We start from the raw sequence: 57,671 nt of genomic DNA, 5'->3' as shown, positions 1-57,671 counted from the left end.
AACCGGAATCGGACAAGGAACAGGAGAGGAAAATAGTGGTATTCGAGTTGATAACTTTTCCGGTGGTATGGGTCCTATTGTCGAAACCACAGGGAGTGGTACTATAACGTTTAATGGTACGGGAAGTAGCGCCGGAACTCAAGCCAATGATGGTATTGTTTTGGGTGTTGGTAATATCAGCATTCGTTCCGTCAATGGTGATATCAATCTGACAGGAGTCGGACAAGGTTCAACGTCTGCGAGTGATGGGGTAGAAATTGCTGAAGATTCCATTGTGGAAGTGACTGGAAATGGAACTATCCTATTAAATGGTACGGGCGGTAGTGGTATTAGTGATAATCAAGGGGTGCGGATATGGAAATCCTCCCAGGTGCGAACCAATAGCGGAACAGTAGATGTGATTGGTATTAGTGGTACGGGAACGGATTCTTATGGAATTCAGTTAGCTGAAGATGGAGAGTTGGGACAAGAAACGCAAACGGGAAACTTGACGCTAACGACGGATACGTTGGATATTGATAATACGTTTAACGTGGTGGGTACGGGACAATTACAGGTACAACCGTTAACCCCCAGTCTAGGAATTACGATTGGCGATACTGCTGTTGGCACATTAAACCTGGATACCGATACACTGGCTAGCTTCCGCAATGGATTTTCACAAATTATTATTGGTGGCGCGAATCGTAGTGGCGCCATTACCCTAGCTAACAATGTTACCTTTAATGACCCAGTAGTTTTGCGATCGCCAACCAACTCAGGTTCGATTACGACGACAGGGTATACCTTAACCGGAATCGATGACGCCACGATTCAGCTAGAAGCCAACCAAGATATTGTTACGGGCGATATTATGAATCCAGGCGGGGAGATTATCCTCACCAGCAATAACGGTTCTATTGACACTCATCGCGGTATCCTCAATACTAGCGCCGCAACCGGGGATGGCGGAACGATTACTCTCACGGCGAACAGGATTAATCCGGGTTCTATAAATACCTCGGCGGGTTCCGGAAGTGGCGGTAATATCAGCTTAAATGGTACTGTTACTCTCACTCAACCGGATACCACATTCACCACCACAGGGATGACGGTTGGGGGTGATATTATCCTTACCAATACCCTCAATGGTGTCACAGCTAATACTCAAAACCTGACCCTAAATTCGGGTACGGGTAATATTACCTTTGAGGATAGTGTCGGGAATACGGTTAATCTGGCAGATTTGAGGATCAATAGTACAGGGATTACCCAATTCAAGGCTTCTGTAATGGTTCAGAGTCTCACAACTGATGCTGGGGGTATGACTCAAATTCGTGGAAATGTGATAACGAATGGAGAGTCGGGTCAAACCTACCGTGATGATGTTACTCTGATTGGCGATATTGAATTAACGGGTGACGAAATTAATTTTTTCGGGGATGTCGCGGGGAATGGGAATTTGACCTTACAACCGTTTAATCCCAGTCAGGCGATCGCGCTTAACGGTACGACTGATACTAACACAGAACAGCTCGACCTGTCAGTCCGGGATATCAACGCCTTGGCAAATGGTTTCGAGTCGATCACCATCGGACGCAATAATAGCAGTGGCGCGATTACCCTGGCTGATGATGTGACGTTTAATGACTCAGTGACATGGCGATCGCCCCTAGGTGATGGTTCGATTAATACCACTGGCTTCACGTTAACCGGAAACGGTGAGATTAGGCTACTGGCGAACCAAGATATTATCACAGGTAATATTACCAATCCGGGTGCGGCGGTAACGCTGACGAGTCTTTCGGGAAATATCAATACTGATAATGGGACACTGTACACCCGATCAAGAATAGGCAAAGGAGGCGCGATCGCACTCAATGCTGCTAATAGTATCACCATAGGTGATTTCGACGCCAGTTCTGCATTTGGAACTCCAACACCCATTACCCTGAATGCTGGAAACCAAATTACATTCAATCGTTCCCTGACTTTACCCGGCGATTTCTCGGTGAGTGCCAATACGATTATTTTTAATCGCCCAGTTGACGGAACTTATACGCTAAATCTTGATACCGATAGTGGCATTGTTCAGTTTAATGATCGGGTGGGTACTGTGCAACCGTTGCAAAATTTGCGGGTAGAAGGAGAGATTATCACAACGAATCAGGAAGGGATAGATATTACCGCCGAGAATACCATCACAACCGATAATATTACTGCCCCTGGCGGAATTCGTTTAGTCAGCCAAAACGGACAAATCTCTACAGGCATTTTGGACACCTCGGCGGCGGGTAATAGTGGCACGATTACCCTGACGGCTGATGACACAATTCGCGTTAACCAGATTAATACTCAGAGTTCAGAGGGTATCGGCGGAAACGTGGAAATTACCACCAACCGTTTTTTCCAAGCGACTGACGCTTTCATCGACCAAAATGACATCAATGCCAGTATTTCTGTGGCTGGAGGAACCGAGGGTGGCACGATTATTATCCGTCATGGAGGAAACGGTATTGTGCCATTTATGGTGGGGAATTCTGAAACCAACGGAACTCGCGGCGCCATCACCCGAGGCAATACAACGCCTGCCCAAACCATTACCCCCAATCAAGCCTATTTCTTCACCCATACCCAAGATCAAGAACGAATACAAATTTTATCATCTCCTACTCCTTCCATTCCCGATGAAGCAATCATGGGAGAACCCAAACCCCCACTCGATACCAATTTAAACCCAGAGTCGTTAAACAATCTAATTGGACAGGGGTTAACCACAGAAGTACAAATCCAGGAAAACCCGGAAACGGGAGAAACGAGTCAAACACAGCGCTTTTATGCACCCGGAACATCAGCTATTGACGTTAATGATTTCTTAGCCGTCGGTCAAATCGATAAACTCTTTGAAGAGCAATTTGAGACCTACTTTCAACAAGATTTGACCCGTGAAATCGTCACCGCCGAAAGCCTGCGAGACACCCTAAATACGATATCCAATCAAACGGGCAATCATTCCAGTGTTGTCTATGTCCGTTCACTGCCTGACTCCCTCGAACTCATATTAGTTTTACCTCAAGGCTATCCCATTCACAAGACTATCCCCCAAGCCAATGCCCAAGCCTTACAGCAGACGTTAAACCAATTCCGCCAAACGGTTACGGATGTCCATAAAGGGAAAGCTTATCTCAGCCCAGCGCAGCAACTTTATGACTGGATTATTGCCCCTCTCGAATCTGAATTAGAAGCCCTAGGAATTGATACACTAATCTTTTGTATGGACTCCGGTTTGCGGACAATACCCATGGCGGCGCTGCATGATGGCAATCAGTTTCTGGTAGAAAAGTATTCGATTGGTTCTATCCCCAGTATTAGTCTCACCAATCACCGTTATGCCTCCATCAAAACTGTTCAAGTTCTCGGCATGGGCGCGTCTAAATTTACAGATTTAGCCCCGCTTCCGGCTGTACCGAAAGAATTGCAGATGATCACGCAACAATTATGGTCAGGAAAATCGTTTTTAAATGAAGAATTCACCTTAAATAACCTGAAACAACAACGTCAGCAATTTGGGATTATCCACCTCGCCACTCACGCCGATTTCCGCCCCAATGAACCCAGTCACTCTTATATTCAACTCTGGGATGGGAAACTGCGATTAAATCAGTTAAGGCAAATCGGTTGGAATCAGCCGCCTCAAGTGGAGTTATTAGTCTTAAGTGCTTGTCGCACAGCGATTGGAGATGTGAATGCGGAGTTAGGATTTGCGGGATTAGCGGTAAAGGCGGGAGTGAAATCTGCCTTAGCCAGTCTTTGGTATGTCGATGATGGCAGCACATTGGCGCTGATGAGTGAGTTTTATCGGCAATTAAGTCAACCGGAGGTGATGATTAAAGCCGAAGCATTGCGACGCGCCCAACTTGCCATGCTGCGGGGACAGGTGCGTCTAGAAAATGGTCAATTACATGGTATTGGTATGGGTGGAATTTCTTTACCGATGGAATTTAAAGGTAGAATCAATCAAGATTTCTCTCATCCTTACTACTGGGCGGCATTTACGATGATTGGTAGTCCTTGGTAGAGGGATGGGGGAGTTTTGAGTGCGTAGAAGCAAAAATGTAATCAAGAATATTCGCCAACTTTTCGGATATCACCCCTAACCTTGAGAAAAACTTATATTCAAGTTGTTTCAGTGGAGGGAGAATAAATCGTCCAAACACAGAACAGGTCTAAATTTACCGCCTACATTGTTCATCAAACTGCCTGGAGGGGATATCCTCATTGCACCCCTACTGTCTCCTGAAACTCTACCCGATGGGATTCCGGAAAAATTGTTCATCTATAGAAATATGGAAAATGAGGGTGACTTGAGCAAGGGTAAGCCATCAGGAGTCCCCGAAGCAGCAGGAAGTAAACACCGAAATGCCACGCCAGATAAGTGTTTTGGATAGGTTTTATGGAGCAGCAGTCTATAGTGAGTTACAAAAAGTCATCGGATGGAGTCGCATTAGAACCTCAAGCCGAAGCGACGCTATTCGATTTCCGTTGGTTTTTCCAGCTACCCCCTTTGTTAAAGGGTATGGGAGTGAGCATCGCCGCCTGTAATACTGTGGTAATCTCATTTGGGCTTTATTCTCTGTTGAATGCTGTTCCATCCAACCCGGATCTTGACCGATTAGAACGGGCGAGGGCAGAATATGATGCGGGAAACTTTCAAAAGGCGATCGCACTGGCTAAATCGATTCCCCGTGAGAGTGCTTTATATCAGGATTCCAAGACTAGCCTCAAACGGTGGCGGCGAGAATGGCATACAGCCGCTGCTCAATACCAAGCCGCTGAACAAGCATTGAAGGAAAAACGATGGCGGGATGTGTTGGAAGAAGCTCGTAAGATGGAGGGTGTCCGCTTTTGGCGGCGTAAAGTTGAATCCTTGGTGGAACAAGCCAAACCTGAGTTAGAATCCGAAGCCCAACAATTACTAAATCAAGCTTACGCTAAAGCTCAAAAAAAGGATTTTACCGGGGCGTTGAACTTGCTCAACCAAATTCCCCCAGAGACAACAATGGCGGCTAAAATTCAACCGAAGTTAGTTGAATACCAAGAAAAACAACGCATTAAAGCCGAATATCTTTTACAACGAGCCTATAACCAAGCCGCCAAACGAGACTTTAAGAGCGCGTTGAACTATCTTTCCCAAATTCCGCCAGGTACATCCACCTACGATACGGCTCAAATTAAGATGGCTGAATATTCACAAAAGCAGCATTTTAAGGAAGAAGTCGAGAGAACGGTTCAACTGGTGAGGAGAGAGTCAGAGGAGCAAGAAGAATCGTCTGAACCCTTTTCCACAGAACCTTTTATTTCTACCGAAACGGATGAAAAAAAATTAGAACTTAATCCCGGAAATCAACTGCAAGAGGTTACCCATTAAGTGCGTCATTTGTCATTTGTTATGCGTTGATTGGGAAATCTCTCCCAGCTTCCCCAGCCCCCTAGGGGGATCTCCTCTCAAGTTACAATTGTATGCCATCAGTTTATGGACTTCTCCGTGCCGTTTAGATCCCCCTAAATCCCCGTGCAAAAAAAGCGAAATATCCTCTGGTTTCCCCCTTTTGAAGGGGGACGGAAGGGGGGACTTTGAGATAAAGGCGGACTTTGAGATAAAGATGAACTTTGAGTTGAATTAACTAAAATTTATAGCTATCTCATCAATCCGTTGACAAACCGATTCAAAATGATCAAGTACCTCATCATTCCTAAACCGAACAACCCGCAAACCATAACCTTCTAATATACGGGTTCTTTCAACATCGTATGCCTTTCCTTGATCTGTAGAATGAGACTCCCCATCTATTTCAATCACTAATTTCAAAGTCGCACAGTAAAAATCAACAATGAAGTGATCAATAGGTCTTTGTCGCAGTATTCGGAATTTGAAAGTTCTCAGGTAGCCTTGCCAGAGTTTTTTCTCGGCTGGGGTGGGATTTTGACGCATAGATTTCGCTCTATCCACTAGGCGCGAATCATAGGGAAGATGAAAGTTTGTGGTGTTGAGGTTTCGGTTTCTTGATGTTGGTAATGCCATTTTTATTAAAAAATCTATCAACAGAGACTTTTAAATCCGGTTCCCCCCTTGTGAAGGGGGGCTAGGGGGGATCTCCTCTCAAGTTGCAATTGTATTCCATCAGTTTGTGGATTTATCCGTGCCGTTTAGATCCCCCTAAATCCCCCTTGAAAAGGGGGACTTTGAGACAACAGAGAACTTGAAATCCGGTTCCCCCCTTGTGAAGGGGGCTAGGGGGGATCTCCTCTCAAGTTGTAATTGTATTCCATCAGTTTGCGGATTTTCCCGTACCGTTTAGATCCCCCTAAATCCCCCTTAAAAAGGGGGACTTTGAGGCAACAGAGAACTTGAAATCCGGTTCCCCCCTTATGAAGGGGGGCTAGGGGGGATCTCCTCTCAAGTTGTAATTGTATTCCATCAGTTTGTGGACTTCTCCGTACCGTTTAGATCCCCCTAAATCCCCCTTGAAAAGGGGGACTTTGAGGCAACAGAGAACTTGAAATCCGGTTCCCCCCTTGTGAAGGGCTAGGGGGGAACACTTATAACGACTGTTTGACACGAGTGAAACGTTTCTCCATTTCCTCTAATTCTATCGCCCCAGTAAACACCTCCCCATTCATGACAAAAAAGGGAGTTCCCGTAATTCCCAAACTCTCTGCTAGCTGAATATCTTGACTAATCGCCGTTTGTGCGGCTTGGCTATTGCGATCGCGGTTAAATTGGTCTACATCTAAATTTAACTTCTTGGCTGTTTCAATATAAAACGATTCCCCCAGTTTTTCCTGCTGAGTAAACAACACATCATGATACTCCCAAAACTTCCCCTGTTGAAACGCCGCCCACGCTGCTTTTGCGGCTGAGATAGCTTGGGGATGAATTGAGGCTAAAGGGTAATGTTTATACGTCAACGTCACCTGATCTTGATGCTTTGCCATAAACCGTTGCACCGTTTTATGCGCCCTGCCACAATAGGGACATTGAAAATCGGAAAACTCCACCATGACAATCTTGGACTGAGACGCCCCTGTTGTCGGTGAGTCCCCAATAATGGCTTGAGGATTGGTTTTAAGTTGTTGCACAAAGGCTTGCTGGGCTTGTTGGAGTTGCTGTTGGACACGCTGCTGATACGCCTGAACGGATTCCAGAATCACTTCCGGGTGTTCGCGAATCACTTGCAACACTTGTTCTTCTAATTTGGGACTCACTTGGCTAGCCGCTTGAACGGGTAAAGAAGTACCGAGTAAGGTAATACAAAGGAGCAACGCGATCGCACAAAGCCGAAATGGGTACATGGTTGAATGGTCATGGTTCATGGTTCATGGTTCATTGTAACGGGCAGGCAAGCGGTAAGATTTAATTGATCGGGACTATTGCTGAATGTGCGATCGCACCATTTGTTCGTTCGTTCGTAGTCGGCGCTTTAGCGCTAGAAGATATAGCAACCGCCAAGGTTAAACAATCTCAGATGGTTCTGCAAACTCCAACCTCCGCCAAACGCCAAGAACCCCTTGTCACCTGGGAAAAACTTCCCGACGATTTCATTTTGCCCGATGATCCCGTGGAAAACATTCTACAACCGCCCCTCGCCGCCGCACTAACCGATGCTTTAGATGCAGCCAATCGCCTGAATTCGCAACTGTTAATCGCCTCCAATTTTGGTCTCGTCGCGACAGTGGATCAGAAAATTGTCGTCAAAGCACCAGACTGGCTGTATGTACCCCAGGTATTTCCGGTTGCAGAAGGCGTAATTCGCCGCAGCTATACTCCCAATCGGGAAGGGAGTCCAGTTAGCGTCGTCATGGAGTTTTTATCAGAAACTGAAACAGGAGAATACTCAGTACGACCAACATTTCCCTATGGTAAGTTCTACTTCTACGAGCCAATTCTCCACGTTCCAACCTATGTGATTTTTAATCCCCTAGCGCCAATTCTAGAAGTTCACCGATTGCAAAATAATCGATATATATTGCAACAACCCACAGCGGAAGAACGCTACTGGATTCCTGAATTAGAACTATTTTTAGGCATCTGGTATGGTACTCGATTAGGCTTAACCAGCAATTGGTTACGCTGGTGGGATGAGTCGGGAAATCTATTGCTGTGGAGTTCAGAACAAGCTGAACAAGAACGCCAACGGGCTGAACAAGAACGCCAACGCGCTGACGCTGTAATCAATAACCTAGAGCAAGAACGGCAACGTAATCAGGCGTTGATGGCTAAATTGCAAGAGTTGGGTATTGATCCCAACACCTTGTCCTAACCTAGCGATTTAGGATATCAGTTCGTGAGCAAACTCACTGAATCGGCGATCGCCCTGAGTCGGTAGGATGAAAGAAAGCTGTAGTCAAACTGAACACTATCCTATGTCTGATGAGTCTGTGGGAAATCTTCAAGAACCGTTCCTCGCCGCCGCCCTAACAGACGCTTTAGGTGCAGCCAATCGCCTGAATTCGCAAATGTTAATCGCCTCCAATTTCGGGCTTGTGGGGGCAGTTAATGGGAACATCGTGGTCAAGACACCCGACTGGCTGTATGTACCCCAGGTATTACCCGTTCGAGAAGGAGAAATTCGCCGCCGCTATACACCCAATCTGGAAGGCAATCCAGTTGGGGTGGTCATGGAGTTTTTGTCAGACACTGAAGCGGGAGAATACTCCATACGACCCAGTTTCCCTTATGGGAAGTTATTTTTCTATGAGAAAATTCTCAAAGTTCCTACCTATGTGATCTTTGAGTCCCTAGCCGTAGTCCTAGAAGTCCGCCAATTACAAGATAATCAATACGTAGTGCAACAACCCACAGAAGAAGGACGCTACTGGATTCCTGAATTAGAACTATTTTTAGGCATCTGGCATGGCACTCGATTAGGCTTAACCATCCCCTGGTTACGCTGGTGGGACAAGTCGGGACACCTATTATCGTGGAGTTCAGAACAAGCCGAACAAGAACGCCAACGGGCTGATGCGATCGCAAATCAGCTAGAGGAAGAACGGCAACGTAATCAGATGTTAATGGCGAAATTACAAGAGTTGGGCATTGATCCCAACACTCTATCCTAATCAGTTTGACGGTGGCGACGGTATGCAGCTCCGCTGATCCCTAGCATGAGTAGTCCCAGCAACACACCAGGTTCAGGCGTCTGGGCAGCTTCTTCATCTGCGAAGGCTATCCAACCCGCTCCGTCTAAGCCGTTATGAAAGACCTATGCAAGTCTAGGCAGAGTTACTCATTTCTAGGCTTGCCGCTTACTTCCTGCTTCGTTCTGGTGGTGTCGGCACTCGACCAGTCCACAGGCTAACACCACCTAACTGGCGGCTATTTCCAAATTAATGGAGGCGTTAAAATCGCGGTCAATTTCTAACCCGCAGTTGTCACACCGGAAAACTCGCTCTGATAAAGGCATCTCCTCTTTGACGGTATGGCATCTTGAGCAAGTTTTTGGTTTCGGTCAAACGAATCGCACAATTCCAAGCATGGCGGGAAACGCCACAATGTTTAGCTAATGCGGTTCGCTGTTTGTTGTTCAACTTTAATTCAGTCTTAAACCCTAAAAGCATGACTTGGTAAGACTTGTTGTATAATAGCTTGCCCACAAAGAGGCTAGCCGCGATCGCTTGATTGACCCAAGAAAGGGTGACGCCTACCGCCGCCGTGCTAGCAAGGGCGAGCTTTAGGGGTAGAGAGGCTAGTTGCATTGGCATTTTCTGGAGAATCGATGTACAGGACTACGAGTTTACTCATTAATATCGCTGATTCGCCGCAGATTCAAGATATCGCTCATCTTTTTAATTTGAGCAAAACTTTGCTGCAACTGCCCGTAATCCCGAATATCGATACACAAATCAATCAACGCAGGTTTACCGTCTTGAGTTTTCACCTGAGCTTTCCGCACATTGATATGATGGTCACTTAAGCGGGAGAGAATATCCTTTAAAACCCCGACCCGATCCAACACTTCAATTTGAATATTAACCGGATAGGTTTGCCGACGCCCACTCTCTTGATCCGTCGGATTCCAATTCACCGGAACTAATCGGTCTCCCTCAATATTTTCCACATTGGGACAGCCTTGACGATGAATCGAAATTCCCCGCAATCGGGTGACGACACCCAGAATAGGTTCGCCGGGAACTGGATTACAACACCCAGCAATCCGATGCATTAATCCCTCGACCCCCGCAATGGGTTCGCCTTTAATCGTCCACTGATCACTTGTTTCCCTCGCCGTCGGTAACGATGGCAGTAAATCTTCGATTTCTTCGGGTTCGGTTTCAAAGGGTTGTGTGGCTTTTACTGCATCGCGCAATCGATTGACCACGAGATTTAGAGTCACTTCTCCATACCCTAATGCCGCCAATAAATCTTCAGCATTTTGATAATTACAGCGTTCGGCGACAGATTGCATAGGTTCTGATTTGAGCAAGGATTCAAATCCATTTTTACCCAATTCCTTCTCCAGCAAATCTCGACCTCGCGCCACATTTTCATCACGGTGCGATCGCTTGTACCATTGGCGAATCCGGTTTCTGGCACTGGGCGTGACGACGAAGTTTAACCAGTCTAAACTAGGGTGACTATTTTTCTGGGTGATAATTTCGACAATATCCCCATTCTTTAACGGTGTATCCAGAACTCGCCACTGACCATTAATTCTCACCCCAGCACAGTGATTCCCAATCTCGGTGTGAATCCGATAGGCAAAGTCTATCGGCGTTGCGTCCCGACTCAGGGGTATCACATCTCCATCGGGGGTAAAGACGTAGACATCATCGTCAAATAAATTATCTTTGACACTTTCGATATACTCATGAGCATCTTTCAGGTCATTCTGCCATTCCAGCAACTGCCGCAACCAGGTAAACTTGTCATCGTCTGCGCCAATTCGGGTTGGATCAGATGTTCCGGTTTCTTTATACTTCCAATGTGCCGCAATCCCATATTCGGCAATCCGATGCATTTCCAGGGTACGAATTTGCACTTCGATGGGACGCCCATGGAAGCCAATCACGCCTGTATGTAGAGACTGATACCGATTGGGTTTCGGTAAGCCGATATAATCTTTAAACCGACCGGGAATCGGGCGAAAGGCATCATGGACAACAGCTAATGCCCGATAGCACCCTTCGTTGGTCTCCACAATGATCCGCATCGCCGCTAAATCATAAATTTCGTGAAATTCCTTATTGCGGCGCTGCATCTTCTGATAAATTCCATACAGATGCTTAGGACGACTATTCAAGTCCACACATCGAATGCCCATCTCATCAAGACGCCCTCGCAGAATTTGCGAAACCTGGGCTAATCGTTCTTCCCGGTCTTGACGCCGTTCGGCAACCAGTTCCTGAATTTTGCGATAAGCATTCGGTTCAAGATACTTAAAGGATAAATCTTCTAACTCCCACTTAAACCGCCCAATTCCCAAGCGGTTGGCTAAGGGGGCAAAAATCTCGCGGGTTTCCTGGGCGATCGCCCGCTGTTTTTGTGGCTTAAGATGTTCTAATGTCCGCATATTATGCAGACGGTCTGCTAACTTGACCACAATCACCCGGATATCCTTCGCCATCGCCAGGAACATACGGCGGAAGTTCTCAGCTTGGCGTTCGGTTTTACTGGAGAAGTTAAATTTGGAGAGTTTGGTGACGCCTTCAACTAAATGGCGCACCTCGGCACCAAAGATGGATTCAATCTCGTCTGGCGTGACATCCGTATCTTCGACCACATCATGGAGTAAACCCGCCGCGATCATGGTACTGTTGCCGCCTAAGTCTCTTAATAAGCCAGCAACGGCTACAGGATGAGCGATATAGGGTTCTCCAGAGGCTCGATACTGTTCCGAATGAAGTTGATACGCAAATTCAAACGCCCGCACCACTAACGCCGCATCATCCGGTGCTGATGGGTCATAGGTGGTAGAGGCTGTTGATAAACAGTCCTGCAACCAGTCGGGAACGTCTAGGTTATAGGTTGTAGGTAGGACAGTGGCACTCATAATTCTTTCCCTGACAGATCAATAAATAACGGTAATGGTAGTAAGATCTCTGTTTAGTGGTATAGTTATCGGTTTTTATGAATTCCAGGAATCAAAATTCCCTAGAATACCCGTATAGTAATCAGACTTAGATGAGAAATGGTAACATAAGATACCAGATATCCACCTGAGTGACCGAGTATAGAAGCAACCTGTCGCTTCTGTTACGGACTCCATTTCCAGCGAAATCTGGCATAACTCAAGGACTTGGTTGAAGCCAATACGCTAGAATTTCTGCGGATGGTTGGTTGTCAATAGCGGATCGCTAAGACTGCAAACAGCAACGGTTTTAGGGACAATCAGTTTTGGCAGTACCACACCACCTAAACTGCTCCTCCTTACATTGGTTACTCTGCGATGAGAATGCAAGCTGACGTTCAGACTCAAACCTGATCCTCAGCTTGGTGGTAAATCCTTGCATTTATAAACAAAAATACAAGATTCTTTACATTTATTCTAGACCAACCTGTCTCATAATGTTAATCCCCTCCCAACGGCAATCCTATCAGGACTTTCAACAGGTCTTAGACGATTTGCACAAAAGCACCCAGAAGCACGAGTTAGACAAAACTGAGATACAGGAGCGTTTCCAGGCGGTGAAACAGCTCTTTCAAGCACGAATTCTCACGCTCAACCCCGATGAAGTCAATCAGGAACACTTATCAGCATGGCAGTCTAGGCAAACCGAAATCCATAGACAGATGCGCCTGCTAGAAACCGATAGGCTAATGTTGCAGGCGGCGCGAAATTCTGCAACGGTTCAGTCTAGGGTGGCTATTATCTGCGATCGCCTGAACACCCTGATTCAATACTGTAATGCTATGCTTCAACTCTAGCGCTCTCGTCCCGTCCTGTCGAGGGAGTGTTGAGTGTTGACCCTTCACTTGGTTCCAGGGTATTGCGCGTGAGTGTGTAGGGGCGGGTTTCACGACTATCGTTTCTTGCCTTACCCAGATGTAACTAAACCCGCCCCAACCCTGTAGAGACGTAGCCTGCTAAGTCTGAGTTTTGAGTTTTAATAAGGTACAGATGCTTTGAGGAAGAAAATCGGTGCAATGTCCCAAATGTAGAAAAGTCCCACTCCTAGACGGCTATTTAGAGCATCAGTTTGCCGTGAAGTATTGCCAAGAGTGCAAAGGCACTTGGATTCCTGCCAAAGAGTATGAAGCATGGCAGGCACGTCAACCGTCTAATCAGAGAATGCCTGATATTCCACCTGAATCATTAAATGTGGATTTTGTCAAGTCCCCTTTCGATACCAAAGCCGCCTTATGTCCAGAGTGCCAGCGCTATCTCTCTCGCGCTAAAGTTAATCTCAAGACACCCTTTTATGTGGAACGATGTTCTCACTGTCGCGGGATTTGGTGCGATTACGGGGAGTGGGACATTCTCGAACGTTTGGGACTCCATACCGTAATTGAGCAACTGTTTACCAACGAATGGCAGAGTAAAGCACGAGAACGGCAACTTTGGCAAAAAGAACGCCAAGCCACGGCGGAAAAATTAGGGAGTGAGTTAGCGGCGCAGGTAATTGAGTTGGGGGAACGGTTAGCCGAACATCCGAATGGCGATTTTGGCGTGGCTTATCTGATGCGGCGCGTCGGCGGAAATTGGCAACAACATAATCAAAAATAGGCTATATCATGTATTGATCAGGTGGAAGTTTGAGGATAGCCGTTTCAATTTGCTTAACTGTTAACATGGCTTGCCTGTAATAACATCAAGAGCAAGAAAGAGAATGTTCTCTCCCTTGCCTTGCAGAACTTTCTCAGAGTTATAATCACCCAACAGACTTAGTGATTAAAAACAGCGCGGCTATAGCCTGTAAGAAAGGTAACCACCGTTTAAGCCTTGTTTTTCTTTTTGGACGGTGAACGCTTGAGCAAGCCGCCAAAGGAGAGTGCCACCACATAACCTATTGTCGTCATAGGTTCGGGGACAGAAACAGCCGTGACTGACACGTTATCCAATGCGGGTCCGCCAAAGGGGTAGTCTGTTTGCAGACTAGAAAACTCAAGTGTGGTTTCTGTATCGATAGCGGTAAACAGCCATGACTGGGTTTCCCAGCCTATATTTCTCAGATCAGTGCCTGCCTGAAATGAAAACAATTCAGATTGTCCTGCGGCAGCAACTTCCATCGTTTGTAAAAGACCACTCGGATGACCTGCCAAAGCAAAACTAACGAGATATTGCTGATCAGGGGAAGTGCTAAATGTTTGTGCCACCCCACCCAGCATACCGTTGAGATCGAGACTTCGGTTGCCATCAGCCGCAAACCATCCCGTGCCATAATAATCAATTCCACCATTTATTACCGTCCAATCTTGGATATCAGTAGAACCGACGCTGAGTGGCAAAAACTCACCTGGCTCCGGACCGATTTCAAAACTACCATTTTTGATTATGTTAGCTGCTGATGCTGGACTAGCTCCAATAGCTACCAAACTCAAGGTGTAGCCAGTAGCCAAAACGGTGAACTTGTTCCAGATATGTTTCATTCTGTTTACCTCTTCTTAGGATATTTGAAGGTCTTAAGACTTTCACTAATTACTCGGATGAACATACTCTCATTTTACGCAAAGGATAATTTTAAGTTTGGTAAACCGTTTATAAAGAAAAGATAAAAAAATCAAGCCAGAGAAATCAACTTGGCACAATAGAGGCGTCGTCAAGATAGTTGGGCTAGCCAGATGGCACGTCGTCCTTATCCCACCGACTTGAGCGATCGCGAATGGGAGTTAATTGAACCCCTATTACCAAAACCGAAACGTCGGGGACCCAAACCCAACGTGAATTTACGCGAAATCGTCAATGCGATCTGCTATCGGCTGCACGAAGGGTGCCAGTGGCGGGCTTTACCTCACGATTTTCCGCCCTGGTCAACGGTGTCGAGTTACTTTCGCAAATGGCAACGTCAGGGAATTTGGTCGGCGATTAATCATCGCTTGCGACAAGAGCTTCACCAGGCTCAATTACTCGTACCCCCAATTGATGATCCCATCGGGGAGCGATATCTGTTGATGTGGGAAGAACCAGAACTAAACTCCTTCTCAATCGCAGCATTAGAATTATTAGGACTCACCAAACGTGAGGCAGAAGTACTATTCTGGGTAGCCCAAGATCAAAGCAATGCTGCCATTGCTAAAGTACTAGGTTGCCGTCAAGGAACAGTGCGAAAACACTTGGAGCATATTCACCGGAAACTGGGTGTCCAAACCCGAACCGCTGCTGTAATAGTTGCCCTGGAAAAGTTGGGTCTACTCAAAGCTACGTTTGTGGCAATTTCGTCATAATCCTATACGCGGATCGTCGTATTGCTGTTCAAGTTTATTTGGAGAAAAATTAGATTAATGGGAGTTTAACAGTTATGAAAGCTCGAAGACCTTATGTGAGAAAATCGGCGATCGTGGTTATGCTCGTTCTCCTCGCGCTTTTTGCCGTGTACGGTTGCGCTAGAGGTCAAGCCCAGTCATCTTTATGAAGAAAACAGGCGGACAGAAAACGAACCAACCGGCAATTGTTTTCTATGTTAGTCGCAAACTGGCACTGCGTAATTTGCCAGTGCAAAACCGGATTCCCAAGCAGATTAACATTCCGTGGGAGTATGCCCCCGATGGGGTTCTAGAAATGATCACGGATGTCCAACCCTTACAATTTCAAGCCTTTGAGAATACCGATCGCATGCGCCCCTGTCCGGGTGGTTATAGTATCGGTCATCCCGATGTCACGGCGGGGACTTTGGGCTGTTTGGTCAAAGACAAACTCAATCAAAGGACTGTTATCCTCAGCAACAATCATGTCCTCGCTAATAGTAATCAGGCTCAAGTTGGCGATCCCATCATTCAACCTGGTTCGGCTGATGGGGGAACAATTGAATCAGATACTATTGCCACGTTGGAACGATTCTATCCCTTGCTAGACTTGCCTTAGTGGTCAAAAAAGGTAAAGCCAGACCCAAAAAACGGTTAAAAAAGACCTCTTAATCTCTAGTTTTTCAGTGATTTCAGTTAAAATAGTGGCATAGATTTTACGGGAATCAAGACCTCACATCACTATGATTCGTCTGCCTACCCAATCCAATCCCCCAGATTCTCCCCGGCAAACCTTGCCGACAATGTACGATTTGCCCAGTGATAATCCGGAGGACCCTGGATTGCCCGATGAGTTTCACTTTTTTCAACCGCTTTTACTCCTGTTAACCTTTCAACCAACTAATTGGAATTGGGAACAAGTGTTTTCTGCCTGCGACTTGAATCTTTATTACGATGTTAATCATACTCACTGGTACAAGCGTCCCGATTGGTTTGGGGTTGTGGGGATTCCGCGCCTGTATGAACAGCGAGAGTTGCGCTTAAGTTATGTGATTTGGCAAGAAGAAATTAGTCCCTTTGTGGTGGTCGAGTTATTATCTCCGGGTACAGAAGATGAGGATTTGGGACGGACAGTAGCCAAAGCCGGAAATCCACCCTCGAAATGGCATGTTTATGAAAAGATTTTGCGGGTACCGTACTATGTGATTTTTAGCCGCTATACCTATCAGCTGCAAATCTTTCATTTAGTTGAGGGGAATTATCAACGGATGAATTTAACCGATAATCGGTTTTTTATGCCGGAGTTAGGGTTAAGCTTGGGATTGTGGTCAGGGCGATTTCGTGAGATTAACGGACAATGGTTGCGATGGATGACGCCTTCAGGAGAGTTGATTCCCACAGATAATGAGCAAGCGATTCTTGCCGAAGAAAGGGCTACCGCCGCACAAGAACAAGCGATATTAGCTGAAGAAAGGGCTATCGCCGCCGAAGAACGCGCCCAACAATTGGCGCAACGGTTGCGAGAATTAGGCATTGATCCAGACAATTTGTAGGATAACCTCGAACCCGGCAAAAACAACGATCGCTGCGACTGTCTTTTTGCCATTCATTCCCCTAATGTTTCATAGTAGGCTAGGGCTTGATTGTACCATTCCCTAGCTTTGTCTGTTTCCCCCAATGCGGTGTAAAATTCACTTAAGTCTTCTGCAACTAAGGCGGGAATATCGGTATCTTGGCTAGCCGCGAGTTCAAGGGCTTTCTGATAGTTTTGGACAGCAAGCTGAGATAATCCTATTTGTCGGTATAGCTTGCCCAATTGGTGATAAATAGCGGCGGTTGGGTTTCCTTGACTGACTAAATCGTCTAGGGTTTCAATGGCGTTTTGTTTCAAATCGTGGCTAAGGTAAAGGTTGACTAACGATAGGGCTTTGGCTTCTGGGTTGAGTTGATCATTGGCGAGAATTTGGGAGGCGGCTGTCTTGATTTGGGCTTGGGTTTGGCTATCCAGGATTCTGAAACCAAGTTCAGGTATATTTTCCTCAAACGAACCGCGATCGCGAGTTTCAACTGTCCATAAATAATACACGCCCGGTGTTAGAGGTGTTTCACCCGAATAAGTTATTTCGGTGTCATTAACGTGAGTTTGCCAATCTACATCCTCACCCCTGACACGCACCTTGTAGCTGGTGGCGTTGGCTACAGGATGCCAACGGAATGTAGGTTTGTTATTGAGTAGGGTAGTGCGACGGGGACTGATCAGGTAGGGGATAGCAGGGTTATTCCAAGCGATCGCATCGCCGCGATCGGGACAACTGACTAATCCAGGGCTGCATTTGGCGTCTTGGCTATCTTCGCTTGTGGCGCAAGTATTAACTTGATTATTACCCCCAGGTACTGACCATACTGTTAAATCCGTACATTGGACAATCACTTGTGCGCCGTTGGCGGTGAGGAGTTCATCTCCCGGATAAATGGGTATCCCCGTTGTGGGGCGGATTAGGGAACCGTAAGCCCGTTTAACCTGAACATTACCCAGAAGTTGAATAATTTGTCCGTTGGCTGTTCGTTCAGATGTTGCGATCGCGGGGGATAGGATTGACTGTTGTCCGATGAAACTGACAGTAGCGAGGATGAAACTCAACCCCATAAAAGGGAGGCGGAATCGGTTTTTCGGTGGAATTCCTGGGATACTAGCGGTAAACGTTTGAAGTTTCATCATAAATTCTCCAATTTTTGCCAACGTTGATCGACTTCATTAATGCATTCATCTAACCAATTATCGCCAATTGTTACCAATTCTTACCAATTGTTACCAATTGTAGGGTGCGTTAGCGCAGCGTAACGCACCGTTTACACTGTTTTATATGAATTAAATAGGTAAAAAAATAAACTTTTATCATCAATCCTCCAAATCTTGTAAACGTTGTTTCGCTTCACCAATACATTTATCTAATCAATTATCGCCAATTGTTACCAATTGTTACCAATCGTAGGGTGCGTTAGCGCAGCGTAACGCACCGTTTACACCATTTTATCTGAATTACAATAGGTATAAAAAATAAACTTTCATCATCAATCCTCCAAATCTTGTAAACGTTGTTTTGCTTCACCAATACATTCATCGAGTTCAGGTCTGTAATACTTTGATTTAGCATAGTGTAGCGTATTTTTCCAAGCGTCCTCGGCTGCTTTTGGTCTTTCGGTTGCTTCTAAAACTTGCGCTAGAAGACAGTGAGCATGAGGACTATCAACCTCTAGCTGAATTGCCTGTTTTAGGTCATCTTCTGCTTCGCTTAATCGACCTTCTGTGAATCGAATTAACCCCCGATTTTTGAAACAGGCAGCTTTTACCGCGTCATACTCCGTTAAAGTTAAACATTGCCAGACATGACTAAGACTGGCTTCCGGAAAATTGCCGCGAATTTGTCCCAAGGCTAATTGAGCATGGGCTTCAGCTAATCCGCGCAGGGCGGCTTTTTCGTAGGCTTTCATAGCACAATTTGTATCCTTCAGATTTTTCTCACACAGCCAAGCCAGGTTGTAGTGAGGGTGGGGATAATTGATGTCAAGTAAGGTAGCGAATCGATAGTAAAATTGGGCTTTTAATAGCTGTCCTTGATTATAATTTTTCACTCCCAGTTTGTTGAACCAAGGGGCTATCCGGAAACCCAGAAAAAAGTAGCTAATAAGACCTCCAAATAATAGGATTAGGGTTAACTTAGAGAAATGATTGAAACGGGTAACAAACCCCCTGTTTTTCGGGATTGGGTCAAGACTGGGATAATCTAAACTAAGATTAAGATTACTAATCCCGCCCAATTCCTGCCAACTCGTGGGAACCGTGATTAAATTCTGACAGATTAGGGGTAACCAACTAGCACAGGGAAAGTCAGTTTCCATTCCCTGTAATCGTTCTCGTGCGCTTCGTACTGCTTGATGGAATGATTGACCCCCGGCAAATTCAGTGAGAAAATAGGTTAAAAAAGCTTGGGCAACTTTATCGGGAATTAATTCCCGCATGACAATCATTTGGGGGATATTCAAGTCGTCTAATTGTTGGGCAAGTCCCAAGCCATCACAGGAGTTGAATATTGCCAATTTTAACCCCCGTTTTACGGCTTTTTTTAGGGCGCACCAGAGTTCGTTAACGGTTAGGTAATCAGTGGGATTGATATAGATGCGTCCGGTATCATTGATGGTCTCACTATGTCCAGCAAAAAAGATAATATCCCAAGATTGTTCCCATAACTGGTCGTTTATGTCTTGGTGCGTCTTTTCGACGAGGAATGTGGTTTCAGTATTGGGTAAATTTTCCAAGATTTTTCGGTCTTTGTCAACATCGATACCTTGGCTATGACCTAAAATAGCGAGAATTCTGATTTTGGCGGATTGGGGTGTTTTTGGGGATATTCCAGTGGGTTGAGATTGCAGGGGAATGCGGGCGGGTTCAGCTTGGGAATAATGGTGAAAAAAGTCCCATTCTTGCCAGGGAAGTTTGAGTAATTGGGGATCTTCGGTGCGAATTAGGAATTGAATTGAATCATCGGGATTTAAATTTTCTCGCAATTGTTTGTCTAGGGAATGAAAGGAGTCTGAATCCAGCCATGCTTTCATGCGATCGCATAATTCTTGAGCGGAGGTTTTACAGTGGTGAATTCGCTGTTTTAGGGTTCCCTCATACTCAACTTCTACGACTTCTAGTTTTCGGGTTCGTGCTGGTTCACCCAAGGGACGATAGAGTTCTAGCCAATGGTGGTGTAAGTGGGCGGCTAATTCGGGATTGGGGGGTAATGCATTGGTTTTATCCAGGTCAAGTAAGGTGTGAATCGTTGGCTGATTTTCGGCGGGGGAGTCACTTTTTTCCTGAATTATCAGATGGACAGAGAATCCTTGGGTTTCTAAGTTGCCAACGGGTCTAAAAATGACGAGTTTAGTCATGGTATATCTGGGTTTAATAGATACCCTGGAAGGGGGAACAGTCTATTAATTCGGTTGGGTTTCGACTTCGCAAGGACTCAACTACAGAACGTTAACTTTGTTGGGTCTCGTTCCTCGACCCAACCTACAAATTGCGCCCGATTTAACGATTGAATCCTGTTTGATTAGACGACAAATGCTTCGGTCATATTAACATCACCTAACGCTAATTTGATACTGAACTGATCACCGGGATCGGCTTTAAAACGCCAGCGAATATGTTCGGTGGTTCGGGTTTCCGTTTGAATCACCGCTTTTCCCTCTTCATCGAGTAGGATGACTTGAAGTTCTTGGGGAAGATAGACTTGACCTCCTGTGGGATAGACTTCAACAGAGATACCCATTTGGGGTGAATGGGTTGGTTTTAAGCCAATACATAACGCTACTGAGTCACTGTCTTTTTTAAAGTCCATACGTTTGCCGCGTTTCACGCCATTAGTTGATGGTTCAGAATGAGTTCTGAAGCTAAAAGCGGGTTCTTGGGGTAACTCAAGCAGTGCTTCTAGTTTCTCCCAACCAACGGCAAAAACATTATCTAACCATTGACTCAACTGTACGGGTTCTGGAACAGTTTGCGCCTCTTGGAGGTGCTGTAAATGTGTGAGTAAATCTTTGAGCGATCGCAACTGACTTAAGGGGAGTTCTTCGCTGTCTACGCTGTCAGTAAATCCCAGGATTGTGGCTTGCTGGTGTTGGGTATCAATGTGTACAATAACGTAACCAATCCGATCCTCGTGAACTTCTGGGGGAATGATACAAGCAGGTGTATCAGTCAAGGAGTCTGGAGAACGCAGGGGGCGACATTCTAACCGCCCAATTCCGGTTACGTCTAAGTCGGCGACATCAAAGAATAAACGCATGGCGGGATTCCAACTATCGCCAGCATTTAAATTAGTGGGGATATCCAGGATGCGTAGATAGTTATTGACAGCACAAACGGCTAGAGTATTCAGATAAACTTGTTCATACTGTTGCGGATGCGGCTGCTGTTGGGCAAAGGCTGCCGCAATCTGGAGGGAGTCCTGGGTAATCGGCATCGGAATGGATAAATCGTCGGTAATTTCAGTGGAGTTAATCATAGTTAAGTAGGTGGATACAATTAAAGTTAACGGTTGAGATTAGGGAACAGGGAACAGGGAACAGGGAACAGGGAACAGTAAGGGTTTGAGTGCGGTTTATAAAAATTAATAGAGTGCCGTTTTCTTTTGTTCGACTACTTATTTCTTAGGTTTACGGATATCGTTTTCGTCTATATATCCTTGGGCAATCATAAATTGTTCGAGTAGCGGTTTACATCGACGGCTATAAAATTTGGGTAAGTCTTTGGCTTCGGCGGGGGTGAGGTTAAATTCAGCAGCGATAATTTTCCAGGGTGTCTTCTTGGGTGATAAGTTATGTCGGAGTAATAAAACTTGGGCATTAATCTGGGGACGATTTCTAAAGCAAGTGTGGCGTAATATCTGATCGGGATCATGGCGAACCCAGGCTTCGGTTTTTTCCCACATTTCTAGAAATCGCGGATTATGATCTGGGGGAGAGGGTTTAGTGTCAATGGGGTCGAGAACTTGCCCTTCTTCGGTTTCAATTCGCAAGTAACTGGCGGGGATGTCTCGTCGGCGGCGATTGCCATCTCGGAAGCGCCTGAGTCGCTTTTTTAGTTCATCATCTAGCCAGGTTGTCACGTTTTTTAGAGTGGGATCATAGTCTTCGGGATGTTGGCAACAATATTCCCACATTTGCTGGAGTGCATCTTTATAGTAAGGTTGATCCTGGCGATATCCTTTCCAAAGTTTTCCAGAATTCATCACGAGTTTATATACATTATTCATGGTTTGCCGACGTTGCCAACTTCCAGGGGGATCAGTGCAGGCGGTGGCGATAAGGTGGCGGAGTTGTTCATTGCGATCGTCCATGATTGGATCGGTTGAATGGGTGTGAGTTGCATGGGTTATGGTTGATGGGGGTTGTTCCTTGGGATGATTGCCAAGGTTTGGGGTTAAGTCATCGCGATGCATAGCCCTAGTTATTTTAGCGGGGATATATCCTTTTCTATTACGTTACACGGGTGATATTGAGGTTTTTCGCAGGGTTAACTAAATTTAAGCTCAAGCGTTAACCCGCCTTCGGTTAAAACCCAAGGAACCAAAAGCTCAAGACTACCAAAGAATTTTAGTCCACTTTAGTGGACTTGAGCTATTAGCCCGGAGTTTGAACTCCGGGCTCCGGGCGGTTTATCGGGCTGACTATTAAATTAAGAAGCAATTTGATAGATAGCAGGTCTATATTTTGGTGTGGGAATTGGCTTTCCTTCTGCTTTTGCCGTTTTTAGCCAAGCGGCTTTAGCTTGCAAAATTTCCTGGACGGCTTCCTCAATGGTTTCACCAAATGCTGAACAATATTTCAGATCGGGAATGTCTGCAATGTAGCCTTCGTCTTCTTCGCTATAGAAGATATTGATATGATAATCTTTCATAGATTGTCCTCGTCTAGATTACTTTCAAGTGTAAGGGCGTGTTCTTCAATCAAGAACCTCTATCTGTAGTGGCGTGACACAGCTAAAATTGTGGAAAAGATTTGACCGTTAAATTGGGCGCACGTCTGTGTGGGAAAAGGGCGCACGTCTGTGCGAGAAAAGGGCGCACGTCTGTGCGAGAAAAGGGCGCACGTCTGTGCGAGAAAAGGGCGCACGTCTGTGCGAGAAAAGGGCGCACGTCTGTGCGAGAAAAGGGCGCACGTCTGTGCGCCCCTACAATTCTAATCCACCAATTAAGGTGTGCCACGACAGTAGGCAGTAGGGTGCGTTAGCGTTCGCGCAGCGTTCCCGTTCGCGAAGCGTTCCCGAAGGGTAGGGTAGCGTAACGCACCATTAGAAGCGTAACTAGGCAAAAAAAACAGAAGAGTGAAAAATTCCATTAAATGCATCCTTTTCATTTGAAATACTCCTTAGCGCAAAGATTACCAAGGGCTACCAATTACAGTAAAAGCTGCCCAGTAAGCTGGATGGGATACGTTTTCATCACGTAACATAGCCAGTTGCGCCTGTCGCAATGCTTCAGCTTTTATAGATGATGCACTCAACTGCTGATAAAAATTGGTCATCAGCTTAAATGTTGCGCCATCATTGGCTCGCCAGAGACTAGCGACAGCAGATTTCACCCCAGCTTTTACCGCTAATCCAGCAAACCCCATCTCGGCATCTTTATCTCCCAATGCAGTTTGACAAGCACTTAAAACTAACAGATTTACCTTGGGTTGATCAGACCATTTAAAACGGGTTAACTCATCTAATTGTAGTTTTTCATCCCAAAGTTGAATATAAGAGTTGTGCGCTTTTCCCGGTTTGAATTTAGCATGGGTGGCTAGATGAATAATTTGAAACGGTTGCTGGCGTTGTGCCTTTAAATTTTTCATCGTTACATCTTGGTCAAAGAAGGTTCTCCCTGATGCCAAGGTTTGGGCAATGGTTGAGATTTCTTCCGGTACACTGGGTAAGGGTTTTTGTCCGGATGGAAATTGGGATATTCCCATCGCAACCAGTTGTTTATTGGTAATATCTTCATAGCGGACATCTGCAAGGGTAAAGGATGGGATTAGGCTAAACCGATACTTTTCTACTAAAAACTGTTGTCCATCATGCAAAGCTGCCAGTGGGATAGAACGCAAACCTGACTCTAATGAAAACAACAATGTGTCTATATTTTGAGATTTTAGGTCAGCTTCTAAGGGTCTAATCAGTAAATCATATAGTTTTTGAGCGTCAGCTTTATAGATTTTAGTCTGTGATTCTTGTACAGCATGGATAAAGTTGTTAACTAGATTGAGTAAAGCTTGATTACCAACTTCTATATTCCTTGTCTCAACAGGGTTATCATCAGGAGAAATCAGCATGAGTTCTAACTGATTATCTGATGTGGCAACATAGATAACAGCCGATCTTATCCCGGTTTGGCGTTCAACTTCACGCAGTATTTCTTGAATCTGTGCAGACGACATAAGTTGTTTGGGAAACTTTTCGCCAAAATAATCTTCAAAGTCTTTTAGTCTTGATTTCTCAATGTCCAGTATTTTGTCATTTTTATCCATGTCAATGATTGTTGTATCTAAATTTCCCTGATTTTCTAGCTCATCAGGTATCATCTGTCGGATTTGTTCCATGGAGTAAAACGGCAATAAGTCGGAAATTGTTTGAGTTAAGCTTCTGTTAAAATAAATATCATTGGTTGGTATACTATCATCTCCTGTAACTAAGTCTGGCTGAGGCGTTCTAGAGAGATTGGCGTGGGAATTTGAACGGGTAATAGAACTAGAATCAGACGAGGTAACTATTTGCATTGGTTTTTGACTATAAGAGTCAACAAAGGATTGAGTCGGTGAAATGATTGGTTCAGGTGCTACATTTCCAGTCGTAATAGCTTGAGCGGTTCCATTAGTTGCTGAATCACCAAAAGAAGAGGATCTCAAGGAATGCTCTTGGCCACTTGAACGGCTTATAAAACTAGACTCAGACGACGTAATTATTTTAATCCGGTCTTGACTGTAAGAGTCCGAAAAAGATTGAATCGGTGAAATGGTTTGTTCAGGTGCTACATTTCCAGTCGTGATAGCTTGAGCGGTTCCATTAGTTGCTGAATCACCAATAATAAAGGGGGTAGTACCATTGCCTCTATGCTGAATCCTGATTAAGCCGCTTCCAGTTTTTCCCGTGGTAGAGATGCTAGCGGTAACACCATTCTGATCGGTAAAAAAGCCAGACGACTGGAAGAAACTATCAGTTTGAATATCAATATTGCCGCCTGTATTGCTAACGCTTTGAGTATTAATTGAGTCAACTTGAATGTCACGCCCTGCAGCAAGAGTAATATTTCCCCCCTGACCATAACCAGCAGCTTCAGAATTAATTTCTCCTGTCGTAATACTTCCATCAGCTATCAGGGTGACATTACCTCCATTGAGTCCGAATAAAGAATTAGAAGGTCGCAATTTTAGACTTGATAATGGAATTCCATTTTCAGGTATTAATGTAATATCACCCCCGTCATTAATGACTTCGACGCTGCAAGATTCAATATTAATACAAGCTAGTGAAATAATCTCTATTTCTCTTAAATTTTTAAATATAATATCACCCCCGTCATTCAGGACTCGGATGCTACGAGTGTAAACATCAACGTCACGAAATTGAAACAAAGGAAGGTTTGTTTTTGTATCTGTATAGATGTTTCCAGCCGTAATATCACCTCGACCGCTTTTCAGACTTATATCTCCCCCATAGTTGTCGATATTTCCCAAGGTTAGACTGACTCCTGAAATTGTCAGAGAACGACCATTACTAATTATCGTGTCATCTGGATTCATATAAAAAGTTCCAGTTCCATTATTATCGGCATCGGCAGTAAATGTGATTGACCCAGTGTCGTCAGAAAAATAGAGCGGTGAGGTTAGAGGATTAATTGTAATATTATTTGTTGCCTCTAGAACAATAGTCTTATCGGCTGCTAACTGTGCCAATTCCGTTTTATCAATAACAAAAGGAGAACCCGGTTCAGCTTGAAATAAATCCGGTAACGTGTCATCATCTGTCGCCGTTCCTGAACTATCCATTTCACTATTGGTTGAATTAAATAACAACGTCCCCGAATCATCCCGAATTTCAATATTGGTTGAATCAAGTAATAACGTCCCCAAACCGCCATTCGCCGCAGTCAAATCCACCGTTCCCTGAACCATCAAATTCTGCTTTCCCGACACCTCAACCAACCCACCATTCCCCGACGCCATCCCGCCACGGGCGCTAATATTTCCCCAAAAACGAGTGGTATCATCCGCCCAAACAATTACCGTTCCCCCATCACCCGCATCCAGCGCATCCGCATTAATCTCGGCATCCTTCCCCACCACCGTTAACCCTGCATTCGGAACCGTACCCGCGCCCCGATAATCACCGCCAATCAGTACCGTACCGCCACCATTAGCGCCAGAAGCATTAATCTGGGCATTATCCACCACCCCAACCACATCCCCCAAAACCCTGACTATTCCCGCCTGACTGTCTGGCGTCGAAACATCCAGCATCCCAGAATTCACAGTGGTTCCTGACTCGGTGGGAATCAACGTACCCGTCGCCGTTTGCACCCGGTTATCCGGATTCACCGTTAACCCCACATCCACCCCACTCCCGGTGAGCAATTCTGGGAGCGATCGCGCCATAATGGTTAAGGGGTTTCCCTGATTATCTGTGGGCGCTTCTATCTCCAAACTCAGAAGTTGTCCCGCTTGACTCAGACGCACCCGACTGGTTCCCGGTACGGCGGTTAGGGTAATCGTTCCCCCTGGCGCTTGCACTGTCCCTGTATTAATAACCGTTGTGCCAATTAGAGAAAGAGTTTGTCCCGGTTGCAGCGCCAAATCCGCCCCATTAATAATCGCACCCGTAGCGCTATCAAATTGAAAGGCATTGGGTGTACCCACTAAACGGGTATAGTCATTCGTCCCAAAAGCATTAAACCATCCCCCATCCACACCAATACCCGTAGCCGTTGTTGCTGTAAACGCGGCGGGGAGGTTTAAACTCGCATCGGGACCAAAAATAATCCCGGCTGGATTCATTAAATATAAGTTGGAGTTACCGCCAATTACCTGGATTAACCCATTAATCAGCGAGGGATTCCCCCCACTTATCCGCCCTAAAATATTCTGAATCTGGGGAGTTGACCAGAAATTAGCCGTTTGACCGGAATTAAGTCCAAATTGTTCAAAATCGTGGAATAAATTACCCCCATCTTCAGAGAAACTTCCCCCCTGAATATCAAATTGATTCCCATTGGGTGTAACAATTGTATTTGTCCCATCTGCTGCGGGAACAATCGGTTGGGCTTGTACAGGGCTACTATTAATTAAGACACAGAGGCTGAGAATATAGCCACAGGCATTTAGGTAAGGTGAGACGACAGGGCTTCTGACGGAATCATCGGCGCGAATCTTTTGGTAAACACTAATCACCGATGACGCCACGGATGTGATGAGTTGGCGGTAAAACAGATTCCATCCCTGATTTGACATACTGTTCTCCTGTGGACATGGTTAAGCCGCTATTGGTTTTGATACTAAATCCGGGTTAGCTACCCCCCTCTCTAAAGTCCGCGAAGGCGGACTTTGTTTGTGTAGCCGCGATTTCAATCGCCATGGCAAAAGGGGTTCCTGTCATCGGATTTGGTATGATTCCAATTCCCCAGAGGAATGGCTTGGGGGTATGGATACTCCTATGGGGTTACACGGCTGAAACAGAAAGTTTTCGCAGATTTTGGGCAAAAAATTTTTTTTGGCGATTTCTGTGCGAAATTGGGCGCGATGGAGGTAGTAACGAATAGAGGGGATCAGGGAAAACGTAGTCAGGGCGGGTTTAGTTATAGCAGTCGCCAAGGCGATTAGGACACAGCAAAATGCTGAAACCTTGACCAGTCAATCTTTTCCCTTCTGCCTTCTGCCCTCTGCCCTCTGCCTTTTGCTATAAATCTGGGTCAACCCAAAACGTTAATGGTAAAACCCGCCCCTACAGAAACAAATCCCTTCCCGTTAGGTTGAACCGCAACTGGGTATCTGGAACCATCAAGGGTTTCCTCTATGTAGTGGCGTGGCACAGCTAAAATAGGGTTTTGTTTGTAGTAAACACGAAGAGTGCTATAACGCTTAGCTGGAGAGGGCTGAAGCCCTCACTACGAACCAATTCTAATCCACAATTTTAGCTGTGTCAGTCCAGTAGCTGCGGTTTCTAACCGACGGACGATCTGATCAAAAAAAGCTCTAACCCTAGCATACCACCTGAGTTAGAGCCACATACAAATCACCTCTAATTATCATGCACAATACCATCATTGCTCAAACCTCTCCCGGTTTGGCAAATCGCCAATCCCGGCTGATGCATCCAGATGAACCAATGTTAGACGCTTCCCAATTCCCAACTCTATCAGAATTCAACAGTCTCCTTCCAGGATTTAACCTATCGCTACAAACCCAAGAACCCTTAAGCCAAAGGGTTCACTCCTTAACGCCTTTACCCTTATCCTCCTCTCCATCCCCCTTACCCATTGAAGAACTCTTATCAGCGTTTTCGGCAGCAAGATGAATTAGAATGGGAGACCCGAAACCGTAGGGGCGCAAAGACTTGCGCCCGATTCAATGGTCAAATCTAATCCACCATTTTAGCTGTGCCACGCCAGTTTGTGTGGTTCCGCGATTTCAATCGCCATGGCAAAAGGAGATTCCTGTCATCGGATTTGGTATTAGTCAGGGGAGTACATCAAAGGGGCAATCGCCGCGCAGCCAGCAGGGTAATATCGTCAAATTGATCCGCTTCTCCGGTATGATGTATTACACTTGTGGTAATTTTATCCAGCAACGTTGTGGCAGAAGTCGCCGTTGTTTCCACCATCGACAGCAATCGTTCCATGGTGAAGAATTTGCCGTCGCTGGCGCGGGCTTCGGGAACGCCGTCTGTATACCCTAACAGTATCTCACCCGGTTGAATATACGTCTGAGCAATCTTGAATGTTAGGTCAGGTAACATCCCTACCGCCGGTCCAGTGGATTTAAGCTGTTCTCTCACCCCACCTTCTGGGTTGAGCATAAATAGCGGTTCATGTCCACCATTAATATAGGTGAGTAACCCCGTGTCTGGACACAACAACCCAAAAAAGACTGTGGCAAACATACCCATATCCCCGTGATATTCAGCGACGTAGTTATTCGTCAGGGAAATCGCTTGCAAAGCATTGAGGTGGGCTAAGTTGGTTACAGGTGACTCGCCAATCCAGCCCCCGGATATCGGTTGATGTTCGTCCAGAATCGCTGATGCAGAACCGTGCAGTTGGGTTTGAGCCGAGAAGATGCGGATTAAACTGCGAAAGAGTGCCATAAACAGGGCGGCGCCGACTCCCTTATCGCAAACATCGGCAATCACTAAGCCCACATACCCACCCGGAAGCTCAAATGTGTCATAGAAGTCCCCCGCCACTTGACGGGCGGGTTTGAAGAATGCGGCGATTTCCCAACCGCTACTTTGATACACTTGAGTCGGTAAAAAGTTTTTCTGAATCTCTCGACCTTTTTCTAATTCGTGGTCAAGGGCTTGGGAATAGGCTTCAACCTTGTTCAAACTCTCTTGCAATGCGGCTTCGGCTTGTTTACGGGCGTTCACGGCTTCAGAGATTTGGTCGAACATTTGCTCAAAAGCACCAATTACCTCTCCTAATTCATCGTCGCGATTCATGGATGCTGAGTAAAAGTCCGGTGGTTCTTTGTCTTGACTAATCGCTTCCCCCGCCCCAATTAAATCTCGTCGGAGTCGGAGAATGGGAGTGATGACCAGGGGTTCGAGGGCAATCCAAAGGGTGAGGGTGATGAAAACGGCGATGATGACGACTAAACCCGCAATCCGCAGAATGTAGGCATAGAGTTCACCTTTGATGGATGAGCTATCATGTCGCAGAATTAGGGTATAGTTGCCTACCTGATTTTCTAGCATCCAAGCAATAGAGAGGTCATCGACTCTCCAGGCGACATCATATCGGGAATCCTGTTTACGTTCTCGCTGGTTAGCATTAATCTTAGCCATGGGGAGATTGGGCGTTTCCCCAAATTCTCCCACCATTTTTCCCTCAGGATTGTAAATCGCGCCGCCTAAAATGTCTGGGTTAAGTTGCTGGAGTTCGGTGAATCTTGTTAGGAATGTTTCATCGGCAGCTTCGGCGGGTTGCTCTTGTTGGATCTCTCTAATCAGCCAAATTATTTTTCCTGATGATATGTCTTTGATTTGGGATAGCAATTCTCGTTCGCGTCTTTTAACGGAAGGAATGATAACAAGTCCTTCGATAATCAAAAAGCTGATGAATAGTAAAAATACGATTCGTCTAGATAACCGAGATTTCCAGCGCTCAGTGATAAAATTTAATACGTCTTTAGGGTGAGTAGACATAGGTTGATTGGTTCAATTAAATATATAAGGAGTAAGGACTGATAAATAATAGTAAAGCTAGGGGTATCGAACTTATGTTTTTTAACGCTCTAGGTAGCAGAGGTCTACGCAGAGGGACGCAGAGGGATGTAAATGATTTGGGGGAAAAGTTGATAGAATTGGGAAGTATAAGTAGGTGGACACAATTAAAGTTAACGGTTGAAAACAGGGAACAGGGAACAGGGAACGGGGAACAGTAAGGGTTTGAGGGCGATTTACAAAAATTCACACAGCACCGTTTTCTTTGTTTTCTTTTGTCCGACTACTTATCAGTTATCAGTGAACGGTTATCAGTTATAGCAGTTCGCTCTCGTGTAGTTATCACCTATTTAACAACTATGGGTTTGTCGATTCACGACAAAGATATTGCGATTGCGGTCTCTTAAGCGTTCATAGATAAATTTATCAACGCTCTGAATCGCTAAATAGACGCCGAGTCCACCAATTTGTCGTTGTTCTAAAGGCTTGTCTAAATCATCCGGACTGTCTTGCTGGCTGGGGTTATAGGGGACACCTGTATCCTCAATGGAGATGGTTAAAGTTTGCTCGTTGAGTTGAACTTGGCAAATTAATTCTCCCTCTAACCCGACTTCCTCATAGCCATGAATAATGATATTTGTGGCAATTTCGTCCACGGCTAATCGCAGGTTATAGGAGGCTTTTTTATCTAGATTGGCGGCTTGGGCGGCTTGGATCACATATTGAGCGATCGCGCCTAATGAATCTAGGGTTCCTGATACGGTTAAAGATTCCATGGTTAGTCATTTGTCATTGGTCAAAACACTGATTTCACGGATTTATTGGGAAGATAGGGGTAGGAAGGTGAGAGCTTATTGACACTGATGACACAGAGAATTTAGTTCTCTCATCAAGATAGGATGATTGGGAGTTTAAGCGTCATTTGTCATTTGTCATTAGACGAAAAAGCTGACACCATAAACCTTACAGCTTTCTGCCCTGGAGCCTTTTTGTACTAGACTGTTTCTATCTGGGCGGCGTCATATTCATTGAGGATAATTACACTATGGTGAAAGCCTGTTTTTTCAATCGTGTCCATTACCATTTCCTGAGCACCGATGACGTAAATATCCACCTGATTTCCCATCTTTTGCTTGGCGAATATGAGAACTCTTAATCCCGCACTTGCCATATACTCCAAGTCTTGCATAAGCAACACGAGACGTTTGGCATTTTGGCTGGCGGCTTCCTCTATTTTTTCTTTGAATACAGGTGCTGTCTTAGCATCGAGTTCTCCAGATAGGGTGATTTTGGCGATATTGTTGGTTGTTTCTAGGGTGACGTTGAAAGCCATAGTTTTTGTTGATTGTTGATTGTTGATTGTTTACTTACCGACTAAAATGACAACAGAGCGATCGCTGAGTAGCAATCCCGACTGATTGTCTAGCAGGGGTTCGGTTCCGGGTTCCCAGCTATCTTCGGGGGGAGTACAGCCGGTGTTGGCAAAGACGTGCCACTGCATCCCTGGGTGCAAGCCGGGAAGTTCAAACCAATGTGCCTCCCAGTGCATATTCATTGCCACATAGATATAGTTGTCCTCAACCGTTCCCTCCTTCGCGTGTTTGCCACAAAGCATAAAGGCGAGGGTTTGGCTGTAGGGAGACCAATCGGCATTCCAGGCTTGGGTACCATGCCAAGTAATATCGGCATAACCGCTACCTACATAGTCTCGATTCCAGAAATGCCTGCGGTTTCTCAGTACAGGGTGACCTTTGCGGAAGGCGATGCAGTGCTTGACAAATCGGAACAAATCTGTATTCCTGGCTAAGAGTTCCCAGTTCAGCCAGGTTAACGCTGAGTCATGGCAATAGGTATTGTTATTACCATTTTGAGAACGTCCCACCTCATCTCCCATCAGCAACATTGGGACTCCCTGACTCACCATCAGCATCGCGATCGCGTTTCGCATTTGCCGCCGCCGCAAAGCGTTGATGCCGGGGTCTTCTGTCCAACCTTCGGCACCACAGTTCCAACTTTCGTTATCGTTGGCACCATCATTATTGTTTTCACCGTTTGCCTGGTTGTGCTTCTGGTTATAAGACACTAAATCGGCTAGGGTGAAACCATCGTGGGCGGTGATAAAATTAATCGAGGTGGCGGGGGCGCGACCTGCCCAGGCGTAGAGATCGGGGGAACCTTGTAGCCGCTGCGCCATGTCCCCAACTGTGCCATCGCCTTTGAGGAATTTGCGGATACTGTCGCGATACTTACCATTCCACTCCGCCCATCTGCCATAGGCGGGGAAGGAACCCACCTGATACAACCCCCCCGCATCCCAGGCTTCGGCAATCAGTTTGCATCGGGCTAAGATGGGGTCAAATGCCAGAGTTTCCAGCAAGGGCGGATTCGGTAGCGGCGCACCCCAGGGGTCACGTCCCAGAATGGACGCCAAATCAAAGCGGAAGCCGTCAATATGGTATTCTGCTGCCCAGTAGCGCAGACAATCCAGTACCATCCCCCGAACAATGGGATTGTTGCAATTTAGGGTATTGCCGCAGCCACTAAAGTTGTAGTAATACCCCTCTGGGGTCAGCATATAGTAGGTTTTATTGTCAAGTCCCCGGAACGAAATATAGGGACCATTTTCATTCCCTTCGGCGGTATGGTTGAAGACTACATCTAGAATCACTTCAATGCCATTTTTATGCAGGTCTTTAACCAAGGCTTTAAACTCATCCACCTGCATACCTAATTTCCCAGTAGCAGCGTAACCCGCTTTCGGGGCAAAAAATCCGACGGTACTATACCCCCAGTAATTTAATAGCATTTCCCCGGTTTGGGGACTGATACGGGAATTTTCAAATTCATCAAATTCAAAAACAGGCATTAATTCAATTGCATTAACCCCCAATTCTTTGAGATAGGGAATTTTTTCCCGAATTCCGGCAAAGGTTCCCGGATGTTTCACCCCCGAAGACGGATGGCGGGTAAAGCTGCGAACATGCATCTCATAAATCACCTGATCCTCCGGCGAAATTTCCAGAGGACGGTCATCTTCCCAGTCAAAATCATCAAACGCCAGCCGCGCCCGATGGTGATAACAATCATTCCAATCTGGCGTCACACCCCAGATATCACGCCCACCAATAATTTTGGCATAAGGGTCCATAAGGATTTTATTTTTATCAAACCAGTGACCCTCCTGGAAATTATTAGCACCATCCATACGATAGCCGTATTCCAGGGTTTCGTAATCCAGGTTAAAGACGACCATACAATAGACATTGCCAATCCGGAATTCATCGGGAAAGGGAATCTCCGCCATGGGTTCTGGGGTGTGCTTTTTAAACAGGACTAATGTACAGGATGTGGCGTGACTGGAAAAGATAGAAAAGTTAACGCCTCCAGGGACTAACGTGGCACCAAAGGGAAAGGGTTTGCCCCGGCGGAGTTTGAAGTCGCCATAGGTATGAGTGGGATGGATATCAATGCGTTCAATTAACATAATTATTCGTTAGTGATGAGGGAATAGGGAATATCCAATCAGTTGGCAGCGGAATTATTTTTTCAACGCAGAGGGGCGGCGAGGGTTTCGGTTAAGTTTGTTGGTTGGGTTAAGGGACGTGAACAAAGCCTTATCAAAAAGTAACACAACGCATTTTTTTCTAGTGTTATACTCTTTTACTCTTGGAGTATCTTTAGTCCTGATTCCACGGTTTCACTCGTCTTAAAAAAGTCCAGGAATCCTGTCACCGACATGGTATCCTCAATTTCTTCTGAAAGTCCCACCAACACCAGCTTCCCATCTTTTGCCGTTGCTTGTCGGTATAACGTAAGTAGCATCCGTAAGCCAGCACTGGACATATAGGGAACATTACTGATATCCATAATAATCTTACTTCCTGGTTCAGCCAAAGGCAAAACCTTCTCAGTCACAATTGGCGCAGTTTTAGCATCAATGTCACCCGCCAGTTCCACCACAGTTATTTCTTCAATTGTTTTAGTCTTAATATCCATTTCCAATCAGGTTCTACCTAACACCTTCAATAACAAACGAACCACCCCCATCCTTCCCTTAATTCCTCCAACTCATAAAACCCTTGCCACAAAATCACAAATCCCCTCTCTTGACCTCTGCGCTTTCCCTCTGCGTGCCTCTGCGTTGAAAAAACATAAACAACAACCTAAACAGGAACAATCTGCACTTTCACCTTCACCTGTTCCTTCGTATCCGGTAACGTCACCGTCAATTTCTCCGCATCAAAATGGGTATAAAGTTCCCCATTAACTTCACAGTGACCAATCTTGATCCTCCCCGGCGGTAAAATATCCGGCGACACCCGCAAAATCCGATCCGGGAACCCTCCAGGTAACGGTTTAAAATAAAACTCCATCGGCTGCTTCGTAATCAACAAATTCGTATAAACTGCCGATAAATAACACAACTCCGTCGAATGATAACCACTCATAGAATGGGACCCTTTCCCCCGTTCATTACCACTAGCAAGATAGGGTAATCCATTCGCTAAAACATTGAAATAAACGCCACCATCTTCAGTATCCAAGAACCAAGCATTATAAAACGCCGCCGCTTCTCGTGCCAAACGATGATACTCCCGATTGTCAAGAACCCCAGCCAGGATAAAATACGCCAAAATAGACTGTTCTTGTTGCCACCAAGCTTTGCGATCGTGCCAAACGTAGCGATGGACGGTTTCGCCTTCACCTAAGAGACGCTCAACTACATCATACCAGCCTCCCCGTTGCTGGTCACTACCAACGGCTGGCATAATGTCAGCAATTTTAGTCGCAAGTTCCCGATATTCATCTTTCGGTTTCAGGGAATACATCCGCATTAGATTCCAGGCAATTTTCAGATTATGACCCACAACCGCGCGATTTTGCTGCCATCCCCAAGTGGTATCATGAGACCAATCTTCGTAGAACCGTTCCTGAACAAAAGGACTATGTTCGTAATCAGGAAAACGTTTGGCGATCGCGTCAAAGGTATACTCCAACATATCGGCATACTCTGGCTTTCCCGTTGCTAACCAGAGATTAATCAGATAAGCTGGGGCATGATCCCCCACAGAGTTCCAATTCTTTCTGCCTTGATTAGCGCCTAAAGACTCACTGCGGGGGTCTAACATTACGGGGTCAAGGTGGGAAAAATAGCCGCCATACTCACTTTTATCCAGGAAAAAGTCATTAAACAACTTAATCGTAAGTTCCGTGTCACTCATAATCCGGGGATCACCCGTAACCCGATAGGTTTGAATTGGTCCGGCTAAGGCATAAATCTGTTCATAAGCGGGAATCGCATCATAATCATCCCCAAATTCTGAAGCAAAGATTTTATGTTCCCGTTCTCCCTGCACATCAATCCCGTGATACCAATAAATAATCCCTTCATCTAAATCCACAAACCGCATGTGTTCGCGCAGGTATTCTGTGCCTTTTTCCGCCGCCTCTAAAAACTTATCGTCACCCGTCATCATAAAAGCCGTAGCAAAGCCATAGACTAAACGGGAAATCGTATCCGTTTCTTGGCGAAAATTCACCGTTGACCGCGCCCCGGATAAACTTAGTGTGGTGCGATAATTGCGGTAATTAATTTCCCCATCACCAAACTGGGCTTTTAGATAAAAATTTGCCAGGGAACGCACTTGATCAATCCACCAATTGGGTTTCTCGAAAATATAATCATTTTCATGACGACCGACAAACACAATTTGTTTGGCATCAAACTTAGGGCTATCGGGATAGAAAATTCCATAGGTAAACAGAAACCGACCCGGAACCAACATTGACCGGATTAGACCCGTAGCATCAGGATATCCTTCATCCAGATTTTGCACCAGTTTGGCATAACTCATCGGACTGAGAGTACAATGGAACTCTCGACCATCTGATGTTTTCAGTCCGAAACTATCATTATCTGCGTCGTAGTGGGTGACGTACCCAGCAATGAGATCGGAAAAGGCAAAATCTCTGGTGTTACCCATTATTGAATTCCCTTTAAGATTGTGTTTAAAACGGTGAAACGGCGCATTCTGTCGGGGCGGTTTGAGGAGAAAACGTTACGAACCCAACCGATAACCTTAGTTCAAAACCCGCCCTCACCCCATTTAGGGGAAGGTTTAGGCGTTGACCTTCTGTTTTTTTTCAATCTCCTCTAAAAAGACCTGCATAAATTCTTCAACCACACCAGGATGTCGCCCTGATATTAAATTGCCATCGATATAGGTAGCGGCGGTTTCCCCACCTTCGTAAACAATGGTTCCTCCAGCATTTTCCACATCACAAATAATGTTGTGAGCGCAGGTAACTTTACGCCCTTTTAGCAGGTTGGGATCAGCACAAAATAGCCACATACTATGGCAAATCGTGCCAATTCTTAAGTCCCCAGCATCCATCGCCTTAACCGCTTCACGCAGAAACGCTACGGCTGGCGCATTATTAGATTGTCCAGATTGAACATTAACTTGATAGCGGAGGCGATCCATGGCATAGCCACCGATGAGAATAATACCTGTGTAATCGGTTGGTTTTCTATCCTGAAAATCGACGCTCACGGTAACGTCGGCTTCATGATCGTTTCCCTTAAACGTGAGTTGTTCTTGACCCCAAAGATTAGAAATATATTCGATTTCGTAGCCATGTTCAGGGAAAAATTCACCAAAGCGTCGATATTCAGTTTCATCAAAATGTTCTTCAACCAGGACGCCGATTTTTCCTTTTGTGTCAGTGGTCATCATTTCCTCCCTTTTTTCACTATGCCGACTGTAAACCTTCTATCTAATCAGCCATTTACATCAAGAACTTCATTCAACATCCCGAAGCAACCCGCCGCCTTATTGAAACCCGCATAGACGCATAAAAACAGAAGCAGTTCCTCAATTTCCTCACGGGTAGCGCCTTGCTTCATCGCCATATTTACATGCGCCCCAAAGGGATTCCCTGGTCCAGTCTGATCCTGATTAATCACATCAATGGCAATCGTAATCAGGGCTTTCGTTTTTTGATCAATCAGGGGTAAACCCCAAGCTTCACCCGCTACACGGGTACAAAAATCACCAAACTTCGGATTGATACTATTTAACCCAGCTTGCAGTTCTTTGTCATCTAGAACGGCATTTTTATAGGCGTTATTCTCTGTCATCTTAGGCAGTTTTAATCAACGTTAGCAGTTCATTTGGGGCAAAAACATCACGATAGAACGTTAGTTGCTCAGTTTTGAGATAGCAACCGCCTCGATGTCCCCGCCGCACCCAAGTCACATTTCCCTTGGCAATCGTTTCGTTGGTTTCGTTGTCTTCACACTTCCATTCAAAGAACGTATGTTCGCCATAAAACATAACGATGGGCCAACACATGGTCACTCCGGGTTGAGCAATTAACGCCCACCAATGTTGTTCCCGTTCTTTCTGTTGCTCTAATCCTTGATAGGGACCATCTTGACAGAAATAAACCAGGTCATCGCGATATTCTCCGGTTAAAATATCGCCGCGTCCCTGTCTCAGGGCTTCACAATGGGTGGGCCACCATTCTTTATTTTCTTGTTCAATTTGTTCTAGGGTATAATCCGCGCCAATCTGTGGCAGTGTTGCTTCTTTCATTGCCACAATGTCTTCACCCTTCTGGATGAGTTTTTTCTGGAGATTATCGGCAACTAATCCAGGTCGGGAATAGTCAGCCGCCAAGTCTTTATAGTAGTTAATTCGCTTGTTCATAAGCAATCTGATTCCTTTCATTCCTGACCAGCAGGTTGGCGTAAAATTTCCTAGGGCAGCTTAAGACGCTTAAAGCAATACCTTTAGGTATCTTTGTAGAAGGATACTCATTGAACTGAACCCGTTACAATGGAAAAAATCAAGGTAGCGTTGGAAATTTTCGCGATCGCCTGTGGCGCTGACCTTTAGTGCAGTGTAGCTGCACAAGTTCAGGACAAATCAATCACATTATTTGTCCCGTGTTTGCCGTGTTCATTCGATTACAGAAAAGGGCGATCGCACTCCTGATCCCAAGTTGTACTCAAAGATAGCAGATCGAGTAGATGGGGTGATGGGGGAAACAGAAAGTTCTAGATTAGACTGCAACTTGGTATGAGATAACGACGATTCATGTTAAACTTACGATAAAAATCATTACAAGGTATTGACAAAAACACAGGGTACACAAACTGGAATTTAGACGACGATAGTAGTAGAGAGGTCAAAAAAGGTAAAGCCAGACCCAAAAAACGGTTAAAAAAGACCTCTTAATCTCTAGTTTTTCAGTGATTTCCGTTCCAGATAATCCGTAAGGTTAACATGCCCCGTCATTGGTGTCAATTTAAACTGGATTGGTTACTTTGCACCCCAGATGCATGAAGCGAAGACTTGACCCGAATTTGTCGTTTCTTTGTGTATGCTGTAAAACTTTATGTATCACAATCGAAAGAATTTACAATGGAAAAAATCAAGATAGCATTGGAAATTTTTGCGTTCCTAGACAATTTTTATAACCTGAAATATTTTTAAACTATTTTTAACTATTTACTCAGCAAAAACTCATAGTTTTGAATTTTAATAAAACTTGGAATCCACACTTAATCGGGAGACAAGGCATGAAAAACTGGGACACGACTGTACTGAAAAACCGAGGACTCTTTGTAACCGCCATTGCCGTTGGTTCAACCCTGACCATGGCTTCAACGGCAACAGCCGCTACAATGGTTAAGGTGACCGTTGAAAATCTCGCCCCGGAATCCGGTCTAGTTGTCACACCCTTATGGGTTGGCTTTCATGATGGCAGCTTTGACAGTTTTAACTTAGGTGAGCCAGCCTCTAATCGGATTGAACGTCTGGCTGAGGACGGTAATACAGCACCGATTGCCCAGGCTTTTTTGAATAGTGGTGCTGGTTCGGTTGAGGGGACGCTTTTAGGTCCTGGCTTGAGTCCCGATTCACCCCCCGTTATTCCGGCAAATGCCACCGCATCACAGACATTCACCCTAGATGGTAACTTAGCTAGCAGTCAGTACTTCAGTTATGGGGCGATGATTGTCCCCAGCAATGATGCCTTTATTGGCAATGATAATCCCTTGGCATTTCAGATTTTCGATGATGCTGGGAACTTTTTGGGGGCTGACTTCATGATTACCGGAAATCAGGTATGGGATGCTGGTACAGAAGTCAATGATGAAATTCCCGAAAACACCGCGCTTCTGGGTCAAATGATGCCCAACACGGGTGAGGATGAAAATGGGGTAGTTACCCAGCATCCAGGTTTTATCCCTGGCGGCAATATCTTAACTGCATTTCCCAATGCTGATTTTACCACGCCAACCTCTCCCAGTTATCAGGTCGCTCGCATCCGGGTTGAGCAAGTACAAGTACCAGAACCGGCTACAGCGGCGGGATTATTTGCCCTAGGTGGATTCTTCATACTCAAGCGTCGTCTGCGTCGGAATACTGATACTAACTCGAATCAGTAAGCTGTTCGTCATTTAACGTCAGATGAGGCGTCAGAAACTCAACCTTCTACAAGGTTGAGTCAGCCCAGTTTTTTCCGGAGTGGCAAGGTGAACTCCCGCCGCTTAGTGACCATGAGAAACAGTGTTTAGACCGGAGTCGAGCGGATTTTTTGTCCCTTGCCAAGTATCCATTGAATGAAGAGATTGTTAAACTATCGATTTTAGCGCCTGGTTTTGCGGATTTTGAAACAACTCAAGGATGTTGTGCAGCAGAGTTGAGTTAAAAACTAAACTGTGTCCGTATATTTCCCACATAAATAGTCGGATTGTCGCTGAAGTTATTGGGGTTGGCAATTAGGTAAAACGCGGGAACCAACGCCAGATTATTCGTCAGGGGATAGTAGTAGGTGGCTTCAAATTCATACTGCACTCCTCCATCACCACCACCAGAAACTAGGAAATTACTACCATCGAGAACCGAAAAGGGGATCTGATAGGATAGGGTGGCTAATGCTCCTTCTCGACCTAAGTCAGGAAACGCCACACCCAACTGTAGCGCTTGCACATTCACCTCCCCATCCGATAACCCTGGCGTCCTCGGATTCAGATTGGTACTGCCATAACTATAGCGTCCAAAGATGCCAAACCCAGGAGAAATCAGCCAGTCGAAGTTAAAATTGAAGGTATCAGCCGTAGCGCTTTTGAGTTCGCCACCAAAACCATCATCAGCAAAGCCATAAATTGGTTCCCCCTGCGCTCCCCCTTTGAACAGTCCGAAACCCCCTTCCCGACGGGAACGGTTATAGAGAAACCGCAGGTTAAGTTGGTCTGTTGGGGAAACGGTTAATTCTGTGGTAAAGGTATTAATTCCACCAAATAACCCTTTGTCTGGATCAGAAGCCGAACCGAAGGGAGGCTGGGGTAAAAATTCCGTGTTCTCTGCCAAATAGCTTACCCGGAGATTGAGTTGTTCGCTGATATCCCAAATCGCAACAGCACCGACGCCGCGATCCAGGGTATTGAGTAATGTACTGCCAATGGAGTTGAAACTACTTGTACCTGTCAAAAAGAACGTGAAACGGTTGAGATCAAAGTGGCGATACCAGTTCACTTGAGGACCAACAACCAACTGGAGGCGATCGCGAAGTGGAAACGAATAGAATAACTCACGAATGACTAGATCATTAGCATTAACGGCAGGTTGTTGGTCAGTGAAGGGAACCCCAAAGGTATTAAATAGACCCGCAGAAACAAATTCGTTGGCTGGAGAGTTGCCATTCCCAGCAACAAGTTGTAGAGTGAGATTGTCTTTGCCGCTAAAAGAGGTATTGAGGTTGAGGAAAACCAAGTAGCTTAAGGTAATTTCTGGATCATTGGTTATCTGTCGGACTACTGGGTCATTGTTTTCATCTCGTCCTGTCGCGAAAGCACTCAATCCTTCTGCTTGAATATCACCATTGGCAAAGGCGCCGGTGAGGTTAGAAAAGACATTGCCGGTTAGTTTGGTGGTGGTGGAGAATTGATTGTCTGCTAAAACTGCAACCGAACGATCTAAAGAATCGACTCGTTCGTTCAGGGTGGCTAGTTCTGCCTCAAATTCAGTAACTAATCGTTGCAACCCTGCTAAATCATCAGGGTTGACACCATCCTCTGTACTCGTGATAATTTGATGCTCAATCTGTTGCAAACAGGCGTTTAAACCCGCCGCAAATTCAAACCGGGTGAGGGCTACATTACCGCGATAGGTATCATCAGGATATCCAGCGATACAATCATAGCGTTGAATCAGCGATCGCAGCGCCTCGTAAGCCCAGTCTGTTGGTTGCACATCCCGTAACTCTGAGACGTTGGTGATTTGAGCCATTGGATGCTGGCGTTCCTCCCCCATTGTACTGTCGGGATGCACAGACTCTATAACTAAGTTGTGGCTCATCGTCGCATCTGAAGCAGAAAAGTCTTCCCCATCTCCCCCATCTCCCTCATCTCCCCCATCTCCCCTGAAGGAAGCGTCTTCTATCAAGATGGTACTAGAAGACTCAGTTTCCTCGGCAACCGTTGCGGTAGAAGTCCCCATGAAAAGTACTATACCAAACATTATTAGGCTAGTCAGTCGATTCATTGTCCATTATTTTGTATGAGATTATCTTGACAATTCCTCCTAACCCGACAATTGGCTTATTGAAAATGGTGCAAGATGTGAGTATTACTCAACATCCAGCCCATAGGTGACATTTTCAATATCGTAAACTCTGATATTAGCTTCACCATCGAGCATTTCGGGGAATTTTTCTAATAGCTGTTCGGTATAAGGTTTCTTCAGATGGATAGCTAGGGCTTCCCGACTTTCCCATTCCTCAAAGTAGATAAAGGAATTGGGGACAGTTGATTCCTCGTAGAAGCTATAACTAATATTGCCTTCCTCTGTTGTTCGGGTTGGTTCTAGAGTCGCTGTGGCTAACTCTAAAAATTGTTCCCGTTTATCGGGTTTAATTTTAAATCGTGCTGCCAAAACTACCGGGACATCAACCTGATCTTCTTGTTGTGCTAACTCCTGGATCTGATTACTGGAAACGTCCTGAGTTTCTTGTCGCGAAACTGGGGTTGTACACCCAGCACTAAAAACGGCAACAGAAAGTAGAACTGAGAAGACTCCTTGGCGTAGCAATGGTGTAGCCAAAAAGAAAGATGATAGCAACCGGAGACTAGGAAACGGTGGCTTCCTCATGAAAATTGATGATGCAAAATTAAGGTCATTCTAAGTTACTCAACTTAAGCGAGTAAAGCAATGGAAAAATTATCGATAAAATTGGTAATTTTATGGATTTAAAGCCAGGTATACTAGATACATGATAGTATCCCTCCCTGTCAACTTAAAGTGAAAAGCTTTCCGTGTAAGACTTTGAATTTCGTCGTAGAAACTTTCAACCCCCCTTAATTCTCCCTGATTAAGGGGGGGAACTTCAAGCCGTTCGAGTGCCTTGTTCCCTCCCCTTTGCAAGGGGAGGGTTAGGGAGGGGTTAGATCAAGGTATCGCTTTCTTTTTGAGCTTAAGTTGACATTAATAGATAGTATAGTTCCCCTAGGAATGGTGATTTAGATGCTAATTTGCTTAAGTCTTGCAACTCACATCCTCCCGTCGCTGTTCCTCTTTCCAGGTTTTGGGCGGTGAGGCGTGAAGTTTACGAAAATGCTTGACAAAATGACCTGTATCTAAATATCCCACAGCTTCAGCAATCTGATACACAGATAAGTCAGTGGATAAGAGTAAGTAACGCGCCTGAAACATCCGACGTTGGACAATCCACTGATACAAGGTTTGTCCAGTCAGACGACGCACTAAACTGGTGAGATAGGAGGGAGAATAATCAAAGGCTTGAGCGACTTCGTTGAGGCTAATCGAGTGGTGATAATTGTCTTCGACAAAAGCAAAAATTTCCCGCAACTGGGGATGTTCGGGGAATTGGAATCGCCAATATGTCGGCTCTACCGCTGTCTTTTCCCAAGTTACGGATGGCGCGGTTCCTGTCAACTCTCTTTGCGTGTCCAAGGCTTCCAATTCGTCAATGCGATCGCGCATCGTTTGCATCCTCTGACGCAAGACAGCTAATTCATCAATCAGTTGTGCTTTCGTCTTCACTTCATCCTTCATGCTGGATTCTCTTTAAACGTTTTGACTCAACGCTAGGTTTAAGGATTCTAGATCGCTTGTGTAGGGGCAGGTTTAGGGATTAATAGTGATTGTTTTCCCTAACTTTTGTGCCAAACCCACCCTCACTTTGAGTGGCTTTCCCTCTCCCCCAATCCCCAATCACCCTGATTGACTCCAGTTTTCATTGTCGGTAAGGTTTTGACCAGCAAAGATCAATGTTTTAAGCAATTTTTTTAAGGAGTTTGGCAAGTGAAAGGCTTGATCGCGCTAATCAAGGGACGTTTAGCCGTTGAGGACTGGGAAACCTATGTTGCTTAACTTGCTTAAATTGAGAAAAATGATAAAGGACATCCTTAGCCAACATCTGGGTGACAGCAAAGCGTGAATGTCAACAAGTCAAGACGCAAACGTGGTGTTATCCTCACGACACCAGGAGTGAGGAAACTGCAAGCCGCCAAACAAGCGTGGGAAAGTCAGCAAAATGATGGGAAACGATACACCTTAGAAGACCTTAGCGATCGCACGGGTTTAGCCACGGGGACGATTACCAAGGTGTTGAACCGGGAGGGAGTAGTTGATAAGCGTACCCTGCGGATTTTTTTTCGCGCCTTTGACCTAGAACTCGATCCCAGTGACTATACTCAGCCTGACCAGAATCGTCAGCCATCCAGACGCCAGGAAGACCACCCAAATCAAACCGATTGGGGAGACGCGATTGATGTCTCTGTATTCTATGGTCGTTCCCAGGAACTCGACCAACTGCAAACCTGGATTGGGGATCATCGTTGTCGCCTGGTGGCTGTGTTGGGGATGGGAGGGATTGGTAAAACCGCCCTCTCGATTAAGCTGGCTGAACAGATTCAGAACCAGTTTGAGTTTGTCATCTGGCGATCGCTGGGGAATGCGCCCCCCCTGTCCGAGATGTTAGCGGAACTGATCCCGTTTTTGTCCCATCATCAAGAAACCCCAGCCGCCTCACCCGACAATCTGGGTAAAAGCATCTCGCGACTGATGCATTATTTACGCACCCACCGCTGTTTACTGATTTTGGATAATCTAGAAACCATTTTGCGCGATGGTGCGATCGCGGGACAGTATCACCCAGGTTACGAAGGTTACGGTGAACTGTTTCACCGTATTGGCGCCACTCGTCACAAGAGTTGTCTACTCCTCACGTCTCGGGAAAAACCCCAAGAAATTGCCTGTCTTGAAGGTGAAGCCTTACCCGTGCGGTCTCTGCAACTCCGGGGGTTGCAGGTGTTAGCTGGACAAGAAATCCTCAAAGCGAAAGGACTAACTAATCAAGCGACTCAATGGCAACAATTGATTGAAAATTATCAAGGTAATCCCCTCGCCTTAAAAATTGTTGCCACTTCTATTCAAGATTTATTTGCCGGAAATATTCAGACATTCTTGCAACAGAAAACCACGGTTTTTAATGGGATTCGCCGTTTATTAAACCAACAATTTGAACGACTGACTGACTCAGAACAACAGGTCATGTATTGGTTCGCGATTAATCGCGAACCCGTGGACATTGCCACCCTGCATCAGGATATTGTTCCCGCCATCCGGTGTTCCCACCTCCTAGATATCTTAGAGTCATTATCGTGGCGGTCATTAATTGAAAAAAAATCGACGTTCTTTACACTTCAACCCGTGGTCATGGAGTATGTCACCGAGGGACTGATTGAACAAATTGTCCAAGAAATTACCAGTCAATCCCTTCATCTATTCCGCCGTAACTCCCTAATCAAAGCCCAAGTCAAAGACCACATCCGAGAGACTCAAATTCGCCTGATTTTACACCCTGTCTTGGCACAACTCAAAAGCGTTTTGGGTTCTAACCAAACGATTGAAACTCAACTGAAGGATATTCTCTGCCAACAGCGACAGCAATTGCCCAAACGACCGGGTTATGTGGGCGGAAATGTGCTGAATTTACTCGGTCATCTACCCGCCAATTTAAAGGGATATGACTTTTCCCATTTAACCGTTTGGCAAGCCTATCTTCAAGGCGTCGATTTGCATCAGGTTAACTTTGCCTATGCCGATATAGCCAAATCCGTCTTTACCAAAACCTTTAGTAGTATTGTCTCAGTTGCCTTTAGTCCCGATGGAAAATGCTTGGCAACAGGGGATACCAATGGTGAGATTCGCTTGTGGCAAGTCCAAGAGATGGGACTCTGCTGTGATATAGTGCCACTTTATACGTTTAAAGAACACAACGCTTGGGTATTCTCTGTCGCCTTTAGTCCAGATGGTAGTCTCTTAGCTAGTGGTTCTGGAGACAAAACTGTAAAGCTCTGGGATCTTAACAGAGGTTTATGTTATCACACCTGCGTGGGTCATACCAATTGGGTAAGGTCTGTCGCCTTCAGTCCTGATGGTGAGATCGTCGCCAGTGGGTCTAAAGATCACACCGTTAGACTTTGGCATAGTTATACCGGTAATCTACTCAAAACCTTAGTCGGTCATACCAGTTCGGTGAGTTCGGTGAGTTGGAATCCAAATCACAAAGGACAAATCCTCGCCACTGGTTCTGAAGACCAAACAATTAAGCTGTGGAATGTCGTAACGGGTAAGGAACTGAAAACGCTTCCAGGTCATCAAAATTGGATTTGGTCAATTGCTTTTAGTCCCGATGGGAAAACCTTGGCGAGTGGGAGTGTTGATCGAACGATTAAACTGTGGGATATTCACACAGGAACCTGTCGTGACACCCTGGTTGGTCATACTGATGGTATTTGGTCAGTTGCCTTTAGTCCCGATGGCGACAAACTTGCCAGTAGTAGCGAAGACCGAACGGTGAAGCTTTGGCATATCCCTAGCCTAAGCTGCTGCTCTACCTTCACCGGATATGATAATGGCGTTCGTGCCATTACCTTTAGTCCCAATGGGCGTCTCCTGGTTACCGGAAGTGCTGACCAACAGTTACGCCTGTGGGATGTCACCACCGGGGACTGTCGCCAAACCTTGCAAGGATATACCGATCAGATTTACTCGGTTGCAGTGAGTCCCGATGGCAAGACTATCGCCAGTGGCGGCGTTTCCCCTTTGGTGCGGTTGTGGGATAGGACGACTGGGGACTGTCGCCAACTGTTGGCGGGACACCAGGGTTGGATTTGGTCTGTTGCCTATAGTTTGCAGGGGAATGCTTTGGTTAGTGGTGGGTTTGACCAACAAGTTAGACTCTGGAATATGGAAACAGGACAATGTTGTCACACTTTTAAGGGACATCAGGGTTGGATTTGGACTGTTGCCATGAGTGCCGATGGTAGTCAGTTAGCCAGTGGTAGCATTGACCAAACGGTGAGGCTGTGGGATGCTGTTTCTGGTCAATGTCTCCATGTCTGGCGCGGACATCAGAGTGGGATTTGGTCAGTGGCGTTCAGTCCGGATGGTGAACGTTTGGCGAGTGGTAGTCTTGACGCCACGGTGAGGTTATGGAATCCGCGCACCGGAGACTGTTGCCAAATCCTACAGGGACACAGAGGTTGGACTTGGAGTGTGGCATTTAGTCCAGATGGCAAGATGGTGGCGAGTGGGAGTGCGGATCAAACGGTAAGAGTATGGGATGTGAAAACGGGCAAATGTCGCCAAATTTGGAAAGGTCACACAGACTTAGTGTATGCTGTTGCTTTTAGTCCCGATGGGGATACTTTGGCGAGTGCGAGTGCTGACCAAACGATAAGAGTATGGGATGTGAAAACGGGCAAATGTCGCCAAATTTGCACGGGACATACCAAGCCAATTCGGGCGATCGCGTTTGGATTTAACGGTGAATGGCTGGTGAGTGGTAGTGAAGATCAGACAATAAAAATTTGGCACACCCAAACCGGTCAGTGTCTGCAAACCCTCAGCACAACGCGACCTTATGAGGGGATGAATATTACGGGGGCGACGGGTTTAACGGCGGCTCAAAAGGCTATGTTAAAAGGGTTGGGGGCAGTAGAAGATAAGTAGGGTCTGCTGAATAAGTGGTGAGGTGAGGGGGAGATGGGGAAGATGGGGAAGATGAGGGAGATGGGGAAGATGGGGGAGATGGGGAAGATGGGGGAGATGGGGAATATGACGAATGACTGAATCTTTATTTTGCATCGAAAATTTACATATTGCTTATCCGAATAATCCTGACTATTGGGCGGTGGATGATGTCTCGTTTACCCTGAATCCTGGAGAACGATTGGGATTGGTGGGAGAGTCGGGGTGTGGCAAATCGACTCTGGGACGCGCGGCGATGCGGTTATTACCAAAAACCACCAAAATTGAAGGACAAATTAAATTTAAAGGAGAGTCTGTTTTTGAGTTAAACCCAACTCAAATGCGCCAGTTTCGCGGAGAAGTGGTGGCGCTGGTGTTTCAAGATCCGATGACCCGCCTTGATCCCTTGATGACGATTGGGGATCATTGTCTGGAAACCTTACAAGCGCATCAACCTCAGTTATCACGTTTGCAGTGTAAACAAAAGGCAATTGAAACCCTAGAAGCGGTGAAGATTCCCGCCAACCGTTGGTCCCAATATCCCCATGAATTTAGTGGCGGAATGCGGCAACGAGTCGTGATCGCACTCGCCCTCTTACTCAATCCTAAGATGATTGTCGCGGATGAGCCAACCACCAGTCTCGATGTCACCGTCTCCGCCCAAATCTTACAGGAATTGACGCGCCTGTGCCAAGAACGGGAGATGGCGCTGTTGTTAATTTCCCATGACTTAGCCATGGTGGGGGAATACTGCGATCGCGTGGCGGTGATGTATGGAGGCAAACTGGTAGAAATGGGGGCAGTTGGGGATATTTTGTACCACCCTCAGCATGAGTATACGCGATCGCTTCTGCAAGCCGCGCTGCTTATGCAAACGGTGAATGATCACGAACAATGTAGAGAAAAGTCATGGAAAGTCTCTACACCAGAGGAGAACAATCAACAGACACCCATTCTCCGAGTGCAACAGTTAAAGCAGTATTTCACCTTAGAACAAAATTTTATTGCCCAATTGTTTTCCCGCGAACCTCAAGTGATTAAAGCCGTGGATGAGGTAAGTTTTAACCTATATCCGGGTCAAGTTTTGGGATTGGTTGGAGAATCGGGGTGTGGCAAAAGTACCCTATCCCGCACCATTTTGCAACTGATTCCGCCTACCTCTGGTATTGTCGAATTTCAAGGTATTAATTTAACCCAACTGAACCGGAAATCTCTACGGGATATGCGGCGACATATTCAAATGATTTTTCAAGATCCGTTGGCTTGTTTGAATCCCTTAATGACAGTGGGTGATAGTATTGCTGATCCTTTATTTATCCACCACCTAGCGACAGCAACAGAAGCGAAACATCAGGTGATGGAAATGCTGGAACGGGTGGGATTAACGCCTCCAGACGACTACTACCACCGCTATCCCAGGGACTTATCCGGGGGACAACAGCAACGAGTCGCGATCGCGCGGGCGTTGATTACTCGCCCTAGCTTAATTATCTGTGATGAACCCGTGAGTATGTTGGATGCGAGTGTACAAACACAGGTACTGGAATTAATGCGATCGCTCAAACAAGAATTTGAGTTAACCTATTTATTTATTACCCATGATCTCTGGGTAGCGCGGTTTTTCTGTGATGCGATCGCGGTGATGAATCGGGGTCAGATTGTGGAAATGGCAGAAACGGAAGCCTTGTTTACGAATCCCCAGCATCCGTATACCCAAACCCTATTACAAGCCGCTCCATTATTGGCAGTGTAGGGGCGGGTTTCTCGACTATGTTTCGGGTACACCCAGATGTAAATAAACCCACCCCAATGTAGTGTCGTGGCACACCTTAATTGGTAGATTAGAATTGTAGGGGAGCACGGCGTGCGCCCTTTTACCAAACCGATGTCCGACCAATTTCACCGTCAAATCTATTCCACAATTTTAGCTGTGTCAGTCCAGTAGCTATAGGAGAAGGGCGGGTTTAGTTAAGTTATCAGTTTGGTGCAAAATGTTATCTGTAAAACCCGCCCCTACACCCCCCGATCTAAGAGCTCTTTACCTTAAGTTGACACCAATGACAGACGTGCGCCATTTTCCCGCGATTACCCGTAAAAATTGGGAATTCAAAGAGAAAGAAGAGTCACGGCGATACTCCCGCTAAAACAAATATCAACATCTGTACCCGGAGCGCGATCGCGTTTGGCGTATTCGCCTTTATAGTAATAGTGATCTCCCTCTAAGATATAGTCAACGGGTAAGGGCTGAATACTCGGTTTACAGAAGACGATATCGGGTTCTGGAGAACCAGGTTCTAGGTGCGGTAAATTCACATTCCAAAACGTACCGGGAGGGGTGGGACGTTGAAATAACTCCCCTAACACCCTGGTTGTCCAACGGCTCGCCACTTGCCAATCAATCACCAAAGGGCGTTTAATCCAGTGGGAAATCGCAATCCCTGGAATTCCCAGAATTGCCGCTTCCCGCACCGCCGCTACAGTACCGGAAATATGGACATCGACTCCCAGATTACCGCCTGCATTAATCCCAGAGAGTACCCATTGCGGATTTTGCACCAGTTGAGTCAGGGCGAGACGGGTACAATCGGCGGGTGTACCTGCGACTGCGTAGGCAAATTCTGAGCGCTGTTGAACATGGATGGGCTGATGCGTGGTAACTTGATGACCACAACCGGATAAATGGGTTTGAGGCGCAACGATAACGCTTTTCCCCTTCACCGCTTGCTGGAGTGCTTGAATCCCTGGAGCATCTATTCCATCATCATTGGTGAGAATTAAAGTCATCTTATGGGCGCAACTGATACCACCAATGTTCTAGCATAGCGGTAAATTGTTGATTGTTGATGGCTGATAAAACTGTGGCGGGTATATCCCTATCGTTGAGACAAAATAAATTAATAACCTGTAATGGCGTGGCACACCTTATTTGATGAATTAGAATTACGCCCGGAAACTGTAGGGGCGCAAAGACTTGCGCCCGATTCAATGGTCAAATCTATTCCACAATTTTAGCTGTGTCAAGCCGCCATCGTGGGTTAGGCGGGTATTTGCTTAACTGGACTTTGGACAAACAAAGTGCGATCGCGGTTGGGAATTTGGTGTTTTTTGCTCGGGTTTCAGGTTAATATTAAAATATGATATCGGGACATAAAACCCAATGTAGGGGCGGGTTTAGGGACAAAATTAATGGAGCCACCAATCACCTTTCTACAAAACCCGCCCTGCCCCAATCTTTTACTGCGATCGCGGTTGCGAATAAGGTGGGTTTTGTTGTCCAGTTTTGGATTAATCGATTGCCTTTCGGTGGGGGAATGGGTGGGTTTTGTTGTTCCGTTATTGGTGGGGAGGGCGGGTTTTGTTGTTCCGTTATTGGTGGGGAGGGCGGGTTTTGTTGTTCCGTTATTGGTGGAGAGGGCGGGTTTTGTTGTTCCGTTATTGGTGGAGAGGGCGGGTTTTGTTGTTCCGTTATTGGTGGGGAGGGCGGGTTTTGTTGTTCCGTTATTGGTGGGGAGGGCGGGTTTTGTTGTTCCGTTATTGGTGGGGAGGGCGGGTTTTGTTGTTCCGTTATTGGTGGATATCTGAATTGATTCCCTAAACCCGCCCCTACAATTCCCTAAACCCGCCCCTACAATTCCCTAAACCCGCCCCTACAATTCCCTAAACCCGCCCCTACAATTCCCTAAACCCGCCCCTACATCTAATTTTTCTGCCCCAAATGCCTTGGCGCATAAATTACGCAAATTTATTTTTTTGTCCAAAGTCCAATCCTTAAGTCAATAATCTTTTAATCCGGTATTCGCCGTAACCCCCCCAATAAATATATTAAGATTTATTTGATATTTTTGATATGTTAAAATTTCATAAGTCACTTATTAAAGTATAGGTTAAAGTTCGACCAAAATGATACAATTATCAAAATCGCTAAATTTCAATGTAGATCCTACATCAGACTTTATTGTGCCAGAAATACCTGGACTAAACTTGATCCCCGATTATATCAATACTCAGGAACAAAATCAATTACTGGAGATTATCGACCAGCAGGAATGGTCAACCCAATTAAAACGCCGAGTTCAACATTATGGGTATCGCTATGAGTATAAAAAACGGACATTAACCTCCGCCAGCTACTTAGGAGAATTGCCAAATTGGGCAGATCAACTCGGACAACGACTGGTTCGCGATCGCGTAACCCCTATTCTCCCAGATCAACTGATTGTTAATGAATACTTACCCGGTCAAGGCATTACCAATCATGTTGACTGCGTTCCCTGTTTTGGTAATACCATTATCTCCCTAAGTTTAGGGGGTCGTTGTGTGATGAACTTGAGCCATCCACCCACGCAAACCCAGATTCCTGTTCTGTTATCACCGGGGAGTTTACTTATTTTGCAAGGGGTTGCCCGCTATCAGTGGCAACATGGCATTCCTGCTCGCAAAACGGATCAGTATCAGGGAAAAAAGTTAATTAGAACTCGCCGAGTTTCGCTCACATTTCGAGAAGTCGTGTTTCCCTATAAGTAATTGTGACAATGCACCCCTTTAAAAGTTTTACCAAGCTTGAGTTGAGCGCGATCGCCGAACGTTTTGAGTGCTTGTCGCTTTCAGTTTGAGTTGAATAGTTGCCGTTTGCAATAATCCCAACTCCTCAGCAAGGCGTTCTAATAACTCGCGCCAACGTTTTGAGACAGCACCTTGACTTTTTAATCCCAAATCAGCAATTAGTTCGACTTGGGTTTTACCTTGTACTTTACCCTGCCATAGTTTCTGATACCCTCGATTAGGATAACGTTGATCGAGTGCTGAAATAGCGGCGATGGCTCGGTTGATTAAATCAGTACGCTCCACAGCATCTAACACGTCAAATTCATCCTGGATGGTTTCCAATAACGATAAATTTGTTCCGGGAATCCTTTGGTCTAAACTTGTACAGTGTCTTTGCTTTTCGTGACGCATCAAATCAATAATTGCCAAGCGAGCTACTTTTTTTGACCAGCGGTAGAATTGATTGATTTCCCCAGTACGAAACTTGCCAGCAATTACAGCTTGAAATAATTTTATATGGGCAGTTTGGGCGGCATCTTCCCAGTCAATCGCCGTTCCGCTGGTATTTTTACGAGCAATTTTCTCGATCATCTGGCGATAGTCGGGATGATTCAAAAGTTGGACAAAAAACTGAGTTGTTCGGTGATAGTCGTAATTCTTGGGTTTAGATTGAGTAACCCTAAACGAAAAAGCATAGGTCTGTTTTAACTTCTAAGGTAGCGGTACCAGGGACTCTATCCCGATAGCGCTGATGAAAGCTGTATCACTATATAAGACTGAAACATACTCTCACAGGGTTCTCTATCCATAATCTCAGCCCTGACTATCATGTATAGCCATTAGTCATGGGTCGTTGACACAAGGGGTTTTACAGAAATGAATTATCAAGACAAGTTGAGTCCGTGGAAAATTGTCCGCTTGCAGTCTAATTTGCAACATGTGATTGTGGGTCGCTTCCGTCGTCGTGGCGATGCGGAAGGTCATTTGCGTATTCTGAAGCGAATGATGCCTCACTTACAATTTGCGATTGTATTTGATGTGGGTCACGCGGAGGAGTCTATTCCTTCCGTTTCTACGACTGACGGAGAAAATTAATCGTGTAGAGACGTTGCATGCAACGTCTCTACGTTAACGTTATCCTACACCCTTTTTTGCCTTCTGCCCTCTGAAGCCTTCTCTAGGACAAGCGGCTGGGTTCAGGTTGAGGGGAATTTAAGCGCAAACGTTTGACTGCTTGCTGAACAAATCCCTGTAAAAATGCTGTCCGTTGATTTTGTTGGAACACCGTTTGCAATTTCTCTTTCAGGCGATCAAGATTTAAGGGGTGATCGGTTGCTGTCGGTTCGCTAATCTCTTGGTCTTGGAAATATTCGATTAAACTCAACCCCGCTAATCGAGTAAAATAAGCCGCGCTAACCCCTTGCACTGCACCGCCTGCGATATACGTAAAAGCGTTACTTTTGAGAATACCGCCAATGGTTTGAGTTGAGAGTTCAACTAAACCCAGTTTAACCATTAAGCTACCCAAGGTTTTGGCAGCAGATTGGGCTTGGGATAAGGAAAATTTTTGTTGATAGATTCCGGCTAATTCCATCACTAATTGGCTACTAATCGCCGCCGTGGCGAGTAAATCTAAGGCGGGAACCGGATTGGCAAACGCAGTGGCGGCGGTAATCCACTGATACTGTTCAATTAGGGGTAAAGCGCGATCGCGTCTGGCTTGATTTAAGGCGGTTTTGGCTTCAGCTTTGAGGCTAATCGCGGATCTGAGAGTGGTTCCCCAGATTAACTGTTGGGCGTCTTCAGTTAAGATGGGGGTTAATTGTTGCGTCAAAGCGGTGACATCCGGTGTTTGCGCCTCTAACCATTCTTGGATTGACCCATCGGACTGATGCTGACGTACTTTTACCGGAGTGGGAGACGCCGCGATCGCCATGATATCCTCTGGGGGAAAAAGTTGGGCGAGTCGGTGTCGCAGTTGTTGCAACACTAGCACTCGTTCTGGGGGTAAATACTGGTCTTGTTTATTAAAGATGAGCAGAATTCGCTGATTCAGCGTTTTCAGATGCTGCAAAAGCTGAAACTCGGAATCGGTTAAATCACTGGTGATTACAAAGAGAATTACATCCGAGTTGGGGATTGTATCCTGAGTGCGATCGCCTGTGAATAAGACGGTGGTTTCTTGGACACGAACGATGGGACAGTGTTCCGATAACCCTTTTGATTCTAAAATGTTGACTAAACAGGATTTGCCAACACCTTTACCGCCAGTGACAAGCAGGTGCAACTCTTGTCGATCCAATTGGGCGGTTAATTGGGTAACCTGTTGTCGTAACGACGTGCTAAGATCAGGATTCTCGACCTCTGTTTCCCAGCCGGAAATCACGACTTCAGCTTGAGCAATCGCCTCCTCTACCGTAGCTCGATCCAGAGGCGAGGATACTGGTGATACCTCAACCGCACTCGACCCTCGCTGCTGAAACAACCATACCCCACTACCGAGGGCGATCGCGCCGAGGAGTCCCACTTCCCCCAACTCCGCCACTGACTGATGCATCGTCTCTAACAGCCATAATCCAAAGGATAAAGCAATACCGCCAACTAAAATAGGTCGCCGCAACTGAACCACCATATCTTTTTTTCTAACCTTACTTCAACTAAGATAACGTTTTCAGGGGATTTACAGAATCCCTCTAGGCGGATTTTAAGTTGAGATTGGCTGAGATGCAGTGGTGTTACAGAGACTGTACCTGCAACCTCTCTATCGTTACTGAGGTTGAATTTCTCTGAAAAAATAAAAATATGAACACCAACAATTCCCATTCCTCTTGAGCAACTGTGGAGTCTCTGTCCCAAACTATCTTGCCCCAATTTATCTATTTAGGAAGAGTACAACCGCAGGGATTGATAGCTAAACTAAAAAGTAGAACTGTTGTCACGCCTTGTCCGTCTGCCAATGTTGATCAATGAAATGAATTATGAGTGGGATTCTCTGCCTCAATCCCAACAACATTCACACCCAACCTTAACGATTCAAACCCCCTTAAACTCTCACCAAGAAACCGCTAAAGATCAAGCGAATTCCAAGATCGAAACAGCCGATAGTTTCGCTGAAGCCGGAGACTATGAAACGGCGATCGAGTATTATGATGAAGCGATAACCATTAAAACTGATTGTTCCTCAGCGTGGTATCATCAGGGGGTGGCGTTGCAGCATTTAGATCGTGATGAAGAAGCATTAGCCAGTTTTGATAAAGCGTTAAAATTTAGTGCCGAGAATCCTAAAATCTGGAACTACCGGGGGATTACGCTACAGAATTTAAAACGTTATGACCAAGCGCTTACCTCCTACGATAAAGCGTTAACGTTAAACCCGGATGATGTCAAAGTATGGTACAACCGAGGCGTAACCCTGCGGAAGTTAAAGCAGTATGAGGAAGCAATTAACTCCTACAATCACGCCTTAGAAATTAACCCCAACTATGCGAAAGCCTGGATTTACCGGGGACACACATTACGGAAATTAAATCGTCCGCAGGAGGCGATCGCGTCCTACGATCGCGCTTTGGAGATTCAACCCGATAATGATCTCACCTGCTGTAGTCGCGGTTTTCTGTTGTATCAGTTAAAGCGGTATCAAGAGGCGTTGGTATCCTTCGATCAAGCGGTTCAGGTGAATCCTCACTCGGCTAAAGCTTGGCATAATCGGGCGATGGTGTTAAATCACCTCGAACGGTATCAAGAGGCGGTTGAGAGTTGCGATCGCGCTTTGGAGATTAATCCGGATTGTGAATTAGCCTGGAACACCAAAGCCGTTGTTCTGTTAAACTTAGAACGCTACGAATCGATGATTGAGTGTTATGATCACTCCTTACAGATTCACCCGGAAAATTATCAGACGTGGTATTTACGCGGCAAAACCTTATTTAGGTTAGGACGCTATGAGGACGCGATTGACAGTTATGATCACGCCTTAAAACGTAAAAACGATTATCAATACTGGACAGAACGGGGAAATGCGCTGCAAGAATTACAACGCTACCAGGAAGCTGTTACCGCTTACAATCAGGCATTGAACTTGAAACCGGATGATGATGAACTGTGGATGCTAAAAAATCTGGCAACTAATCGTAGGCGTTGGCAAAAATGGCATCAAAAGCTGGTAAAATTGTGGCAAAGATTTAGATCCTTGTTTTATAGCAACCGTCCCAGCGCTTAGGACACATAAGAATTTAGTAAAGACGTTCCGTCGGAACGTCTTTACCACTATAGCAATCCTATTTGAGTCGTGTCCAAAAATCTGATAATTTTCGGGAATGGGTAATGGGCAATTCGCGCCAGCGTGTCCTATAACCTATCGCTCTCAGTTGGGTTAAGCGTTGAAGTGATGATGATCGAGTCTATAGGTCGGCACATTTTCCCATGATGAAAAGTATACCAAAAAAAAAGAGCGATCGCACTCCATACCCCAAAAATTTGTGACTGTTTTTAAGTATCACTAAACCATCTGTTCCATGCGGCGAAAATCCCGTTCAACTTCCGCCCACAGGGAACGATTATGGGGGTCAGTTTTCAACGCTTTTTTCAAATAAATTCGGGCTTTATCCAATTGCCCATCCTTCACCAAATACCGTCCCCAACATTGATAAGTAATCGCTTGCCATTGTCGCACCTCTGGATCATGGGGAATCCGTTGCGCCAACCCCTCCACCAGCGCGATCGCCCGGGCAAATCGTTGTTCTTTGAGTAATTGCTGTAAACGCTCGTAGGACGTCCATTTGAGCTGATATTCTATCTCTGACAGGGGAGGAATCGTCGGCGGTTTGGCTGGCGGCTGCTTGGTCACCGTAACCCTCTGGGAATCCTCCGCCGAGTCAGTTGTCCCCGTCGGTTTAACCGCATTCAACAGCAGCTTATACGCCTCGGTCAACTCAATAAACTTAGTTTGAGCCAGCCCGTCACCGACATTGACATCCGGGTGACACTGGCGTGCCAAACGCCGATAGGATGCCTTAATCTGCGATCGAGAGGCGCCATCGCTTAAACCTAACAATCGATAACAATCCGCCAGATTCATTTCTAGGACAAGCACTGATAGGGGTAGAGGCAGTATTGTGACATCCTCCCACACTTGCGTCAAAGATTATGGTGTGGGCTTCCAACATCGCTGTTAGACATTGCTGCCCTGCGCCACTTGTCTAGGACCCATGCCCCCGACAGCCCGACTTGACAGCCAATTTCTTTCCCCCAGAGTCCCTGGGTACTCAATTGCTCATAGCCTCGGTTACAGATTTCTTGTGCTGAGGCTACATCTCTATCGACTTCATATTTGCATTCCGGGCAGCTATGCCATCTATCAGACAGTTTTTTTGGGACCTCAATGCGACAGTTTGGGCAAGTCTGGGAGGTTCCTTTATGGTCAACTTCAGCGACATAAACGCCGAGCTGTTTACCGACGTAGTAAAGAATGTCCCTAAACTGACCAAAAGCTGCATCAACTGTATGCTTGCCTAGGAACCCCTTTGCCATAATCCGGAAGTCAATATCTTCCAAAAAGATGGTTCCCGCCATATCACACAGTTTGTGAGCCAATTTGTACTGATAGTCTTTCCGCTTGAATGCAATATGGTTATGCTGTTTCTCTACCTTGAGCCTAGCTTTTTCATAGTTTTTAGAACGCTTATTCTTCTTGGATAACCTGCGTTGTAGCACT

Annotated in this window: 47 protein-coding genes and 1 pseudogene (1 of these 48 running past the window's edge); 18 read left to right on the top strand and 30 right to left on the bottom strand. The window is 45.8% G+C overall.

The genetic code is table 11. The features are described from left to right. From RIE73_RS33610 to RIE73_RS33600, 3 genes are all read left to right on the top strand, one after another. Nucleotides 1-4,057 carry the 3' portion of a CHAT domain-containing protein gene (locus tag RIE73_RS33610; protein ID WP_446405305.1) on the top strand. Its footprint begins 2,078 nt before the window's first position, so the window shows 4,057 of its 6,135 coding nt (coding positions 2,079-6,135); its start codon lies off the left edge, out of view; its stop codon occupies nt 4,055-4,057. A 166-nt stretch (nt 4,058-4,223) separates the two neighbouring features. Then, nucleotides 4,224-4,427 carry a hypothetical protein gene (locus RIE73_RS33605; protein ID WP_446405298.1) on the top strand — a complete coding sequence of 68 codons (204 nt, stop codon included), beginning with the start codon at nt 4,224-4,226 and terminating at the stop codon, nt 4,425-4,427. Nucleotides 4,428-4,450: 23 nt separating this feature from the next. Continuing rightward, a complete protein-coding gene (locus tag RIE73_RS33600; protein ID WP_446405297.1) occupies nt 4,451-5,407 on the top strand; it encodes a hypothetical protein in 957 nt (318 codons plus the stop codon). Nucleotides 5,408-5,659: 252 nt separating this feature from the next. Here the strand turns inward: RIE73_RS33600 and RIE73_RS33595 are convergent, their stop codons facing one another. Next, entirely contained in the window at nt 5,660-6,061 is a 402-nt protein-coding gene (locus RIE73_RS33595) for an endonuclease domain-containing protein (RefSeq protein WP_446405296.1), read from the bottom strand. A 518-nt stretch (nt 6,062-6,579) separates the two neighbouring features. Continuing rightward, nucleotides 6,580-7,353, bottom strand: a complete 774-nt coding sequence (locus RIE73_RS33590; protein WP_446405295.1) for a DsbA family protein — start codon at nt 7,351-7,353, stop codon at nt 6,580-6,582. Between the two features lie 152 nt (nt 7,354-7,505). Here RIE73_RS33590 and RIE73_RS33585 point away from each other — a divergent pair, with 152 nt between their 5' ends. Further along, nucleotides 7,506-8,300, top strand: coding sequence for a Uma2 family endonuclease (locus tag RIE73_RS33585; RefSeq protein ID WP_446405304.1), 795 nt, complete (start codon nt 7,506-7,508; stop codon nt 8,298-8,300). Nucleotides 8,301-8,403: 103 nt separating this feature from the next. Then, a complete protein-coding gene (locus RIE73_RS33580; protein ID WP_446405294.1) occupies nt 8,404-9,099 on the top strand; it encodes a Uma2 family endonuclease in 696 nt (231 codons plus the stop codon). Here RIE73_RS33580 and RIE73_RS33575 read toward each other — a convergent pair. The 4 genes and pseudogenes from RIE73_RS33575 to RIE73_RS33560 all read right to left on the bottom strand — a co-directional run bounded on the left by RIE73_RS33575 (nt 9,096) and on the right by RIE73_RS33560 (nt 12,029). Continuing rightward, nucleotides 9,096-9,209, bottom strand: a complete 114-nt coding sequence (locus tag RIE73_RS33575) for a PEP-CTERM sorting domain-containing protein (RefSeq protein WP_446405303.1) — start codon at nt 9,207-9,209, stop codon at nt 9,096-9,098. The genes RIE73_RS33580 and RIE73_RS33575 overlap by 4 nt on opposite strands. A gap of 135 nt (nt 9,210-9,344) precedes the next feature. Next, the gene (locus tag RIE73_RS33570; RefSeq protein ID WP_446405293.1) at nt 9,345-9,443 is read right to left on the bottom strand and encodes a zinc ribbon domain-containing protein; all 99 of its coding nucleotides are present in this window, start codon (nt 9,441-9,443) and stop codon (nt 9,345-9,347) included. Between the two features lie 40 nt (nt 9,444-9,483). After that, nucleotides 9,484-9,597, bottom strand: a pseudogene (locus tag RIE73_RS33565) (helix-turn-helix domain-containing protein); the annotation flags it as partial. Nucleotides 9,598-9,773: 176 nt separating this feature from the next. Beyond that, complete coding sequence (locus tag RIE73_RS33560; RefSeq protein WP_446405292.1) at nt 9,774-12,029, bottom strand: RelA/SpoT family protein; 2,256 nt, start codon at nt 12,027-12,029, stop codon at nt 9,774-9,776. 515 nt (nt 12,030-12,544) lie between these two features. Here RIE73_RS33560 and patD point away from each other — a divergent pair. Next, the gene (patD, locus tag RIE73_RS33555) at nt 12,545-12,904 is read left to right on the top strand and encodes a heterocyst frequency control protein PatD (protein ID WP_446405291.1); all 360 of its coding nucleotides are present in this window, start codon (nt 12,545-12,547) and stop codon (nt 12,902-12,904) included. Nucleotides 12,905-13,118: 214 nt separating this feature from the next. Continuing rightward, nucleotides 13,119-13,703, top strand: coding sequence for a zf-TFIIB domain-containing protein (locus RIE73_RS33550; RefSeq protein WP_446405290.1), 585 nt, complete (start codon nt 13,119-13,121; stop codon nt 13,701-13,703). Between the two features lie 209 nt (nt 13,704-13,912). Here RIE73_RS33550 and RIE73_RS33545 read toward each other — a convergent pair whose 3' ends face one another. Next, nucleotides 13,913-14,566 carry a choice-of-anchor C family protein gene (locus tag RIE73_RS33545; RefSeq protein WP_446405289.1) on the bottom strand — a complete coding sequence of 218 codons (654 nt, stop codon included), beginning with the start codon at nt 14,564-14,566 and terminating at the stop codon, nt 13,913-13,915. Nucleotides 14,567-14,758: 192 nt separating this feature from the next. Between RIE73_RS33545 and RIE73_RS33540 the strand changes: the two genes are divergently transcribed. The 3 genes from RIE73_RS33540 (at nt 14,759) to RIE73_RS33530 (ending at nt 16,932) form a co-directional block, all read left to right on the top strand. After that, the gene (locus RIE73_RS33540; RefSeq protein ID WP_446405288.1) at nt 14,759-15,361 is read left to right on the top strand and encodes an IS5 family transposase; all 603 of its coding nucleotides are present in this window, start codon (nt 14,759-14,761) and stop codon (nt 15,359-15,361) included. Between the two features lie 184 nt (nt 15,362-15,545). Further along, a complete protein-coding gene (locus tag RIE73_RS33535) occupies nt 15,546-15,998 on the top strand; it encodes a hypothetical protein (RefSeq protein WP_446405287.1) in 453 nt (150 codons plus the stop codon). 124 nt (nt 15,999-16,122) lie between these two features. Then, nucleotides 16,123-16,932, top strand: a complete 810-nt coding sequence (locus RIE73_RS33530; RefSeq protein WP_446405286.1) for a Uma2 family endonuclease — start codon at nt 16,123-16,125, stop codon at nt 16,930-16,932. 53 nt (nt 16,933-16,985) lie between these two features. Here RIE73_RS33530 and RIE73_RS33525 read toward each other — a convergent pair whose 3' ends face one another. The 6 genes from RIE73_RS33525 to RIE73_RS33500 all read right to left on the bottom strand — a co-directional run bounded on the left by RIE73_RS33525 (nt 16,986) and on the right by RIE73_RS33500 (nt 27,415). Then, nucleotides 16,986-18,098, bottom strand: a complete 1,113-nt coding sequence (locus tag RIE73_RS33525; protein WP_446405285.1) for a tetratricopeptide repeat protein — start codon at nt 18,096-18,098, stop codon at nt 16,986-16,988. A gap of 353 nt (nt 18,099-18,451) precedes the next feature. Continuing rightward, nucleotides 18,452-20,317 (bottom strand): CHAT domain-containing tetratricopeptide repeat protein, encoded by a 1,866-nt coding sequence (locus tag RIE73_RS33520; protein ID WP_446405284.1) that lies wholly within the window; start codon nt 20,315-20,317, stop codon nt 18,452-18,454. A gap of 164 nt (nt 20,318-20,481) precedes the next feature. Continuing rightward, nucleotides 20,482-21,435 (bottom strand): DUF1822 family protein, encoded by a 954-nt coding sequence (locus tag RIE73_RS33515; RefSeq protein WP_446405283.1) that lies wholly within the window; start codon nt 21,433-21,435, stop codon nt 20,482-20,484. Nucleotides 21,436-21,573: 138 nt separating this feature from the next. Continuing rightward, on the bottom strand, nt 21,574-22,371 hold the full coding sequence (locus RIE73_RS33510; RefSeq protein WP_446405282.1) for a sigma-70 family RNA polymerase sigma factor: 798 nt from the start codon (nt 22,369-22,371) through the stop codon (nt 21,574-21,576). 236 nt (nt 22,372-22,607) lie between these two features. Continuing rightward, a complete protein-coding gene (locus RIE73_RS33505) occupies nt 22,608-22,829 on the bottom strand; it encodes a type II toxin-antitoxin system HicB family antitoxin (RefSeq protein WP_446405281.1) in 222 nt (73 codons plus the stop codon). A gap of 482 nt (nt 22,830-23,311) precedes the next feature. Continuing rightward, nucleotides 23,312-27,415: a CHAT domain-containing protein gene (locus tag RIE73_RS33500; protein ID WP_446405280.1), complete on the bottom strand. Its 4,104-nt coding sequence runs from the start codon at nt 27,413-27,415 to the stop codon at nt 23,312-23,314. Between the two features lie 796 nt (nt 27,416-28,211). Between RIE73_RS33500 and RIE73_RS33495 the strand changes: the two genes are divergently transcribed. Next, entirely contained in the window at nt 28,212-28,478 is a 267-nt protein-coding gene (locus RIE73_RS33495) for a hypothetical protein (protein WP_446405279.1), read from the top strand. A gap of 174 nt (nt 28,479-28,652) precedes the next feature. Here RIE73_RS33495 and RIE73_RS33490 read toward each other — a convergent pair whose 3' ends face one another. The 9 genes from RIE73_RS33490 to RIE73_RS33450 form a co-directional block, all read right to left on the bottom strand. Next, a complete protein-coding gene (locus tag RIE73_RS33490) occupies nt 28,653-30,326 on the bottom strand; it encodes a PP2C family protein-serine/threonine phosphatase (protein ID WP_446405278.1) in 1,674 nt (557 codons plus the stop codon). Nucleotides 30,327-30,694: 368 nt separating this feature from the next. After that, the gene (locus tag RIE73_RS33485; RefSeq protein WP_446405277.1) at nt 30,695-31,120 is read right to left on the bottom strand and encodes an ATP-binding protein; all 426 of its coding nucleotides are present in this window, start codon (nt 31,118-31,120) and stop codon (nt 30,695-30,697) included. 218 nt (nt 31,121-31,338) lie between these two features. Continuing rightward, nucleotides 31,339-31,677 carry an anti-sigma factor antagonist gene (locus RIE73_RS33480; RefSeq protein WP_446405276.1) on the bottom strand — a complete coding sequence of 113 codons (339 nt, stop codon included), beginning with the start codon at nt 31,675-31,677 and terminating at the stop codon, nt 31,339-31,341. A gap of 30 nt (nt 31,678-31,707) precedes the next feature. Continuing rightward, a complete protein-coding gene (gene glgX, locus RIE73_RS33475) occupies nt 31,708-33,828 on the bottom strand; it encodes a glycogen debranching protein GlgX (RefSeq protein ID WP_446405275.1) in 2,121 nt (706 codons plus the stop codon). A 176-nt stretch (nt 33,829-34,004) separates the two neighbouring features. Beyond that, the gene (locus RIE73_RS33470; protein ID WP_446405274.1) at nt 34,005-34,340 is read right to left on the bottom strand and encodes an anti-sigma factor antagonist; all 336 of its coding nucleotides are present in this window, start codon (nt 34,338-34,340) and stop codon (nt 34,005-34,007) included. A gap of 167 nt (nt 34,341-34,507) precedes the next feature. After that, nucleotides 34,508-36,328, bottom strand: coding sequence for an AGE family epimerase/isomerase (locus RIE73_RS33465; RefSeq protein ID WP_446405273.1), 1,821 nt, complete (start codon nt 36,326-36,328; stop codon nt 34,508-34,510). Between the two features lie 135 nt (nt 36,329-36,463). Further along, nucleotides 36,464-37,078 carry a DJ-1/PfpI family protein gene (locus RIE73_RS33460; protein WP_446405302.1) on the bottom strand — a complete coding sequence of 205 codons (615 nt, stop codon included), beginning with the start codon at nt 37,076-37,078 and terminating at the stop codon, nt 36,464-36,466. 47 nt (nt 37,079-37,125) lie between these two features. Continuing rightward, a complete protein-coding gene (locus RIE73_RS33455) occupies nt 37,126-37,485 on the bottom strand; it encodes a carboxymuconolactone decarboxylase family protein (RefSeq protein WP_446405272.1) in 360 nt (119 codons plus the stop codon). 1 nt (nt 37,486) lies between these two features. Further along, a complete protein-coding gene (locus RIE73_RS33450; RefSeq protein WP_446405271.1) occupies nt 37,487-38,056 on the bottom strand; it encodes a hypothetical protein in 570 nt (189 codons plus the stop codon). Between the two features lie 875 nt (nt 38,057-38,931). Between RIE73_RS33450 and RIE73_RS33445 the strand changes: the two genes are divergently transcribed. Continuing rightward, complete coding sequence (locus RIE73_RS33445; RefSeq protein WP_446405270.1) at nt 38,932-39,801, top strand: spondin domain-containing protein; 870 nt, start codon at nt 38,932-38,934, stop codon at nt 39,799-39,801. Between the two features lie 259 nt (nt 39,802-40,060). On the opposite strand, the gene RIE73_RS33440 is transcribed toward RIE73_RS33445, so the two are convergent. The 3 genes from RIE73_RS33440 to RIE73_RS33430 form a co-directional block, all read right to left on the bottom strand. Next, nucleotides 40,061-41,854 carry an iron uptake porin gene (locus tag RIE73_RS33440; protein WP_446405269.1) on the bottom strand — a complete coding sequence of 598 codons (1,794 nt, stop codon included), beginning with the start codon at nt 41,852-41,854 and terminating at the stop codon, nt 40,061-40,063. Between the two features lie 129 nt (nt 41,855-41,983). Next, entirely contained in the window at nt 41,984-42,505 is a 522-nt protein-coding gene (locus tag RIE73_RS33435) for a putative quinol monooxygenase (protein WP_446405268.1), read from the bottom strand. Nucleotides 42,506-42,889: 384 nt separating this feature from the next. After that, nucleotides 42,890-43,429 carry a helix-turn-helix transcriptional regulator gene (locus tag RIE73_RS33430; protein ID WP_446405267.1) on the bottom strand — a complete coding sequence of 180 codons (540 nt, stop codon included), beginning with the start codon at nt 43,427-43,429 and terminating at the stop codon, nt 42,890-42,892. A 381-nt stretch (nt 43,430-43,810) separates the two neighbouring features. Here RIE73_RS33430 and RIE73_RS33425 point away from each other — a divergent pair, with 381 nt between their 5' ends. Both RIE73_RS33425 and RIE73_RS33420 read left to right on the top strand, forming a co-directional pair. Continuing rightward, nucleotides 43,811-47,395 carry a WD40 domain-containing protein gene (locus RIE73_RS33425; RefSeq protein ID WP_446405266.1) on the top strand — a complete coding sequence of 1,195 codons (3,585 nt, stop codon included), beginning with the start codon at nt 43,811-43,813 and terminating at the stop codon, nt 47,393-47,395. Between the two features lie 112 nt (nt 47,396-47,507). Then, a complete protein-coding gene (locus tag RIE73_RS33420) occupies nt 47,508-49,166 on the top strand; it encodes a dipeptide ABC transporter ATP-binding protein (protein WP_446405265.1) in 1,659 nt (552 codons plus the stop codon). A gap of 353 nt (nt 49,167-49,519) precedes the next feature. Here RIE73_RS33420 and surE read toward each other — a convergent pair whose 3' ends face one another. Then, complete coding sequence (gene surE, locus RIE73_RS33415; RefSeq protein ID WP_446405264.1) at nt 49,520-50,197, bottom strand: 5'/3'-nucleotidase SurE; 678 nt, start codon at nt 50,195-50,197, stop codon at nt 49,520-49,522. A 402-nt stretch (nt 50,198-50,599) separates the two neighbouring features. On the opposite strand from surE, the gene RIE73_RS33410 reads away from it, so the two are divergent. Next, nucleotides 50,600-50,995 carry a hypothetical protein gene (locus RIE73_RS33410; RefSeq protein ID WP_446405263.1) on the top strand — a complete coding sequence of 132 codons (396 nt, stop codon included), beginning with the start codon at nt 50,600-50,602 and terminating at the stop codon, nt 50,993-50,995. 318 nt (nt 50,996-51,313) lie between these two features. Beyond that, nucleotides 51,314-51,937, top strand: a complete 624-nt coding sequence (locus tag RIE73_RS33405; protein WP_446405262.1) for an alpha-ketoglutarate-dependent dioxygenase AlkB — start codon at nt 51,314-51,316, stop codon at nt 51,935-51,937. Between the two features lie 27 nt (nt 51,938-51,964). On the opposite strand, the gene RIE73_RS33400 is transcribed toward RIE73_RS33405, so the two are convergent. Next, a complete protein-coding gene (locus RIE73_RS33400) occupies nt 51,965-52,549 on the bottom strand; it encodes a sigma-70 family RNA polymerase sigma factor (RefSeq protein ID WP_446405261.1) in 585 nt (194 codons plus the stop codon). A 285-nt stretch (nt 52,550-52,834) separates the two neighbouring features. Between RIE73_RS33400 and RIE73_RS33395 the strand changes: the two genes are divergently transcribed. Further along, entirely contained in the window at nt 52,835-53,053 is a 219-nt protein-coding gene (locus RIE73_RS33395) for a hypothetical protein (protein WP_446405260.1), read from the top strand. A gap of 82 nt (nt 53,054-53,135) precedes the next feature. Here the strand turns inward: RIE73_RS33395 and RIE73_RS33390 are convergent, their stop codons facing one another. Then, on the bottom strand, nt 53,136-54,590 hold the full coding sequence (locus RIE73_RS33390; RefSeq protein ID WP_446405259.1) for a YcjF family protein: 1,455 nt from the start codon (nt 54,588-54,590) through the stop codon (nt 53,136-53,138). Between the two features lie 339 nt (nt 54,591-54,929). On the opposite strand from RIE73_RS33390, the gene RIE73_RS33385 reads away from it, so the two are divergent. After that, nucleotides 54,930-56,177: a tetratricopeptide repeat protein gene (locus RIE73_RS33385; protein ID WP_446405258.1), complete on the top strand. Its 1,248-nt coding sequence runs from the start codon at nt 54,930-54,932 to the stop codon at nt 56,175-56,177. Between the two features lie 279 nt (nt 56,178-56,456). Here the strand turns inward: RIE73_RS33385 and RIE73_RS33380 are convergent, their stop codons facing one another. Further along, on the bottom strand, nt 56,457-57,035 hold the full coding sequence (locus RIE73_RS33380; RefSeq protein WP_446405301.1) for a J domain-containing protein: 579 nt from the start codon (nt 57,033-57,035) through the stop codon (nt 56,457-56,459). 59 nt (nt 57,036-57,094) lie between these two features. Continuing rightward, nucleotides 57,095-57,671, bottom strand: a 577-nt coding sequence (locus tag RIE73_RS33375; protein ID WP_446405257.1) for an RNA-guided endonuclease InsQ/TnpB family protein, incomplete at its 5' end; no start/stop codon positions are given.

The organism is Coleofasciculus sp. C1-SOL-03 (genome assembly GCF_040220555.1).
Taxonomy (GTDB): Bacteria; Cyanobacteriota; Cyanobacteriia; order Cyanobacteriales; family Coleofasciculaceae; genus Coleofasciculus.
The sequence above is the reverse complement of the archived record's forward strand: the minus strand, read 5'-3'. Positions and strand labels throughout refer to the sequence as shown.

Bases quoted from the DNA above. Each gene is read 5' to 3' on its own strand.
- RIE73_RS33455 (WP_446405272.1), bottom strand. From the start codon at position 37,485: ATGACAGAGAATAACGCCTATAAAAATGCCGTTCTAGATGACAAAGAA.
- RIE73_RS33515 (WP_446405283.1), bottom strand. From the start codon at position 21,435: ATGATTAACTCCACTGAAATTACCGACGATTTATCCATTCCGATGCCG.
- RIE73_RS33460 (WP_446405302.1), bottom strand. From the start codon at position 37,078: ATGACCACTGACACAAAAGGAAAAATCGGCGTCCTGGTTGAAGAACAT.
- RIE73_RS33385 (WP_446405258.1), top strand. From the start codon at position 54,930: ATGAATTATGAGTGGGATTCTCTGCCTCAATCCCAACAACATTCACAC.
- RIE73_RS33435 (WP_446405268.1), bottom strand. From the start codon at position 42,505: ATGAGGAAGCCACCGTTTCCTAGTCTCCGGTTGCTATCATCTTTCTTT.
- RIE73_RS33490 (WP_446405278.1), bottom strand. From the start codon at position 30,326: ATGTCTACTCACCCTAAAGACGTATTAAATTTTATCACTGAGCGCTGG.
- RIE73_RS33535 (WP_446405287.1), top strand. From the start codon at position 15,546: ATGAAGAAAACAGGCGGACAGAAAACGAACCAACCGGCAATTGTTTTC.
- RIE73_RS33470 (WP_446405274.1), bottom strand. From the start codon at position 34,340: ATGGATATTAAGACTAAAACAATTGAAGAAATAACTGTGGTGGAACTG.
- RIE73_RS33480 (WP_446405276.1), bottom strand. From the start codon at position 31,677: ATGGCTTTCAACGTCACCCTAGAAACAACCAACAATATCGCCAAAATC.
- RIE73_RS33595 (WP_446405296.1), bottom strand. From the start codon at position 6,061: ATGGCATTACCAACATCAAGAAACCGAAACCTCAACACCACAAACTTT.
- RIE73_RS33580 (WP_446405294.1), top strand. From the start codon at position 8,404: ATGTCTGATGAGTCTGTGGGAAATCTTCAAGAACCGTTCCTCGCCGCC.
- RIE73_RS33390 (WP_446405259.1), bottom strand. From the start codon at position 54,590: ATGGTGGTTCAGTTGCGGCGACCTATTTTAGTTGGCGGTATTGCTTTA.
- RIE73_RS33545 (WP_446405289.1), bottom strand. From the start codon at position 14,566: ATGAAACATATCTGGAACAAGTTCACCGTTTTGGCTACTGGCTACACC.
- surE (WP_446405264.1), bottom strand. From the start codon at position 50,197: ATGACTTTAATTCTCACCAATGATGATGGAATAGATGCTCCAGGGATT.
- RIE73_RS33500 (WP_446405280.1), bottom strand. From the start codon at position 27,415: ATGTCAAATCAGGGATGGAATCTGTTTTACCGCCAACTCATCACATCC.
- RIE73_RS33420 (WP_446405265.1), top strand. From the start codon at position 47,508: ATGACTGAATCTTTATTTTGCATCGAAAATTTACATATTGCTTATCCG.
- RIE73_RS33405 (WP_446405262.1), top strand. From the start codon at position 51,314: ATGATACAATTATCAAAATCGCTAAATTTCAATGTAGATCCTACATCA.
- RIE73_RS33450 (WP_446405271.1), bottom strand. From the start codon at position 38,056: ATGAACAAGCGAATTAACTACTATAAAGACTTGGCGGCTGACTATTCC.
- RIE73_RS33505 (WP_446405281.1), bottom strand. From the start codon at position 22,829: ATGAAAGATTATCATATCAATATCTTCTATAGCGAAGAAGACGAAGGC.
- RIE73_RS33400 (WP_446405261.1), bottom strand. From the start codon at position 52,549: ATGATCGAGAAAATTGCTCGTAAAAATACCAGCGGAACGGCGATTGAC.
- RIE73_RS33570 (WP_446405293.1), bottom strand. From the start codon at position 9,443: ATGCCTTTATCAGAGCGAGTTTTCCGGTGTGACAACTGCGGGTTAGAA.
- RIE73_RS33430 (WP_446405267.1), bottom strand. From the start codon at position 43,429: ATGAAGGATGAAGTGAAGACGAAAGCACAACTGATTGATGAATTAGCT.
- RIE73_RS33540 (WP_446405288.1), top strand. From the start codon at position 14,759: ATGGCACGTCGTCCTTATCCCACCGACTTGAGCGATCGCGAATGGGAG.
- RIE73_RS33530 (WP_446405286.1), top strand. From the start codon at position 16,123: ATGATTCGTCTGCCTACCCAATCCAATCCCCCAGATTCTCCCCGGCAA.
- RIE73_RS33410 (WP_446405263.1), top strand. From the start codon at position 50,600: ATGGAGCCACCAATCACCTTTCTACAAAACCCGCCCTGCCCCAATCTT.
- RIE73_RS33485 (WP_446405277.1), bottom strand. From the start codon at position 31,120: ATGGAATCTTTAACCGTATCAGGAACCCTAGATTCATTAGGCGCGATC.
- RIE73_RS33510 (WP_446405282.1), bottom strand. From the start codon at position 22,371: ATGCATCGCGATGACTTAACCCCAAACCTTGGCAATCATCCCAAGGAA.
- RIE73_RS33525 (WP_446405285.1), bottom strand. From the start codon at position 18,098: ATGATGAAACTTCAAACGTTTACCGCTAGTATCCCAGGAATTCCACCG.
- RIE73_RS33560 (WP_446405292.1), bottom strand. From the start codon at position 12,029: ATGAGTGCCACTGTCCTACCTACAACCTATAACCTAGACGTTCCCGAC.
- RIE73_RS33590 (WP_446405295.1), bottom strand. From the start codon at position 7,353: ATGAACCATGACCATTCAACCATGTACCCATTTCGGCTTTGTGCGATC.
- RIE73_RS33395 (WP_446405260.1), top strand. From the start codon at position 52,835: ATGAATTATCAAGACAAGTTGAGTCCGTGGAAAATTGTCCGCTTGCAG.
- RIE73_RS33465 (WP_446405273.1), bottom strand. From the start codon at position 36,328: ATGGGTAACACCAGAGATTTTGCCTTTTCCGATCTCATTGCTGGGTAC.
- RIE73_RS33520 (WP_446405284.1), bottom strand. From the start codon at position 20,317: ATGACTAAACTCGTCATTTTTAGACCCGTTGGCAACTTAGAAACCCAA.
- patD (WP_446405291.1), top strand. From the start codon at position 12,545: ATGTTAATCCCCTCCCAACGGCAATCCTATCAGGACTTTCAACAGGTC.
- glgX (WP_446405275.1), bottom strand. From the start codon at position 33,828: ATGTTAATTGAACGCATTGATATCCATCCCACTCATACCTATGGCGAC.
- RIE73_RS33445 (WP_446405270.1), top strand. From the start codon at position 38,932: ATGAAAAACTGGGACACGACTGTACTGAAAAACCGAGGACTCTTTGTA.
- RIE73_RS33380 (WP_446405301.1), bottom strand. From the start codon at position 57,035: ATGAATCTGGCGGATTGTTATCGATTGTTAGGTTTAAGCGATGGCGCC.
- RIE73_RS33585 (WP_446405304.1), top strand. From the start codon at position 7,506: ATGGTTCTGCAAACTCCAACCTCCGCCAAACGCCAAGAACCCCTTGTC.
- RIE73_RS33495 (WP_446405279.1), top strand. From the start codon at position 28,212: ATGCACAATACCATCATTGCTCAAACCTCTCCCGGTTTGGCAAATCGC.
- RIE73_RS33440 (WP_446405269.1), bottom strand. From the start codon at position 41,854: ATGGGGACTTCTACCGCAACGGTTGCCGAGGAAACTGAGTCTTCTAGT.